Annotated in this window: 56 protein-coding genes (2 of these 56 running past the window's edge); 18 read left to right on the top strand and 38 right to left on the bottom strand. The window is 47.3% G+C overall.

Going from position 1 to position 51226, the window contains the following annotated elements; translation table 11 throughout:
• Together AC4E8B_RS06050 and AC4E8B_RS06045 are read right to left on the bottom strand one after the other, a co-directional pair.
• Positions 1-479, bottom strand: partial view of a nucleotidyltransferase-like protein gene (locus AC4E8B_RS06050; protein WP_490219528.1) — the 5' portion only. It extends 394 nt beyond the left edge of the window; the window shows 479 of its 873 coding nt (coding positions 1-479); its start codon is at positions 477-479; the stop codon falls past the left edge of the window.
• Positions 480-514: 35 nt separating this feature from the next.
• Positions 515-670, bottom strand: a complete 156-nt coding sequence (locus AC4E8B_RS06045) for a hypothetical protein (protein WP_490217675.1) — start codon at positions 668-670, stop codon at positions 515-517.
• A 116-nt stretch (positions 671-786) separates the two neighbouring features.
• On the opposite strand from AC4E8B_RS06045, the gene AC4E8B_RS06040 reads away from it, so the two are divergent.
• Positions 787-1155, top strand: a complete 369-nt coding sequence (locus AC4E8B_RS06040) for a YgzB family protein (RefSeq protein WP_009795226.1) — start codon at positions 787-789, stop codon at positions 1153-1155.
• 130 nt (positions 1156-1285) lie between these two features.
• Here the strand turns inward: AC4E8B_RS06040 and perR are convergent, their stop codons facing one another.
• The 6 genes from perR to AC4E8B_RS06010 form a co-directional block, all read right to left on the bottom strand.
• Complete coding sequence (gene perR / locus AC4E8B_RS06035; RefSeq protein ID WP_022543515.1) at positions 1286-1723, bottom strand: peroxide-responsive transcriptional repressor PerR; 438 nt, start codon at positions 1721-1723, stop codon at positions 1286-1288.
• A gap of 107 nt (positions 1724-1830) precedes the next feature.
• Positions 1831-2382 carry a cob(I)yrinic acid a,c-diamide adenosyltransferase gene (locus AC4E8B_RS06030; protein WP_490217673.1) on the bottom strand — a complete coding sequence of 184 codons (552 nt, stop codon included), beginning with the start codon at positions 2380-2382 and terminating at the stop codon, positions 1831-1833.
• Position 2383: 1 nt separating this feature from the next.
• Entirely contained in the window at positions 2384-3325 is a 942-nt protein-coding gene (locus AC4E8B_RS06025; protein WP_490219526.1) for a D-2-hydroxyacid dehydrogenase, read from the bottom strand.
• Between the two features lie 236 nt (positions 3326-3561).
• Positions 3562-3999 (bottom strand): hypothetical protein, encoded by a 438-nt coding sequence (locus AC4E8B_RS06020; RefSeq protein ID WP_490217672.1) that lies wholly within the window; start codon positions 3997-3999, stop codon positions 3562-3564.
• 270 nt (positions 4000-4269) lie between these two features.
• Positions 4270-4740: a thioredoxin-dependent thiol peroxidase gene (bcp, locus tag AC4E8B_RS06015; RefSeq protein WP_490217670.1), complete on the bottom strand. Its 471-nt coding sequence runs from the start codon at positions 4738-4740 to the stop codon at positions 4270-4272.
• Between the two features lie 70 nt (positions 4741-4810).
• Positions 4811-5215, bottom strand: a complete 405-nt coding sequence (locus AC4E8B_RS06010; protein WP_490217668.1) for an ion channel — start codon at positions 5213-5215, stop codon at positions 4811-4813.
• 148 nt (positions 5216-5363) lie between these two features.
• Between AC4E8B_RS06010 and AC4E8B_RS06005 the strand changes: the two genes are divergently transcribed.
• Positions 5364-5609, top strand: a complete 246-nt coding sequence (locus AC4E8B_RS06005) for a hypothetical protein (RefSeq protein ID WP_490217666.1) — start codon at positions 5364-5366, stop codon at positions 5607-5609.
• 73 nt (positions 5610-5682) lie between these two features.
• On the opposite strand, the gene AC4E8B_RS06000 is transcribed toward AC4E8B_RS06005, so the two are convergent.
• From AC4E8B_RS06000 to AC4E8B_RS05985, 4 genes are all read right to left on the bottom strand, one after another.
• On the bottom strand, positions 5683-6468 hold the full coding sequence (locus AC4E8B_RS06000; RefSeq protein ID WP_490217664.1) for an ABC transporter permease: 786 nt from the start codon (positions 6466-6468) through the stop codon (positions 5683-5685).
• Between the two features lie 389 nt (positions 6469-6857).
• Complete coding sequence (locus AC4E8B_RS05995) at positions 6858-8135, bottom strand: IS110 family RNA-guided transposase (protein WP_490216957.1); 1278 nt, start codon at positions 8133-8135, stop codon at positions 6858-6860.
• Positions 8136-8223: 88 nt separating this feature from the next.
• Positions 8224-9042, bottom strand: a complete 819-nt coding sequence (locus AC4E8B_RS05990) for an ABC transporter permease (protein WP_490217662.1) — start codon at positions 9040-9042, stop codon at positions 8224-8226.
• A gap of 10 nt (positions 9043-9052) precedes the next feature.
• Positions 9053-10060 (bottom strand): ABC transporter ATP-binding protein, encoded by a 1008-nt coding sequence (locus AC4E8B_RS05985; protein WP_490219524.1) that lies wholly within the window; start codon positions 10058-10060, stop codon positions 9053-9055.
• A gap of 503 nt (positions 10061-10563) precedes the next feature.
• Here AC4E8B_RS05985 and AC4E8B_RS05980 point away from each other — a divergent pair.
• The 3 genes from AC4E8B_RS05980 (at position 10564) to AC4E8B_RS05970 (ending at position 18109) form a co-directional block, all read left to right on the top strand.
• Positions 10564-11859, top strand: coding sequence for a glutamate-1-semialdehyde 2,1-aminomutase (locus AC4E8B_RS05980; RefSeq protein WP_490217661.1), 1296 nt, complete (start codon positions 10564-10566; stop codon positions 11857-11859).
• Between the two features lie 359 nt (positions 11860-12218).
• Positions 12219-16691, top strand: a complete 4473-nt coding sequence (locus AC4E8B_RS05975) for a glutamate synthase-related protein (RefSeq protein ID WP_490217660.1) — start codon at positions 12219-12221, stop codon at positions 16689-16691.
• Between the two features lie 338 nt (positions 16692-17029).
• Complete coding sequence (locus AC4E8B_RS05970) at positions 17030-18109, top strand: FUSC family protein (RefSeq protein ID WP_490217658.1); 1080 nt, start codon at positions 17030-17032, stop codon at positions 18107-18109.
• 520 nt (positions 18110-18629) lie between these two features.
• On the opposite strand, the gene AC4E8B_RS05965 is transcribed toward AC4E8B_RS05970, so the two are convergent.
• From AC4E8B_RS05965 to fabL, 10 genes are all read right to left on the bottom strand, one after another.
• Positions 18630-19529, bottom strand: coding sequence for an ABC transporter permease (locus tag AC4E8B_RS05965; protein ID WP_490217656.1), 900 nt, complete (start codon positions 19527-19529; stop codon positions 18630-18632).
• 16 nt (positions 19530-19545) lie between these two features.
• Positions 19546-20550 (bottom strand): ABC transporter permease, encoded by a 1005-nt coding sequence (locus tag AC4E8B_RS05960; protein ID WP_490217654.1) that lies wholly within the window; start codon positions 20548-20550, stop codon positions 19546-19548.
• A 99-nt stretch (positions 20551-20649) separates the two neighbouring features.
• Positions 20650-22263: an ABC transporter substrate-binding protein gene (locus AC4E8B_RS05955; protein ID WP_490217653.1), complete on the bottom strand. Its 1614-nt coding sequence runs from the start codon at positions 22261-22263 to the stop codon at positions 20650-20652.
• A gap of 30 nt (positions 22264-22293) precedes the next feature.
• Positions 22294-23280 carry an ABC transporter ATP-binding protein gene (locus tag AC4E8B_RS05950; protein ID WP_490217651.1) on the bottom strand — a complete coding sequence of 329 codons (987 nt, stop codon included), beginning with the start codon at positions 23278-23280 and terminating at the stop codon, positions 22294-22296.
• Entirely contained in the window at positions 23261-24271 is a 1011-nt protein-coding gene (locus AC4E8B_RS05945; RefSeq protein ID WP_490217649.1) for an ABC transporter ATP-binding protein, read from the bottom strand. The genes AC4E8B_RS05950 and AC4E8B_RS05945 overlap by 20 nt, the downstream gene beginning before the upstream one ends.
• 366 nt (positions 24272-24637) lie before the next feature.
• On the bottom strand, positions 24638-26386 hold the full coding sequence (locus AC4E8B_RS05940) for an ABC transporter ATP-binding protein (RefSeq protein ID WP_490217647.1): 1749 nt from the start codon (positions 26384-26386) through the stop codon (positions 24638-24640).
• Positions 26387-26492: 106 nt separating this feature from the next.
• Positions 26493-27023 carry a nucleoside tri-diphosphate phosphatase gene (ntdP, locus tag AC4E8B_RS05935; RefSeq protein ID WP_490217645.1) on the bottom strand — a complete coding sequence of 177 codons (531 nt, stop codon included), beginning with the start codon at positions 27021-27023 and terminating at the stop codon, positions 26493-26495.
• Positions 27024-27263: 240 nt separating this feature from the next.
• Positions 27264-27518 (bottom strand): YgaB family protein, encoded by a 255-nt coding sequence (locus AC4E8B_RS05930; RefSeq protein ID WP_009795203.1) that lies wholly within the window; start codon positions 27516-27518, stop codon positions 27264-27266.
• Positions 27519-28241: 723 nt separating this feature from the next.
• Entirely contained in the window at positions 28242-28439 is a 198-nt protein-coding gene (locus AC4E8B_RS05925; RefSeq protein ID WP_490217642.1) for a gamma-type small acid-soluble spore protein, read from the bottom strand.
• Positions 28440-28526: 87 nt separating this feature from the next.
• Positions 28527-29276, bottom strand: coding sequence for an enoyl-[acyl-carrier-protein] reductase FabL (fabL, locus tag AC4E8B_RS05920; RefSeq protein WP_490217641.1), 750 nt, complete (start codon positions 29274-29276; stop codon positions 28527-28529).
• Between the two features lie 119 nt (positions 29277-29395).
• On the opposite strand from fabL, the gene AC4E8B_RS05915 reads away from it, so the two are divergent.
• A complete protein-coding gene (locus AC4E8B_RS05915) occupies positions 29396-29620 on the top strand; it encodes a hypothetical protein (protein WP_490217640.1) in 225 nt (74 codons plus the stop codon).
• 200 nt (positions 29621-29820) lie between these two features.
• Here the strand turns inward: AC4E8B_RS05915 and mutY are convergent, their stop codons facing one another.
• Positions 29821-30918: an A/G-specific adenine glycosylase gene (gene mutY, locus AC4E8B_RS05910; RefSeq protein ID WP_490217638.1), complete on the bottom strand. Its 1098-nt coding sequence runs from the start codon at positions 30916-30918 to the stop codon at positions 29821-29823.
• Positions 30919-30966: 48 nt separating this feature from the next.
• Positions 30967-31281, bottom strand: coding sequence for a hypothetical protein (locus tag AC4E8B_RS05905; RefSeq protein ID WP_490217637.1), 315 nt, complete (start codon positions 31279-31281; stop codon positions 30967-30969).
• Between the two features lie 113 nt (positions 31282-31394).
• Here AC4E8B_RS05905 and AC4E8B_RS05900 point away from each other — a divergent pair, with 113 nt between their 5' ends.
• Complete coding sequence (locus AC4E8B_RS05900; protein ID WP_490217636.1) at positions 31395-32375, top strand: metal-dependent hydrolase; 981 nt, start codon at positions 31395-31397, stop codon at positions 32373-32375.
• Positions 32376-32400: 25 nt separating this feature from the next.
• Here the strand turns inward: AC4E8B_RS05900 and AC4E8B_RS05895 are convergent, their stop codons facing one another.
• Positions 32401-32676 (bottom strand): YfhJ family protein, encoded by a 276-nt coding sequence (locus AC4E8B_RS05895; RefSeq protein WP_490217635.1) that lies wholly within the window; start codon positions 32674-32676, stop codon positions 32401-32403.
• Positions 32677-32804: 128 nt separating this feature from the next.
• Between AC4E8B_RS05895 and AC4E8B_RS05890 the strand changes: the two genes are divergently transcribed.
• A complete protein-coding gene (locus tag AC4E8B_RS05890) occupies positions 32805-32978 on the top strand; it encodes a small, acid-soluble spore protein K (RefSeq protein WP_490217634.1) in 174 nt (57 codons plus the stop codon).
• A gap of 22 nt (positions 32979-33000) precedes the next feature.
• Positions 33001-33159, top strand: coding sequence for a YpzG family protein (locus AC4E8B_RS05885; RefSeq protein ID WP_009795194.1), 159 nt, complete (start codon positions 33001-33003; stop codon positions 33157-33159).
• 12 nt (positions 33160-33171) lie between these two features.
• On the opposite strand, the gene AC4E8B_RS05880 is transcribed toward AC4E8B_RS05885, so the two are convergent.
• Positions 33172-33516 carry a YfhH family protein gene (locus AC4E8B_RS05880; protein ID WP_490217632.1) on the bottom strand — a complete coding sequence of 115 codons (345 nt, stop codon included), beginning with the start codon at positions 33514-33516 and terminating at the stop codon, positions 33172-33174.
• 119 nt (positions 33517-33635) lie between these two features.
• Between AC4E8B_RS05880 and AC4E8B_RS05875 the strand changes: the two genes are divergently transcribed.
• A complete protein-coding gene (locus AC4E8B_RS05875) occupies positions 33636-34310 on the top strand; it encodes an SDR family NAD(P)-dependent oxidoreductase (RefSeq protein WP_490217631.1) in 675 nt (224 codons plus the stop codon).
• A 92-nt stretch (positions 34311-34402) separates the two neighbouring features.
• Here AC4E8B_RS05875 and recX read toward each other — a convergent pair whose 3' ends face one another.
• Entirely contained in the window at positions 34403-35215 is an 813-nt protein-coding gene (gene recX / locus AC4E8B_RS05870) for a recombination regulator RecX (RefSeq protein WP_490217629.1), read from the bottom strand.
• A gap of 121 nt (positions 35216-35336) precedes the next feature.
• Between recX and AC4E8B_RS05865 the strand changes: the two genes are divergently transcribed.
• From AC4E8B_RS05865 to AC4E8B_RS05855, 3 genes are all read left to right on the top strand, one after another.
• A complete protein-coding gene (locus tag AC4E8B_RS05865; RefSeq protein ID WP_490217627.1) occupies positions 35337-36239 on the top strand; it encodes a TIGR01777 family oxidoreductase in 903 nt (300 codons plus the stop codon).
• Positions 36240-36311: 72 nt separating this feature from the next.
• Entirely contained in the window at positions 36312-36437 is a 126-nt protein-coding gene (locus tag AC4E8B_RS05860) for a YfhE family protein (RefSeq protein WP_490217625.1), read from the top strand.
• Between the two features lie 89 nt (positions 36438-36526).
• On the top strand, positions 36527-36709 hold the full coding sequence (locus AC4E8B_RS05855) for a YfhD family protein (protein ID WP_022543504.1): 183 nt from the start codon (positions 36527-36529) through the stop codon (positions 36707-36709).
• A gap of 62 nt (positions 36710-36771) precedes the next feature.
• On the opposite strand, the gene AC4E8B_RS05850 is transcribed toward AC4E8B_RS05855, so the two are convergent.
• Positions 36772-37281, bottom strand: coding sequence for a Crp/Fnr family transcriptional regulator (locus AC4E8B_RS05850; protein WP_490217624.1), 510 nt, complete (start codon positions 37279-37281; stop codon positions 36772-36774).
• Between the two features lie 504 nt (positions 37282-37785).
• On the opposite strand from AC4E8B_RS05850, the gene AC4E8B_RS05845 reads away from it, so the two are divergent.
• The 4 genes from AC4E8B_RS05845 to AC4E8B_RS05830 all read left to right on the top strand — a co-directional run bounded on the left by AC4E8B_RS05845 (position 37786) and on the right by AC4E8B_RS05830 (position 41174).
• Positions 37786-38109: a PadR family transcriptional regulator gene (locus tag AC4E8B_RS05845; RefSeq protein WP_490217623.1), complete on the top strand. Its 324-nt coding sequence runs from the start codon at positions 37786-37788 to the stop codon at positions 38107-38109.
• Positions 38106-38975 carry a permease prefix domain 1-containing protein gene (locus tag AC4E8B_RS05840; protein WP_490217622.1) on the top strand — a complete coding sequence of 290 codons (870 nt, stop codon included), beginning with the start codon at positions 38106-38108 and terminating at the stop codon, positions 38973-38975. The genes AC4E8B_RS05845 and AC4E8B_RS05840 overlap by 4 nt, the downstream gene beginning before the upstream one ends.
• A gap of 13 nt (positions 38976-38988) precedes the next feature.
• Positions 38989-40038 carry a hypothetical protein gene (locus tag AC4E8B_RS05835; protein ID WP_490217620.1) on the top strand — a complete coding sequence of 350 codons (1050 nt, stop codon included), beginning with the start codon at positions 38989-38991 and terminating at the stop codon, positions 40036-40038.
• Positions 40039-40118: 80 nt separating this feature from the next.
• Positions 40119-41174, top strand: a complete 1056-nt coding sequence (locus AC4E8B_RS05830; RefSeq protein WP_490217618.1) for a M20 family metallopeptidase — start codon at positions 40119-40121, stop codon at positions 41172-41174.
• 52 nt (positions 41175-41226) lie between these two features.
• On the opposite strand, the gene AC4E8B_RS05825 is transcribed toward AC4E8B_RS05830, so the two are convergent.
• The gene (locus AC4E8B_RS05825; RefSeq protein WP_490217616.1) at positions 41227-41955 is read right to left on the bottom strand and encodes a DsbA family oxidoreductase; all 729 of its coding nucleotides are present in this window, start codon (positions 41953-41955) and stop codon (positions 41227-41229) included.
• A 171-nt stretch (positions 41956-42126) separates the two neighbouring features.
• Between AC4E8B_RS05825 and AC4E8B_RS05820 the strand changes: the two genes are divergently transcribed.
• Positions 42127-42318, top strand: coding sequence for an alpha/beta-type small acid-soluble spore protein (locus AC4E8B_RS05820; protein WP_490217614.1), 192 nt, complete (start codon positions 42127-42129; stop codon positions 42316-42318).
• A 30-nt stretch (positions 42319-42348) separates the two neighbouring features.
• Here AC4E8B_RS05820 and AC4E8B_RS05815 read toward each other — a convergent pair whose 3' ends face one another.
• From AC4E8B_RS05815 to AC4E8B_RS05775, 9 genes are all read right to left on the bottom strand, one after another.
• Positions 42349-45024 (bottom strand): YfhO family protein, encoded by a 2676-nt coding sequence (locus AC4E8B_RS05815; protein WP_490217613.1) that lies wholly within the window; start codon positions 45022-45024, stop codon positions 42349-42351.
• The gene (locus AC4E8B_RS05810; protein ID WP_490217611.1) at positions 44988-45398 is read right to left on the bottom strand and encodes a GtrA family protein; all 411 of its coding nucleotides are present in this window, start codon (positions 45396-45398) and stop codon (positions 44988-44990) included. The genes AC4E8B_RS05815 and AC4E8B_RS05810 overlap by 37 nt, the downstream gene beginning before the upstream one ends.
• On the bottom strand, positions 45379-46350 hold the full coding sequence (locus AC4E8B_RS05805) for a glycosyltransferase family 2 protein (RefSeq protein WP_490217610.1): 972 nt from the start codon (positions 46348-46350) through the stop codon (positions 45379-45381). Before AC4E8B_RS05805 ends, AC4E8B_RS05810 begins: the two co-directional genes overlap by 20 nt.
• Positions 46347-47096 (bottom strand): glycerophosphodiester phosphodiesterase, encoded by a 750-nt coding sequence (locus AC4E8B_RS05800; protein WP_490217609.1) that lies wholly within the window; start codon positions 47094-47096, stop codon positions 46347-46349. Before AC4E8B_RS05800 ends, AC4E8B_RS05805 begins: the two co-directional genes overlap by 4 nt.
• A 28-nt stretch (positions 47097-47124) precedes the next feature.
• On the bottom strand, positions 47125-47949 hold the full coding sequence (locus tag AC4E8B_RS05795; protein ID WP_490217607.1) for a carbohydrate ABC transporter permease: 825 nt from the start codon (positions 47947-47949) through the stop codon (positions 47125-47127).
• Between the two features lie 15 nt (positions 47950-47964).
• On the bottom strand, positions 47965-48831 hold the full coding sequence (locus AC4E8B_RS05790; protein WP_490217606.1) for a carbohydrate ABC transporter permease: 867 nt from the start codon (positions 48829-48831) through the stop codon (positions 47965-47967).
• 4 nt (positions 48832-48835) lie between these two features.
• Positions 48836-49915, bottom strand: a complete 1080-nt coding sequence (locus AC4E8B_RS05785; protein ID WP_490217605.1) for an ABC transporter ATP-binding protein — start codon at positions 49913-49915, stop codon at positions 48836-48838.
• A 50-nt stretch (positions 49916-49965) separates the two neighbouring features.
• Positions 49966-50793 carry an HAD family hydrolase gene (locus AC4E8B_RS05780; RefSeq protein WP_490217604.1) on the bottom strand — a complete coding sequence of 276 codons (828 nt, stop codon included), beginning with the start codon at positions 50791-50793 and terminating at the stop codon, positions 49966-49968.
• A gap of 73 nt (positions 50794-50866) precedes the next feature.
• Positions 50867-51226, bottom strand: the end of a protein-coding gene (locus AC4E8B_RS05775; protein ID WP_490217602.1) for an ABC transporter substrate-binding protein. Its footprint extends 1002 nt past the window's final position; 360 of the gene's 1362 nt are visible here — the last part of the coding sequence; its start codon lies off the right edge, out of view — the gene reads right to left on this strand; its stop codon occupies positions 50867-50869.

Here is a 51226-nt window from a genome sequence, read left to right as displayed (position 1 = left end):
GCCAGATGGTGGAGAGAATGAACGACATGGTTATAGGCATCGAGATAATGATTATTTTCAAAAAATGCTTTCCCATCCATATAGCGCCTTATCAGCTTTGCAAATTCCACGCCCATCTTCAGCTTTCTTCCATAGAACGGGAATTCCCTTAATTCAACTTTCAGGCTGCTTATATACTCATTGCGGTCAAAAAGGATTCTCCCATTATAAAGCCAATCAAAAATCTTCCGGTTGGAACCGTGGAGGATCCATTCATTCAGCTGGCTCTCCTTTACAATATGCAGGGCGGCTTTTTTATCATTATAAGTATAGTGCTTCACAAAAACCGGAACCTCTGCTTCCTGGACAACAATCAGCAGGACTGCATCAAAGGTATCCGTAACAGGGACCGCTTTGTTTCTTTTTTCTATGATCAGCACCCCAAGCGTGTTGGCCTGGCTTGCCCGTTCCTGATAAATAGGGCGAAGAATGTCTTCCATCATCATTCCTCCATTTAATTTAGATGAACATGCATTTATTTGAACTTCAATGACTTCAGGGCAATTGAGCCTGCCCGCGGGACCGGACTGGTGAGGCACTCTGATGCTGCCATATTTGATGCGTTCTCAGTCTGCGCTCCTTTGCCCAAGGTCCTTGCTTTTCTTTTATAGAATATAGGTTCTACAGCCATCCAGGAATTCCTGCTGTCTTCAAGCATTATTCGACAGGAGCATGATTCATGCTTTAGGAGATATCCTTTAGAAAAGCAAATATGATATAGTTATACTTTGGGAGGGACAAAAAAGAATGGCAAAATATTCGAGCAAGATCAATAAAATACGGACCTTTGCGCTTAGTCTGGTATTCATCGGCTTTATTGTTATGTATATAGGAATATTCTTCAGGACTTCACCGATTGTCATGACTATATTCATGCTGCTGGGCATGCTCTGCATCATCGCAAGCACCGGTGTTTATTTCTGGATTGGCATGCTCTCAACAAAAACTGTACAAGTTGAGTGCCCAAATTGCGGGAAATATACAAAGATGCTTGGCCGTGTGGATATGTGCATGTATTGCAATGAACCGCTGACACTCGATCCTTCCCTCGAAGGGAAAGAATTCAACGAGAGCTACAACAGAAAGGGTTCAAAACAGAAAAAAGCTGAGCAATAGATATGCTCAGAATAAATCGGCCCAGCAGGGATTGCTGGGTTGTTTTTTATATGTCCGCGAAGATCCGGCAGCCGCTGAATCCTTTAAGGCAAAAGAAAAAAGCCGATAGCATGCTATCGGCATTATAGAATTAGTGCGCTTCCTTGCTTGCACAATCCGGGCAAGTGCCGTAAATCTCCATGCGGTGATGGCTGATTTTAAAACCTGTTACATGGGATGCCAGATGTTCAACTTCATCCAGACCAGGATAATGGAAATCCACGATTTTTCCGCAGTTCTCGCAAATCACATGATAATGATGGGTTGTTATAAAGTCAAACCTGCTTGATGCATCACCATAGGTCAGTTCCTTTACCAGGCCAACTTCACGAAATACTCTTAGATTATTGTAAACTGTAGCCACACTCATATTAGGAAATTTTCCTTCTAATGCTTTATAAATATCATCTGCAGTCGGGTGTGACATGGAGCTTATTAAATATTCAAGTATCGCATGACGCTGCGGAGTAATACGCACTCCTGTATCCTTCAAGGTATCCAGCGCTTCTTTTAACTGTGTTTGAGCCACCGTCATGCACCTCTTTTCCAACAAAGATTCTTACTTTGTAATCTTTATAAATAGTGTACTAACTTTTTATGCTATTTGTCAATATTCCTGTATGATGCCTGCTGTTTTCAATCCTCTTCGTGAAGATTTTTCTCGTTTTCCCCCAGCTGGAGATTTACATATCTGGCCGTTACAAACAGCAGGTCAGACAATCTGTTCAGGTATGACAGCACCAGGGGGTTCACTCCTTCAATCCGCACGGCCTCCCTTTCCGCCCTCCGCACAATCGTCCGGGCAGAATGGAAAGCGGCTCCGGCGGGATTGCCCCCTGGCAGGATAAAATTGGCAAGCTGCGGGAGTTCAGCATCCCATTCATCAATTTTGTTCTCCATTACTTCTATATCTTCTTCAGAAACTTTCCATTTGACCTCTTTCCCGGGAGGAGTTGCAAGCTCTGCACCTACATGGAAAAGAGCTGTTTGTATTTTATGGTATGTGTCTTCAAGCTCTTTTTTACCCTGGAAAAATTCTCCTTTGAGATAACTGAGCGCCAGGCCGATCATCGAGTTTGCTTCATCGCAGGTCCCATAAGCTTCTACCCGCATGTCCCCTTTAGATACACGCTCTCCGTATATGAGCGAGGTTGTTCCTTTATCTCCTGTCTTAGTGTAGATTTTCAATTCAATACCCCTTTCCAGGATCAATTTTATTCACAAAGTCTTTCCCGTTTTGTATATATGTATGAAGATTATGGACGAAAATTTCAAAGGATCTTGGCAGGTACATGGCTGATCTGCTTGATAAGTGGGGAGTGACGGTGATATTGTCCAGCTTCCAGAATGGATGGCCTTTTTCCAGCGGCTCTGTCTCAAAAACATCCAGATAGGCATGTGAAATCTCCCTCTTCCGCATAACATCCAGCAATATTTCTTCCCCGGCAACATCTCCCCTGCCCAGGTTGATGAAGACTGCACTGCTCTTCATCCTGCTGAAGTGCTCCTTCCCGAGCAGATGCCTTGTCTCTCCTGTACTGGGGAGCACCGAGATAAGGAAATCAGCCTCAGGTAATAGTATGTCCAACTCTTCAAGGCTGAAAAGGCTGTCAATATAGGGCACAGGGGCACCGCTGCGGTTGATGCCCCAGGTTTTCAATCCAAATGCTTTACCCAGCCGGGCTATTTCTTTTCCTATAGCGCCCGTCCCCAGGATCAGCATGGTTTTTCCGTGGAGCTCTCCCATCTGGATATTCCGGTCCCAGACTTCATTCTCTTCATTTACAATAAGCTTCTTCGCCTTTTTTTCGTGCATCAGCATCATCCCAAGTGCAAACTCTGCCATCGGGATGCTGTGAACCCCTCTTGCATTTGTAATCAGGATACCTCTTTCTTCACATTCCTTGAGCGGCATCAATTCGAGACCCGCGGACATAACCATGATCCATTTCAGCATTTTTGCCTTTTCCAGATGCTCAGCCGTCAGATCCTCGCCATATGTAATGAAGATATCTGCCTGGGAAAATGCCCCTTCAGCCTGCTCCATACTCTCATAAAATTCAATTTCCGCATCCGGGAAAGTATTCTTAACCTTATCCTGCAGTTCCTTTTCCGGCTGCAGAGAAGACACTATTTTCAATCCCGTTCCCTCCTTCGTTTTCTTCATCATATCACCCGAAGGATATTTTTACATTTTTCAATCGATCATACCCGCTTCTTCAGCTGCCGAAACTTCCCAAGCGGTACTCACTGCTGTTCTTCCATAAAAAAAGACAGACCCTGAAAGGATCTGCAAAGTATCTGAGGAGGTATGCCCTAATAAGATGATATTCAAAACTTGTTTAAATGAATGGACATCAGCCTTTGTTATGTTAAATTGGGCCAGACAGCCGCCCTTTTATGCAGGAGGTCTGCCATTTGCGATCTCTCCCAATAATGATGGAGATATCCCTCGTATATCAAAGACAGCCGGGGGATGCTGGCAACATCATCAGGCCTGATCATTTCACAGCATTTATTGAATGTATGTATACCGCTCCTTGTAAGGACCGTTGATACGAATTGGGAGCAGGTGTATGCATTGTTCCGCTGAAATTTTATTCCTATAAGTATACCGATGCAGCCGAGGAGATTATATTTATACTTCAGCGGATCTTCCTCAAAATGGAGGATCATCTTCCGGATTTCTTTATGCTGGGAATCAGAAACCTGAAGCCGGTAGATCGCGCATCTTGTATTTTTTTTATGCTTGAATACACCTCTGTCAACCCTTTCGCGGATGAAGCCCGCTGATAAAGGATTCATGTAGCTGCGCCTCCCGAAACTGTACAGCTGATTGAATTGCTGATCCAATGCAATGGAAGAATGGTTATAAGGAGCTCTTGTATAGCATTTGATCATTCTCGAAAATATTGTTCCTGTATCCGTTAGCAAGATATAAATGCATTTGCCCATCACTTATCACCCAATATCGTATTTGGAAAATTTAATTCTTAGTATATTAGACGAATGGACTGGGCATATCACTACACTTAAAATAAAAAAAGATTGGATACAAGTATCCAATCCCACCATTCAGGTAAGCTGCTCCTGCACAAAAGCAAGCGCCTCTTCAACATGGCCTTTTACCTTGACCTTCCTCCATTCCTTCACCAAATTCCCTTCTTTATCGATGATGAAGGTGGATCTTTCAATCCCCATATACTCTTTGCCAAAATTCTTCTTCAGCTTCCAGACATCATACGCTTCGGCAGCTTTATGCTCTTCATCTGACAGCAGGATGAATGGCAATCCGTATTTTTCGATAAATTTGCCGTGCCTGCCTGCCGGATCAGGGCTTATGCCAATGATAACAGCATCCGCTCCCTGGAACTCCTCATGCTTGTCCCTGAAATCGCATGCTTCTGTCGTGCACCCTGGCGTCATATCCTTAGGGTAAAAGTACAGAACCACATTTTTGCCCCGGAAATCCGACAGCTTTACCGGCTTTTCATCTGCCCCGGGCAGTTCAAATTCCGGAGCCTGTTTTCCCAGTTCAATCTGCATAATAATCCCTCCATCAATGTTATACCATAAGCCTATCCAAAATTTGCTGCAAACACAAATCCGGATGCTGTCAGGACTCCCTGTCGAATACGGCCCTCGCTACAAAAGCAGCAGGGATCGTATAGCCGATCAATGCCTCAAGTACGGCAATCATCCTGCCGATCCCCACAGGGGAAATATCCCCGTACCCTACTGAAAAAAGGGTTACGGCGCTGAAATAGAAGCCTGTCTCCAGCCTTTGAAAGAATGTCCCTCCTCCCCCTCCAGCGCTTTCACGGAGAACTGTGGAACCGTTCTGCTCTATTAAAACGTAAATAAGCCCAAAGCCAATCATGACCGTCACATATATAAAAGCCAGATACAGAAAATTCTCAATCGAGACTCTTTTTCCGCGAATCTTATGCGGTATAAACAATGTCCGCAGGCTCATCAAAATACAGAAGGCAATCAATATCAGCGAAAGATAAAAAACCAAATCAGACCCTCTTCTCCTTTATACTCCCTAGATTTATACGCTTCAAACAGGGCCTGTATGCCGGCTTGTCTTTTAACAAATAGTGCAGTTCCAGGATTATCCTGGTAAAATTATGAATATTCATTTTTTAAAGTGAGAGGAGTTATTTATGTATTTGCTGCTGTCCATCTTGCTGGCTGCAATTTTAGGATGCCTTTTATTACTGATGAGTCCTTTAATTGCAGGCGTTATCGCTTTTGGAATCATTGCGGGCACTTTATTCAGAGCGGTTTATATGCTTAATAAAATCTATAAAACACTTCCAAAGCCGCCGGATAAAGTAACGGCTGCTTATCAAGACTATCTCAAAGATATAAAACATTTGAACGAAAAAGAAAACAGCAGTCAGAATTAGAGTTTGAGTATACACCGAGTCAGAAGACATAAAAAAACAGCACCCCATGTAAGAGAGTGCTGTTTTTGCCATTCTAGTTTCCTGCACCGCGGTATTTCTTCACACCCTGATTCCAGACGATAATCGACAGGCAGAAGAAAACCAGGCCGATAACAGGTGTCAGAAATGAATAGGCCAGCCATTCATGTTTTCCAAGGAAATAGGCAGCCGGATAGACACCGACAAATGCGAACGGCAGGATCCAGGTAAGGACAAAACGGATGGCGCCATTGTATATGTCCACCGGATATCTTCCATAATTCCCGATATTGTACATCATCGGCATGATGGACGTTCTTGCATCAGCCCAAAAACTGATGCAGGCAATCAGGACAAAGATTCCCGCATATACCATCACTCCGCCGATCACCAGCAGGACAAACAGGAACGGATCGTACCAGCTTACGCTGAGCCCAAGCTGTTCCCCTGCATAAAACATAATGACCAGGCCGGTCACTACGCCAAACAGAGACTCCAGTTCCATCCTTTCCAGGACAATTTGGAAGAGACTGTGGACAGGCCTTGTCAGAATCCTGTCAAACTCACCTTTAACGATATACCGTTCATTGAAGTCCCATATATTAAAGAAGGAAGAAAACAGGGCATACGGTACAAGAAAGAATCCATAGATAAAGATGATTTCATCCCTGTTCCAGCCGCTCAAATAGCTGGTATGGCCAAATACAACCAGAATAAAGATCAAATTGACGGCCTGAAACAGCAAATCGGATACTGCCTCAACTGCCAGGTCTGCCCGATACTCCAGCCTTGTTTTCATATATTGAGAAACATATTGGAAGAAAATCGAAATATAAAACAAGCTGTTACCCTCCCTCTATAAATATTGATTTATCAACGGTTTGAGCCGTTAATGGGGTGTCAAAAAAATATTTTTTGACACGAACTCTAACAGTATTTTTCTTTTATGTGAAACTATTCCAACATATGGGTGCGCTACGCGGTCACCAGTGTATAAATATGGTAAATGGTGATTAGGTTATATGCGATGCACAATGGATCTCTGCGTAGCTTATGATGACGTACCCTCCCATGTCTCTGGGCATCAGTGTGCCTACATTCCTTCGTTCGGTCTAGTCATAAGGCAGAGGCTAGCGAAGCTCCTTTAGGGACTCTGGGTCGAATGGAAAAAATAGTGCCAGCTTCTCCGTGTCATCCAGTTGTCTAGGTCTCATTAAGGGATGTAGGGTCTTATGCAGCCTCTTCGAGACTTGGAATATCCCTCATCATTCGCTGTGCATCAAATACTCTGTGCTTCGTGCTTATACCATGCAAAACTTTTAATAGCTTCCCGCATAGAACCACGATGGATTGTTTCTTACGCAATGGATTAACCTTACGGTTTGTATAGTACTCATGAAGCTTTCTAAAGGCTTCGTTGTGGCGAATCATTGGCATCATGACTCGGAATAGGAGGGCTCGCAGCTTTCTCCTTCCCCGTTTAGAGATGCGTTTTTTCCCTTTATGCTCTCCGGATGAGTTCTCACGCAGCGTTAATCCCGCAAGTTTAATGATTTGGCGTGGATCTTCGTAGTGTGAAAAGCTTCCGATCTCAGCTAGTAGGTCAACAATGGTGGCATCTCCAAGCCCAGGCACCGTTGATAGCCATTCATATTCTACAGATGTTTTTACAAGCTTATCTAAATGAAGGGTAATGTTTTCAATATCCTGTTCAAGTTGATGATAATGACGGACAAGTGTGGCAATTTCAATTCGGGCCATCTGGTGTCCTTCTGTTACCCCAATTGAACTGGCAGCGACTTCAATAAGACGCACTGCTTTTGGTTTCTGGGGGGATTTGAGCCCCTCGGCCTTTCGATAAAGAGATAACACTTCATCGGGTTGTTTCTGGTGTAGATCACTCGGAAAAGGAGTGCATTGAAGTGCAGCCAATGCCATTTTTCCGAATGACGGAAATACTTGGACAAACTCAGGGAAATAACGATCCAGCCAGCGAATCATCATGTTTTTGACAGCGCCCAATTCCTCTGTCAATTTACCTCTGAACGATGATCCGACGCGGAGTTCAGCCTCCATGCCTTTCAGGATGCGCGGATAGCTGAAGCGCCCATCTTTTACTAGGCGAGCAATGACCAATGCATCCTTACGGTCGTTTTTAGTTGGCAGATTATCATCCAACTCTTTTGATCGCTTAACATGCATAGGATTAACCATGGCTAGGGGGATTCCCCGTTCCTCTAGAAAATAGGCAAGGTTGAGCCAATAGTGTCCCGTAGGTTCAATCCCTACAATCACTTCTGTTTTGGCGTTCTCTTTCATGGCGGCCAAAATACGTTGATAGAAAAGCTCAAAACCATTTTCTAACTGGGAAACTGAGAAGGATTTCTGAAGCACTCTTCCTCGGTCATCTACAAAGCAAGCATAGTGAGTCCGCTTGGCAATGTCGATTCCAATCACAAGTGTATTTTCGGTGACTTGATTAATTTTCTGATTTTGTTTAAAATCCATTAAGGAGTCCTCCTTGGTTAACTAAGTTAGGGGTCATATCGGCGCACGATTTGACACCCCGTATCATACCAAGAGGGCTCTTTTTTGTTCAAGTCCCCGAAAATCCTTCTAACAGGAATGCTCCTTGTATGACCATCTGCTTTTTCGCAGCGGACCACAGTGCCTGTATCGGAATAATGAGGATCAGCACCCATACTGCCTGAAGCAGCAGACCGTTGATGGCTTCCCCATGCGTGAAGCCATTGGTGAAAATCATGCTCGGAACATAGCTGATGCCCTGGAAGGGAAGGAATTTCAAAATATCCTGCGCCCAGACAGGGAAAAAGGAGAGCGGGATCAGCAGTCCGGAAAACAGATCGATCACAACGCGCTTAGCCCTGATCAGACCAGTATTATTGTATAAGAAAAAGGTCGTAATCCCTGTCAGCAGATTTAATTGGGTATTGATCAAGAAGCTGAGTACTATGGACACTGAAAACAGCAGCCAGGTAGAAGGGTCTGCCGAAAATTCAAGCGGGAAGATCAGGGCTACAATGACCATGCCGGGAACAGAGAAAAAGAACAAACGGAAAATTCCTTCACCAAGCCCCTGCATGGTCTTCATGCCCAGATAATTGTACGGCCTGATCAGTTCAACCGCTACCTTCCCTTCCTTTATTTCTGCAGCCATCTCCCGATCGATATTATTGAAATAAAAGGCCCGCGCCATCCAGGCCACAGCTACATATGTAGTCATCTGCAGGACGGAAAGGCCTTCGATGCTCTCTTTCCCTCCATATATCGCTGTCCATAAAAAATAATAAGCGCCTATATTAATGCTGTATATCAGAATGCCTGTATAATAATTCGTCCGGTAGGCGAGCATCATCAAAAAACGGATTCGGATCATCTCTAAATACTTATCCATCTCTGCCTCCTCATGCCATGCCCTTATCGTAAATATTGCGGATGATTTCTTCGGTTGACGTTTCCATGATTTTGATATCCCTGACATTGTAGGCTGAGACTACACTTGCAATCAGCGCAGAAATGACTTCCTCTTTATCCTCGGTAAAAGCTGTAAAGGCTTCGTCCTCTCCATTCCTTTGCCACTCAACAGGCAAGTTGGCAGTGAGCTTCTCCAAAGCCCCAATCTCTGCCTGCTCAAGGAATTCAAACCGGATTTCCTTTCCTTCAGCCCAGGTTTCCTTCAGGCTCTGCAGGGCGCCATCATATATGATGCTTCCTTCATCAAGCATGACAACCCGCTCGCAAAGTGCTTCGATGTCAGTAAGGTCATGGGTGGTCAAAAGAATGGTTGTATTATATTTCTCGTTGATTTCTTTTAAAAACTCACGGATTTTCAGCTTAACCAGCACATCAAGGCCGATCGTAGGCTCATCAAGAAATAACAGCGGCGGATTATGGATCAGCGCCGCCGCCAGCTCGCAGCGCATTCTCTGGCCAAGGGAAAGCTTGCGTACCGGCTTATCCAGGAGCGGCCCGATATCAAGCGTCCTGATGACATGGTCCATATGGCTCGCATAATCCTCATCTGACACTTTATAAACCTTTTTTAAAAGCCGGAACGATTCCTGTACCGCAATATCCCACCACAGCTGGGAACGCTGCCCGAATACAACCCCGATCGTCTGGACAAATCTTTCCCTGTCTCTGTGCGGATTCATCCCGTTAACGGTCACCTCACCGGCAGTCGGCTCCAATATGCCGGTCAGCATCTTGATCGTGGTCGATTTTCCCGCACCATTTTCTCCTATATAGCCGACCATTTCCCCCTGCCTCACTTTAAAGCTGATATCGTTGACTGCAGGGACAATCTTATAATTACGCGTAAACAGATCGCGGAAGGCCCCTTTAAGGCCGGCCCTGCTTGAATAGGCCTTAAACTCCTTGCGCAGGCCATTTACAATGATGGCATCCTTCATGTTTTCCTCCAGTTCAATCCCTTTTTCAAAGGGCATGTATTTCATCATGTCCACGGCATATGATCCTTTTCAGCAGCTTATGCCCTAAAGAATCATTTTAGCCAAAGCACAACTTTTATACAAATAGCCTGCACGCTCACCCGCCTTATTTTCCAGGAGCATCCGTTATGCTGCGGCATTGGGAAACTTCCCCCTGGACGCCCTTCCCAGGGGGTTAGTTGAACCAGCCGGGCTTTACGGGCAGTTTAGTCCCGTTCCCCTTCCTTTTTCGTAAATTTCTTACTATATGCGCGGGGCTATTACTGCCCGTTAAACTGCGGCATTGGGAAACTTGCCCCTGGACGCCCTTCCCAGGGGGTTAGTTGAACCAGCCGGGCTTTACGGGCAGTTTAGTCCCGCTCCCATTCCTTTTTCGTAAATTTCTTACTATATGCGCGGGGCTATTACTGCCCGTTAAACTGCGGTAATATAGAGGAGGAATTACGCCTTTAAGGAGGAAAAAAATGAATTTCTCAAATTCAGAACGGATTCACGAAGAAGCACTTAAACATATCGTCGGCGGAGTAAACAGCCCATCCCGCTCATATAAAGCAGTTGGCGGCGGAGCCCCGGTTGTGATGGAGCGCGCACAGGGGGCATACTTCTGGGACGTTGACGGAAACCAATATATCGACTATTTGGCTGCGTACGGCCCCATCATCACAGGACATGCCCATCCTCATATTACAGAAGCAATCAAAAAAGCGGCAGAAACAGGGGTCCTGTACGGAACACCAACCCCCCACGAAGTGAAATTTGCCAAAATGCTGAAGGAAGCGATGCCGGGGATGGAAAAGGTCCGCTTCGTCAATTCAGGCACTGAGGCCGTCATGACCACGATCCGTGTGGCACGCGCCTACACAGGAAAAGACAAAATTATTAAGTTTGCCGGATGCTACCACGGCCACTCCGACCTTGTCCTTGTAGCTGCAGGCTCCGGCCCGGCCACACTCGGAACTCCGGATTCCGCCGGCGTGCCTAAGAGCATTGCCCAGGAAGTGATCACTGTGCCATTCAATGATATTGAGCCATTTAAAGAAGCAATGGAAAAATGGGGAGACGAGATTGCCGCAGTGCTGGTCGAGCCGATTGTAGGGAACTTCGGCATCGTTGAACCGAAGGAAGGCTTCCTGGAGCAGATCAATGAGATCGCCCATGCAGCAGGCTCCCTCGTCATATATGATGAAGTCATTACGGCTTTCCGCTTTATGTATGGAGGAGCACAGGACATGCTCGGCGTTCAGCCCGACCTGACAGCAATGGGCAAAATCATTGGCGGCGGGCTTCCGATCGGTGCTTACGGCGGGAAACTTGAAATCATGGAAAAGGTAGCTCCATTGGGTCCCGCCTACCAGGCAGGGACGATGGCAGGAAACCCGGCTTCCATTCTTTCCGGGATCGCCTGCCTTGAAGTACTCAAACAGGATGGAGTCTATGAATATCTCGACAGGCTTGGCCAGATGCTCGAAGAAGGCATACTGGAGGCCGCGGCTGAGCATGGGATCCAGATTACCATCAACCGCCTGAAAGGCGCGCTGACAATCTACTTTACGGAAGAAAAAGTGGAAAACTATGAGCAGGCGGAAAACACAGATGGAGAAACTTTTGCTCGTTTCTTCAGGCTGATGCTGGAACAGGGGATCAACCTGGCACCTTCCAAGTATGAGGCCTGGTTTATTACCATCGCCCATGCCGAAGAAGATATACAAGCAACTCTCCACGCAGTCAACCATGCATTCAGTATAATGAGCGGAGAATAATTATACAGTTTTTTATGCATAGAAGGAGCCTTCATCGGCTCCTTTTTTCATTTGACTTGTTTTGAAAACGTTTACAAAGTAAGGTGTTTTATAATTAGTCCCATTTACCGCCCGCCATTCTTCATCCATAGTTTTGTATAATTAATTGATTTCTGAAAATTCTTATGATATGATAGAAATACTAATTTTCGAAAAACTTACTGCGGTACGCCATGAATTTTGAAAAATGAAGGCTTATCTTGCCTTATTTTCCCCTTTCCTGTTTCCCCGAAACAATAAACCTAACAAAATTTCATTTTGTATATCTGAATAAATTTTTAGGAGGTGAACCGGCTTGGCATTTTGCTGAAGCCGTATTTATGACACAAACTTGGAGTCCATCCCTATTCACTGATTTTAACCGCCAGGAACATGATGCATGCGGGATTGTAGCCGCAATGGAGAAAAATAAAGTTCCATCAAGGGAGAATATTTTTGCCTGTATCGATGCCCTTGTCACGATGAATCACCGTGCCGGTTTTATTAACGGCGAAGGAGACGGCGTCGGGATTCACATCGATATCCCGCGCGAGCTATGGAAACAGAAGCTGTCTGACGCCGGTTCAGATCCTGGCGCGGCTGTCCTGGAAGGGTTTGCCGTCGGCCATGTTTTCATGTCTAGAAACGAAAAAAGCTCTGGCACTAAGGCAAGCCTTGCAGAAAAATTAGAATCAGCAGGCTTTCAAATCCTGTTCGAATCAGACGATGTGACAGATTCTTCAGCTCTTGGGCCGATTGCCATCCAGGAAAACCCTATATTCTGGCAGTTTGCCATACTATCAGATTTAGAGGGACAGCACCTTACTGAAAAATTATTTAATCTGATCATAGATTTTGAAGAGGATGAGCATGTGCATGTCGCCTCCCTGAGCCAGCACCATGCTGTCTATAAAGTAATGGGCGCAGGGGATATCCTTCCCAAATATTATCATGATCTTGCCGATCCGCTTGCCGCATCGACAATGACGCTTGGCCATAACAGATATTCGACCAATACGCTCTCCAGCTTTTTCCGCGTCCAGCCTTTCAGTGTGCTTGGGCATAACGGCGAAATCAACACGATTGCCAAACTCCGGGATGAAGCTAAGCTTGCAGGCGTTCCGCTCGTTAAAGACGGGAGCGATTCACAGGACTTGAGCAGAACACTGGAAACGTTTATTTGCCGTGAAAATTATTCACTTTTTGAAGCGATGGATGTCATGTTCCCGCCGATCGTGAATGAAATCAAGTCATACCCTGATCACCTGCAGGATCTGTACACATACATCCGGGAAGGCTGGGGCCATTTTGCCCAGGGTCCTGCCGGCATCATTTCCCGCTTTGCGGACGAAGCAGTATTCAGTGTGGATGCACTTGGGCTGCGTCCGCTATGGATGCTTGAAACAGAAAGTTCTTATTTATTCTCTTCTGAACCGGGGATTATTCCTTCCAGCGAATTTGTAAACGAGCCTAAGCCGCTCGCTCCGGGAGAAAAGGTCGGCCTGAAGTGGAATGGAGATGTCCTGGAGGTATTTGAGCAGCATGCATACCAGGAAGAAGTGTATAAAAGATTCTCCAAGCGCGTGCAGCTGGACGGCAGCAGGAAGCGTCTTGAAACGCCAAGGCTGCCCAAGACGATTTCCATGAACTATCCAAGCAAAATCCATAATGGCCAATACAAAGCATTCGGCTGGGAAAGGGACCAGGTCCAGCTTGTTGAACAGATGGCAGATAAAGGCATTGAGCCGATCCGCTCTTTAGGACATGATGCTCCCCTGGCAGCCTTGAACCCTGAGCGGAAAAACATCGCCGACTATATAAAAGAAAGTGTTGCAGTCGTAACCAACCCGGCCATTGACCGCGACCGTGAGACAGAACACTTTTCCACCAGGGCCATCATCGGGAAGCGCCCTGCCCTCTTCCAATCCGGCACGGAAGTTTCTGGGGTCACTGAACTGCAGACTCCGCTCCTGATTGAAGGAAAAGCTGGATTCGAATGTTCCGGCATCATCCAGCAGCCCAGCTATGACCAGGTGACAGATTATTACCAGGAACAAAAACTGGCTGCATACATCCCGATTGTTTTCAGTGAAGATGAAGGCATCCGGGACGCCCTTGGCCGTTTGGCAGCAGATGCCGTGGCTGCTGTCAGGAACGGCAAATCCCTCCTGATACTGGATGATTCACAGGCACACCAGAACGGGAATCTCTGGCTCGATCCCCATTTGGCCGTATCAGCGATCGATCAGGCGCTCGTGAAGGAAGCTTTGCGCAGGGACTGTTCCGTCCTGCTCCGTTCAGCTTCCATCCGGTCGCTGCATGATATCATCACCAGCTATGGACTGGGTGCAGATCTGATCTCCCCATACTATATGTTCATGACTGTGCTTGATGAATCGGCAACGCCGCTTGTAAACCTGTACACCGCCTTGACTAAAGGCCTGGAGAAAGTGATATCCACAATCGGCATCCATGAGCTGAGGGGCTACGGACGCCTCTTCTCAAGCATCGGTCTGCATGAAGAGACCGCGGAAGTCCTGAATATCGTAAACTTCTTCGGTTCAGGAGAGCTTGCCTGCAACTTCGAAAGCATGAAGGAAGACAGCATTCAAAGAGCAGAAGATTACCAGAATGAAAAAGAAAGAATCGGAAAAACCTTCCACCTGTTCCCGCGCATCTGGAAAGCCATCGGCGAGGTTGCCAAAACCGGCGACTATACCGCATATGGCGAAAAGATTTCTGAACAGGAGGAGCAGAATCCGACAACGATTCGCCATCTGACTGGCTTTAAACCGGCATCCTCCCCTGTATCGCCTTCAGAGGTGAGCCTGAATGTCGGCACGCATGACCTCCCTTTCGTCATTGCTTCCATGTCGTTCGGCTCACAAAATGAGATTGCCTTCAGGGCATATGCAGAAGGCGCAGACCGCCTGAACATGGTCAGCATGAATGGTGAAGGCGGGGAAATCAAGGATATGCTGGGCAAATACCCGAATACCCGCGGACAGCAGGTTGCTTCCGGCCGGTTTGGGGTGAACGCAGAGCTGCTGAACTCATCAAACCTGCTTGAAATCAAAATCGGCCAGGGCGCGAAGCCGGGCGAAGGCGGACATCTTCCCGGCTCAAAAGTGACAGCGAAGATTGCCGAGGCGAGGAATGCCACCATAGGCTCGGATTTAATTTCGCCATCCAATAACCATGATATCTACTCGATTGAAGATCTCGCCCAAATGATCCACGAGCTCAAGACGGCCAATGATAAAGCAAAAGTGGCTGTAAAAGTCCCTGTTGTCCCCAATATCGGGACCATCTCGGTTGGGATTGCCAAAGCCGGTGCGGATATCATCACGCTGAGCGGCTTTGACGGCGGTACTGGCGCCGCAAGGATCCATGCGCTCCAGCATGTCGGGCTTCCGGTTGAAATCGGCGTTAAGGCCGCCCATAACGCCCTGCTTGAAGCAGGACTGCGCGACAGTGTGGAAATCTGGGCTGACGGCGGCATCAAGAGTGCATCTGATGTGCTGAAGGTTATGCTCCTCGGTGCAAACAGGATCGGATTCGGGACACTTTCCATGCTGGCGATCGGCTGCACCACCTGCCGCGGCTGCCATCTGGATACATGCCATGTCGGGATTGCGACCCAGATCGAAACAGAAGCACAGGCAAAGGATCATGGCCTCCGCCGCTTCGTCCCTCGCCAATTCGACTTGGCGGTCCAGGGCATCATGAACTTATATACAGCCTTCGGGACAGAGCTCAAGGCACTGGCAGCGGGACTCGGAATCAGGAACCTCCAGGACGCTGTCGGGCGCTCTGACCTCCTTGAGCAGGCAAAAGGAAAAGAACAGCTTGATTTGACCTACCTTCTCCGCACACTTGAGATCGGCCAATTGAGCCACCAGGAAGCGGCTGCTTCCCTCGATGCCCACCAGCTGCAGGTTGCAGTAGGCGCAGAATATCTTGATGCAAGCGTAGAAGAGCTCCATCAATCACGCGAATACCAGAGCATTACTTCAGAACAGCGTGTGCTGGGGAGCCGTGTTTCCTGCCATCGCGTCAGAAACCGGCTGGACGGATCTTATCAGAGCCTTCCGCCTGTCTCCCTTAAATATAAGGGCGGTTCGATTCCGGGCAACGGGCTCGGAGCCTACAACAGCGCCGGCATCCATATTGAAGTGGCCGGGGGTGCGCAGGATGGCATCGGAAAGACTTCATTCGGCGGAGAGATTTTGATTTTTAAATCAGAAGGTAAAAATGGCAGCTTCTACAATGGATCAGTCGGTAAAGGATTCGGATACGGCGCCCAAAAAGGGCTGCTCGTGGCCCAGGGGAATGCCGATGCCCGCGCAGGCATCCGCCTCTCCGGTGCAGACATGATCATTGGCGGGCAGCTGAAAAAGCCCCTCCCTGAAAAAGAACATGGCAACATCGGGACACATTCCAATATTAAGGGATTTGCTTTTGAATACATGACCAATGGCAGAGGCATGGTGCTTGGCGATCCTGGCCCATGGATTTGCGCAGGGATGACCGGCGGTGTCGTATACCTCCGCCACCAGCCGGAACTGGGGCTTACAAAGGAAGCTCTCCAGCGCAGGATTGCAAAAGGAGCAAAAGTCACCATCTCTTCCTTGTCCACAAAAGGGCATGATGATGTGCAAGAGCTGCTGGGCAATTATTCAAAACTGCTGGCAGAACAAGGTCAGCACGAAGAATCAGAAGAGCTGGCAAAATTGCTTGAAGATGCGGAAAAGCATTTCTTCCAAGTAGTTCCTGTAAAAGAACAGGCAGACCCTTCTGTTTCAACAGAATGATGGAATCCCAAAGCAAAGGCCCGCTCAACAGTCTTGAGCGGGTCTTTTTTATGCCTTTTACCCATTATCCTGCTCTGCACAGCTGAATGACCATACGGGCTCCATCTCCTCACATATAATGGAATAGTACTTTCAATGCACCACTTTTTTTATGTAAGCGCCTTAATGGAATATTATCGGTATTCATCATATTTGTCCCTTGAACTTCAAGGATAATCCCTGTATAGTACATAATTGTTTAACAACGAGCAAATCGGTTTAAAGTAAGTATAAAATAGATAATGGCTGCTGCATTTTTGAAAGGTCAGCCATTATAAAGATGAAAGGATATTAATTGCATGAAGCTTGGAGCCCGAATACTAAAAACGGGAATTGCCATCATACTGTCTTTATTTTTATCAGAGCTATTCAACCTGCCATCCCCTGTTTTTGCAGGCATCGCAGCCATTTTCGCGATCCAGCCTACCATCTACAGATCGTATTTATCGGTAATTGAGCAGATCCAGGGCAATATCATCGGGGCTGTCATCGCCGTCGTCTTTGTCCTTATTTTCGGAAACAATTATTTTATCGTCGGCCTTGCCGCCGTCATTGTCATCATCATCAATCTGAAGCTAAAGCTTGAAAAGACCATCGCCCTGTCCCTGGTTACCCTGATAGCTATCATGGAAACGCCTGGTGATGACTTCGTACAATTTGCCGTGATCCGGTTTTCGACCATCATGCTTGGGATATTATCAGCGTTTCTGGTTAATCTTGTATTTCTGCCGCCTAAATATGAAAATAAGCTATATTATAAAATATCCAATGCGACAGAAGATATTACAAAGTGGATCAGGCTGAACGTACGACATGCTTCTGAGCATATGCTCTTAAAAAATGATATCGAGAAGCTGAAAGATGATGTCATTAAGCTTGATCAGCTGTACCTTATGTACAAGGAAGAACGGAATTACCTGAAAAAAGACAGCCCGGTTAAAGCCAGGAAGCTGGTCATCTACAGACAGATGATTTCAACCGTGAAAATGTCGCTTGAAACACTTAAAAGGCTGCATCGCCATGAATACGAGCTGCAGCAGATGCCGGAAGATTTCCAGAATTCTATCCAGCAGCAGCTGGACTGCCTGATACACTACCATGAACATGTGATGCTCAAGTTCATTGGAAAAGTGAAACCGCAGGTGAGCTTTGAAGAAGGCGATATCTGCCTTGACCGCAAGGAGCTGTTCACCTTCTTCCTGGCGCAGCATAAAAACATGGAAAATGATGATGAGCAGATCATCTACCATACGATGCAGATTATCTCTGCCATTATTGAATACGATGAACAGGTCGAGCATTTGGATACATTGATTTCGAGTTTTCAGTCGTATCATAAAGAGGAAAACGAGATTAGTATAGAGGAAAATGAGGAATAGTCACAAAGAGAAGCAGCCATCCGGCTGCTTTTCTTTGTGAGGTAATTTAAACTAGGGCTGTGCTTTTATTAATAGCTTTTTCCGTTAATGGGGCTGTTGATTTCCGTTCCAGGCACTTCGCTTTCCGCGGGGCGACGCTGAGCCTCCTCACCGCTGCGCGTCTGCGGGGTCTCAGCATTGCCGCTATTTCCCACAGGAGTCTTCGTGCCTTCCACTGCAATCAACAGGCTTTCTCAAGTTTGAGTAATGTAATATCCTGGGCTGCTATAAAATCTATAAGTTAATTAGCAGTTATAGAATTTTATACAAATAAAAAAGGGTGCGGAGGATTGCTTTCCGAACCCATTTTTACATTACCAATTTTCTAAGTGATAAATCCACAAGCACCTTTAGAATGGAGTATTTATTCAAAGCATCCTATGCATTACTGTATAGGATCTTTATCAAATGGATGCTGTCTCAGGATGAGCGCCTTTCATCACATCCTTTTATCAAGCAGGCGCCCCCTCCCCTTTTCTTTCTAACTCTTCATCCTAGGATCCAATGCATCTCTCAGTCCATCGCCCATGAGGTTGAAGCCGAGTACGGTGAGCATGATGGCGAGGCCTGGGAAGATCATTGTCCATGGGGCCTGGATGAGGTATGCCTTTGCATCGGAAAGCATTTTCCCCCATTCGGGATTTGGGGCTTCTGCCCCCAGTCCCAGGAAGCCCAGTGCAGCGGCTTCAATGATCGCTGTTGCTACTGCCAGTGTTCCCTGGACGATGATTGGCCCCATGCTGTTCGGCAGGACGTGGAGGAATAAGATGCGGGCGTCACTCATGCCGACCGCCTTGGCCGCCATGATGTATTCTTCCTGCTTTACACTGAGCACCCGGGAACGGATCAGGCGCCCAAAGTTAGGGATATTGATGATGGCAATGGCAATGAGTGCATTCCTTAAGGATGGACCCAGCACAGCTACGATCGCAATCGCCAAAAGGATGCTCGGAAACGCAAGCATGATATCAAAGAAGCGTGAAATGATGGTATCCACCCAACGGCCATAATAGCCCGCAATGATTCCCAGCAGACAGCCTGCTGCAAGTGAGCCGAGGACGGCCAGAAAGCCGACCCATAGAGATATCCGCGCCCCATAAATTACCCGGGAAAGAATATCCCTTCCGAAGTCATCGGTTCCGAACCAATGGTCGGCCGATGGAGCCTTCAGCCGGTTTGCCAGCTGCTGCTCGTTGATGCCTGTCGGGGCGATCAGCGGTGCAAATACTGCCAGCATGACAAAGAACAGGACAATAAGCGCACCGACAACGGCCAGCTTGTTTTTCCGGAAGCTCCGCCATGCTTCAAGCCAGGGGGATTCCACCTTTTCCCCGGCCTGGACCGCTGACGGATGTACCTTTTTTTCTGTTGATAATTCCATAGGCTTCTTCCCTCCTTTAGTTGTATTTGATCCTTGGATCGATTGCCGCATATAAGAGGTCGACAATCAGATTGATCATGACAAAGATGAAAGCAATAACAAGGATACCTGATTGGATGACCGGATAATCGCGGTAATTGATAGCTTCATAGATATACCTTCCGATTCCCGGCCAGCTGAAAATCGTCTCCGTCAGGATGGCACCGCCAAGAAGGAGTCCAGTCTGCAGCCCGATGATCGTCAAAACAGGAATGATGGCATTTTTCAATGAATGCTTATACACGACCCAGAACATCCGCAGCCCTTTGGCCCTTGCCGTACGGATGAAGTCTGACCGCATTACTTCAAGCATCGTCGAGCGCGTGATCCTGGCAATGATGGCCATCGGAATCGTCGATAATGCAAGGCTCGGAAGCACCAGATGGCGGATGACATCCCAGAACTGATCCATCCGGCCTGCCAGGAGGGTATCGATGACATAGAGATTAGTAATTGCCTCAACCGGATTTCTGACCTCTTCCCGGCCTGACGTAGGCAGCCAGTCCAAATTGATGGCAAAAATCCACTGCTCCATAAGCCCAAGCCAGAAGATCGGCATTGATACGCCGACAAGCGCAAGCACCATTGCGATATAATCAAACCAGGAGTTTTGGAACCAGGCACTGATGATCCCTGCATTCACGCCGAAAAAGATGGCAATGAGCATAGCGCAGAATGACAGTTCCATCGTAGCTGCCAGGAAAGGCCAAATTTCTCCGCTGATCGGTGCCTTCGTACGCAGCGATTCTCCCAGATCACCGGTAAACAGGCCCCCCAGATATGTAAAATATTGAATGAACCAGGGCTTATCAAGCCCAAGCTGCTCTGTCAAATCGGCCACAGCCTCTTTCGTTGCCAGCTGGCCAAGGATGATTTGGGCGGGGTCGCCCGGTATGGCCCTGATCATGAAAAATACAATCAGCGACAGCCCGAGTAAGACAGGGATAAGGGAAAATATTCGTTTGATCGTATACGATAGCATGTTTTCACCTCTCTTGATGGTTGTCCAGCCGCATGGATCCGGCTAAAAGAAAAGGGAGCCGCTTTGAGGAACTCCCTTTCTTTCTATCTATCTTTCTTTCTACTTTGTAAATTCCACAGAAGACAGCAGATCCGATCCTGTTGGATGAGGCTTGAATCCGGTAATATCCGCTTTTCCTGCAAGTACAGGATTAGAGTGGACAAGCGGGATCCATGGAGCATCATCCTTGATGATCAGCTGTGCCTGCTTATACAGCTCTTCGCGCTCAGCCTGGTCTGTCAGCGTCTGTGCTTTAATCAGAAGATCGTGGACCTCCTGGTTTTTATAATAGGTATAGTTATTGGAACCGATTGTATCCTGGTCAAGAAGTACATAAAGGAAGTTGTCTGCATCTCCATTGTCCCCTGTCCAGCCGAGCAGGAAGGAATCTGCTTCCCCTTTATTGGCTTTATCAAGGTAAGTTCCCCATTCATAGGATACGATTTTCGCTTTTACGCCTACATCAGCAAAGTTGGCCTGGATGGCTTCGGCAACCTTTTGCCCGTCTGGCATATACGGACGCGCAACCGGCATGGCCCAAAGCTCCATTTCAAATCCATTTTCATAGCCTGCTTCCTTCAGAAGCTCCTTCGCCTTTTCAGGATTGAATTCATAATCCTGCACTTCATCATTGTAGCCCGCAATTCCCGGCGGCATCGGGTTCTTCGCCGGCTCTGCATATCCGGAATAGAAGGCATCTATGAGTGCCTGCTTATCCACTGCATAGTTCAGCGCCTGGCGCACCTTCTTATCTTTCAGAGGACCTCGTGTATTGGTAAGGCCAAGATAGCCGACATTCATGGACGGACGGTCAAACAGCTGAAGTTCCGCATTTCCTTCGATTTGTCCTACATCACTGAAGCTCACGCCGTCGATCAGGTCAACTTCGCCTGTAGACAAAGCATTCAGCCTTGCTGAGTTTTCCGGGATAACCCTGAAAATGACAGAGTCCAGCTTTGGAAGCCCTTCCTGCCAGTAATCCGGATTCTTCTCGATGACGACACGGTCGTTCCGTTTCCATTCTTTGAACTTGAAAGGCCCCGTTCCGACAGGGTTGTCAGTGAATTTATCACCGGCTTTTTCTACTGCAGCAGGACTCGCGATCCCAAATGGCGACATCGCCAGGTTTTTCAGGAATGGAGCGATCGGCCTGCTTAATGTAAATTCAACTGTATAGTCATCAACAGCTTTTACCTCTGTAAGGACATCGCCAAATTGAGAGGCATAATAATAGAACTCTTCTTTATTGCCTGCTTTCCAGCGGTTGAAGTTGAAGACGACTGCTTCTGCATTGAAATCTGTCCCGTCATGGAACTTGACTCCCTCGCGAAGCTTGAGTGTATGCTTCAGCCCGTCTTCACTTTCCTCCCATTCAGTTGCAAGGCCTGGCTGGATTTCTGTATCCTGCTCGCCAAAGTTGATCAGTGTTTCAAAAATATTGACTGTAACCTTAAAGGATTCACCTTCCGTTGTAACGGCCGGGTCCAGAGCATCAGAGTCTCCGCTTCGCCCGAAGACAAGTGTTCCGCCGGCAGCTGTTTCACCGCCCGAATCTGAACCGGAATCCTTCTCTCCTTCATCTGTGCCGCTTGACTGGCTGCCGCTGCAGCCTGCAAGTCCCAGTGACAGCAGCAGAGCAAAAACCAACATTAAAAGACCATTGCGCTTTTTCATACTTTTCCCCCTTTTAATATCTTTCTTTTATCATGCATGCACCCTGTCACTGGTGTATAAGTGGCAGGCTGCAAAATGACCCTCTTCAATTTCTTCCAGCTGCGGCCGCTCGACCGTGCAGATTTCCATGCACTCCCGGCACCTTGTATGGAAGGCGCAGCCTTTTGGCGGATTCGCCGGGCTTGGGATATCGCCGCTCAAAAGCTCCGCTTCCTTGCGCAGATCAGGATCCGGGACCGGCACCGCGTCAAGAAGGGCTGAAGTATAAGGATGCAGAGGCTTTTCGTACAGCTTTTCAGCTGTCGTGATTTCTACCAGCCGCCCAAGATACATCACTCCCACCCTGTCGCTGATATGCCTGACGACACCAAGGTCATGGGCTATGAAAATATAAGTCAGCTGGAACTCCTTCTGCAGGTCTTCAAGCAGGTTCAGCACCTGTGACTGGATAGAAACATCGAGCGCAGAGACCGGCTCATCCGCAATGATCAGCTTCGGCCTGGTCATCAGGGCCCGTGCGATCCCGATTCTCTGCCTTTGCCCGCCGCTGAACTGGTGGGGATACCTTTTCGCATGCCAGCTGCTCAATCCAACGACTTCGAGCATCTCTTTTACCTTTTGCTTCCGCTCCTTCTTATCACCCATCCCGTGGACGATCAGCGGCTCCTCAAGGATTTTTTCGACTGTATGGCGGGGATTCAGGGAAGCAAACGGATCCTGGAATACCATCTGCATTTCCTTGCGCATCTTCCTCATTTCCGAATCGTTCATTCCTGTCAGTTCTTTCCCTTCAAACAGCACCTTTCCTTCGGTAGGTTCAATCAGCCTCATCAGCATCCTGCCGGTTGTTGACTTCCCGCAGCCGCTTTCCCCTACAATCCCGAGTGTTTCCCCTTTATTGACAAAAAAGCTGACATCATCAACAGCCTTTACATCTCCAGTCTTCTTGCCAAAAAGGCCGCCTGTTATCGGAAAATACTTTTTAAGCTGATTGACCTCAAGCAGAACTTCCGCCATTGGCTGCACCTCCTGATTCATCATGAAGAAAACATCTTACCGTATGCACCGGCGAATCTCCCTGGTACAGCTCCGGCGTTTCGGACAGGCAGCGGTCATGTACAAATTCACATCTTGCCGCAAAGCGGCAGCCATGCTTGACTGAGCCGGGCTTCGGAACATTTCCCGGTATCGAGTACAGCCTGTCCTTCCTCTCCCTTATATCGGGGACCGACTGGAGAAGACCGATTGTATATGGATGCTTGGCGTTTTTGAAGATTTCCCTGACAGGCGCTTCCTCGACTACCTTGCCTGCATACATCACAATGACCCTTTCACAGACCTCCGCCACGACGCCAAGGTCATGGGTGATCATTACGATGGCCGTATCCAGCTTTTTATTTAAATCCTTCATAAGGGCGAGAATCTGTGCCTGTATCGTCACATCAAGCGCTGTTGTCGGTTCATCCGCAATCAGGAGCTTCGGGTGGCAGGAGAGGGCCATGGCTATCATCACCCTTTGCCTCATCCCCCCTGAGAGCTGGTGCGGATACTCTTTCATCATCTGTTCTGCCCTCGGCAGGCCTACAAGCTTCAGCATTTCCACAGCCTGCCTGGCCGCTTCCTTTTTCTTAATCTTCTTATGTATCGAGATGCCCTCTACCAGCTGGCTGCCGATAGTGAACAGCGGGTTAAGGGAAGTCATCGGCTCCTGGAAAATCATCGCCACTTCATTCCCTCTTATCTCCCTCATCCTTTTTTCCGAAGCAGCAACCAGATCCTCGCCATTCAGCAGAATCTCGCCGCCTGTGATTTTTCCGGGCGGCTGGGGAATCAGCTTCATGATCGACAGCGACGTCACGCTTTTGCCGCAGCCTGATTCGCCTACTATTCCCAGAATTTCACCTTTACGGACCGAAAAACTGATTTCATCCACAGCTGGTATTTCTCCATCTGAAGAAAAAAAGGAGGTTTTCAGCTGCTTTACATCTAAAACGGGAGCTTGACTCACACCATTACTCCTTCCTTTTTTCCATGCTGAAGCACTGGTCTTTCATGAATTCTCCTGATTTCCTGCAGTTTAAATGCTGCCAACCAGGAGGGCATCACAGCATGCCCTTTAAATTTGTACCTTTGGTCACTATCTTTTTCTCATTCTATAAAAAAAGCCCATACAAGTCCACAGATTTTTCCAAATTATTTAAATATATTAAATTTTTAGAATGTTATTTAGTAAAACGAAATATCTTCAGGGGATGAGACTCGCTTTTCCCATCATATGCCGTGCTTTTTTGTTATATGAGCAAAATTACCTGGAATGAATAGGAAAAACCCTCCCCCTCTACAATGTGATTTCTGTAGAAGAGAAGGGTTTTCCTCAATGCTCCAGCTGCTGGACCTGGAATAAGTTATAATAATGACCCTGTCTGGCCATAAGTTCTTCATGATTGCCGATTTCTGCTATTTCCCCATTCTCGATATGGACAATCCTATCGGCATGGGTGATGGTTGAGAGCCGGTGGGCTACAATAAATGTCGTCCTGTCTTTAGCGAGCTTTTCCAGAGCTTCCTGGATGAGGTGCTCGCTTTCCAGGTCAAGGGCAGATGTAGCTTCATCCAGAATCAGGATCGGCGGATTTTTCAGGAAAATCCTGGCGATGGCCACCCTCTGCTTCTGCCCTCCTGACAGCTTGACGCCCCTTTCCCCAACTTTAGTATCATAAGCTTCCGGAAGGTTCATGATAAAATCATGTGCATTGGCAGCCTTGGCAGCCGCAATCACTTCCTCGTCACTGGCATGAGGCTTCCCGAGAAGGATATTTGTTTTGACGGATTCACTGAAAAGAATATTATCTTGCAATACAATTCCAATCTTATCACGCAAAGATCGTACCTTAAACTGCCGGATATCCGTCCCATCCAGCAGAATTTCCCCCTTCGTGACATCATAAAAACGGGGGATCAGGCTGATTAAGGAAGATTTTCCTCCTCCGCTCATGCCGACCAGGGCAATGGTCTCTCCCTGCCGGACATCAAGGGAGATATCCTTTAACACTGTTTCTTCTTCCTTATCATATGAGAAGTCCACATTTTTGAATTCAATATGCCCCTCAACGCTTGTCACTTCAATGCTGTCCGGGGAATCGTCGATGTCGTATTTCTCATCGGCCAGTTCAAACACCCGGTCCATGGAAGCAATCGACTGCGTCAGGGTGGTGGACGAATTGACAAGCCGGCGGAGCGGATTATAAAGCCTGTCGATATAGGCGATGAAGGCCATCATGGTCCCAATCGACAAATCGCCCTGTATGACCACATATCCTGAATAGCCGATAACGATCAATGGCGCTATATCCGTGATGGTGTTAACGACAGCGAAAGCCTTGGCATTCCATTTTGTATGATTAATGGCTTTCTCCAGGAAATTTTTATTTTGGCTGTCAAACTGCTTCTGCTCATGGTCTTCAATGGCAAAGCTCTTTACAACGGCCATTCCCTGGACCCGTTCATGCAAATATCCCTGTACTTCGGCCAGCGCTTGGGACCGCACACGGGTAAGCATCCTTAAATTCCCGAAGAAGTACCGGACACTGAATGCATAGAATGGGAAAAGGATCAGGGAAACGATTGTAAGCGTAATATCCATATTGAACATGATGATGACAGCAATAATGATTGTCGCAATATCCAGCCACAAATTCATAAGGCCTGTCACCACAAAGGTCTTCGTCTGTTCCACGTCATTAATGACCCGTGAAATGATTTCCCCTGCCCTGTTGTTGGAATAAAATTTGAAGCTGAGCTTCTGGATATGGTGAAACAGCTCATCCCGGATATCATAGAGGATCTTGCTGGCTGTCCATTGTGCAAAATATTGCCTGTAATATTCAATCGGCGGCCGGGCCAGCACAAATATGACAATCATGACTCCCATGATCCATAGCAGCCTGTCCGTTTTACCGCTTTGGGTCATTGCCTCATTCCCGACGATATCATCAATTACATATTTAATCAGTAGCGGAATCAATAGCGGAATCGCAAATTTAATGATGCCTATTAAAAGTGTGCCAATAATTTGCAGCCGGTATGGCTTAACAAATTTCATGTATCTTTTGATGCTGTTCACTTGCTGCCCCCCTTAATGCTCTCTCTATAGAATACCTCTTTTAAACAGATAAAAACCTGTTGAAACAAGGTCAACAGGTGCTACATAGGCTTTTTTATCCTTATCATCAGCGTCTGTAGGTTAAATATCTCTCATACCAAATGTCAATAAAATCCGGGGCAAAAGGCCCTTTCCGCTGGCGGATCCATTGAATCAGCTTATCGACATTCGCTTTTAATATCCGGTCGATGACTTCAGGATAGTTCATTTCCTTCCGGTGCCGTTCATATTCGTCTTCATCGAGAAGATTGAATGTCATATCCGGAAAGACCTTGATATCCAGGTCATAATCAATATACTTCAGCGCTTCGCCGTCAAATATAAAAGGAGAGCTGATATTGCAGTAATAATACACGCCATCCTCCCGGATCATCCCGATGATATTAAACCAGTACTGTGAATGGAAATAACAGATTGCCGGCTCGCGGGTCACCCAGGTCCTCCCATCGGATTCCGTCACAATCGTCCTGTCATTTCCTCCGATCACAAGGCCCTGTGTCCCTTTTAGAACGGTCGTTTCCTCCCAGACGCGATGGATGTGCCCATTGTGTTTGTAGCTGTGTATTTGCATCGGTTCTCCTTCGATGGGTACGCCCATTTCTTCTCCCCTACTTTCATTCCCAAACGCTTTGCAACCTATCCACTGACTTGCACAAGATCTCGAAAAACGACAAAAGGCAACAAAGTACGTATTATTTCCTATTATTATAACGGTTAAAGAAAGAATTTAAAACAAAGAGCCATTGAAAAATCTCTCAATGGCCCGATCAATCCCATATAGTCACTCATGAAACGCATGGATCCAGCCTGTTTCCTGATCTTCCCCGCTGTGTATTTTTCAGCCGCAGGTCAAATTCACTTCCTGGTAGGACCTGATCACTTCTTCCGTCTGGGTTTCAAACACCCGGTGGATCTCGCGCAATTCTTCTTTCATGCGGTGGATTTCAAACTGGACGCTTTCCAGCTCCGTTTCTTCCTGGATTATTTTCAGTTCATGCTCAATTTCCTGGCAGCGTTCCAGTTCGGATTGAAGGAACAGAAGCTTTTCCATCGTTTTCATCTGTTCAGATACCAGCAGGTCAAAAGTGCTCATACAGGTCACCGTCCCAATTTCAGATTCTACCTATGTATTTCGGCTTTACCCGAATCATTCCTTTGACTAGTTCTGCTGATTGAAAGGAAGTTTTGTCGAATAGGGAAAAGCGGAAGCGCCTTGTTCACCCCCGACAAGCAGAAGACACCCCTCCCGGAAAGGCGTTCTTTGCCTTTTTGGGAGGGGTGGCTTCTGACCTCGAGGGGGTAGGCGCTGCAGCTGGACAATGTTCGAAGTCGGGTTCTGCCTTCCAATCTTTTTCAAAAGCGCTTTTTTAAGCGTAAAGCAAAATAAAAAGCTCTTTTCATAAAGATTGTTGCTTTTTAACTTTAACAAGGAATCATTAGCAAGCCTTAAAGTAAGCGGAGATTCTCCGGTTAAACTGCTGAATATGGCACGGGTGGGTGTAAATAAGCGGAAAATTTCCGGTTAAGCGAAGCGAAGTTGCCCATTTTTCGGTTTTTTGAGCCGATAGTCGGAATTTCTCCGTCTATTTGAGCTGTTTTTTAAGTTTTTTGGAAAGTAGGGGGAATTTCTCCGCTTATTTTTCAACCTGTCACTGATTCCCTCAATCAGATCCGGGAATACGGGAAAGTCCGCTTTTTTATGGCTGGGCGGGGATTGCTCCTAAATAAAGATAGCAAAATAACAACAATCAATGCGAAAAGAGGAAAATAAAAAAGAAGGCACTCTTTGCGGATAAAAGAGTGCCTTCCCATACAATTAGCGGCTTTGTTTGCCAGCGTTTTGACCTTTGCGGGCTTCAGCCTGCTGGTTTTGCTGACGTACTTCTTGAGCGTTTGTTTCGCTAGCGAACTCAGTGCCGTATTGACCTTGCTGGCCTTGAGAAGCTTGAGCGTTTTGCTGGCGCACTTCCTGGATGTTAGTGCCAGCTTGAGATTGGTTTTGTCTGTTTGCCATTGTTAATCACCTCCACGACTATTAATTTAACCAGCCGCAGAGAAAATATCCTATTTTTTTCAGGAAAAAAATGCTAAATTTTATGTGTTAAACGAGCAGGGAGATTCCGCCGTCTACTATGATGGTCTGTCCCCTGATCATGCCTGATTTATCGGACAGCAGGAACATGACTGCATTGACCATATCCTCAATTTCGACCATCCGCCCTGCCGGCGTCTTCGCCCTTGCCTCAGATAAAAGCTCTTCCCTGTTGGGGAAATGCTTCAGTGCCTCTGTATCGACCGCTCCCCCGGAGACTGCGTTGACAGTGATATTCATCGGCGAGAGTTCAACAGCAAGGTAGCGGGTCAAGGCTTCAAGTGCTGCCTTTGATACACCGACTGTTGTATAGTTTTCCAGATAGCGGATCGAGCCGAGCGAGCTGATGCTGACAATCTTGCCGCCCCCGCTCTCCTCCATCAATTTGGCTGCCTCCTGGGCACAGAACAGCAGGGCCTTGCTGTTGATGTTCATCGTCCAGTCCCAATGGCTTTCTTCAAGCTCCATTGCAGGACGAAGAACGCCGGATGCCGCGTTATTGACAAACACGTCCAGGCGGCCGAATTCATTCCTGATTTCCTGGAAAAGCCCTTTGATCTTTTCTACATCGCCGACATTGGCCCTGACAATCAAAGCTTTCCTGCCAAGCGCTTCAATTTGTTCTGCTGTTTCCTGTGCAGACTTTTTGCTCCTGGCATAGTTGATGACAATATCATATCCTTCCTTGGCAAGGGAAATGGCAGTTGCCTTCCCTATGCCCCGGCTGCTTCCTGTTACAAGTGCTACTTTTTGTGTCATGAATCGTAATTCCTTTCCTGTTTCATTTGTTTTCATTTTATCTTTTCCATGTATATCTGGCAAACAGGATTATAACACTAATCCTAAACAATCAGGCTTAAAGAGAAAGGAAGAAAAACATGTACATCGGAAGGGATATGACCGAATTAACCATGGTGAAAAAGACTGAATGGAAGGACAGCGAGCTCGCCTTCTTCCACCATTCCATGCAGCAGGTAGTTCCCTACCTCAATGCAGAGGGACAAACCATCCACCGGGAAATCATAGAAGAAATTGAAAACCGCGGCGGCCTAAAAAGGCAGGAAGCTGATTATACACATGGAACACGGGTTAGTTATGAATAGAAATGCGGAGGGCGCTTGATCAGCCCTGACAAGCTTAAGACAAACAGAGCGAAAGGTTTGCTCTTTAACCTTTTGATCTGTTTGGCTTAAGACCTCGAGGGGCTAGCGCCCGGAGCTGGAAAAATAGAAATGCGGAGGGCGCTTGCTCATATTAATGACGCAGGCAGAAAAAAAACAGCAGGGCTAACTCCCCTGCTGTTCTATTTATGCTCCTGCACCTGCTTTAGCATTTTCTGATGTGAAACCGGGAAGGCATATTCTTTCAGCTCTTCTTCTGTCACAAGCTTCAGATCGCTCCGTTCTTCTTCAATGGAAAACAGCGTTCCTTTATAAACGTGGATATGCCAGGTAAGATGGGTGAATACATGGTCAATCTGTCCTGTCATCTCAGCTGTTTCTATTATGGCGCCATATTGCTCTTTTATCAGCTCTGCCAGCTGATTTTTTTCATGCAGGAATGCAAGGTTGATTTCAGTATTGGGAAACTCCCACAAATTGGCCAGCAGGCCTTTTTCTGGCCTTTTCCTGATCAGGTATCTGCCCCCGCTGTCCCGCAGCACTACAGCAGCAATCTGGACGTCCTTCTGCTTTTTGTTCTTTGTCTTTATTGGCAGCTCGCTCTGCTTGCCTTCATAAAAAGCATGGCAATGTTCCCTTACCGGGCACAGCAGGCAGGATGGTGACGTCGGGGTGCAAATGAGGGCTCCAAGTTCCATGAGCGCCTGGTTGAAAAATGATGGATTTTCATGCGAAATAAGCTCCCGGACTGCTTCTTCGAAGATTTTGCGGGTCGCCGGCTTGGCAATATCCTCCCAGATGGACAGGATCCTTGACAGCACCCTCATCACGTTGCCGTCGACTGCCGGCTCCGGGATCCCGTAGGCAATGCTCAGGATCGCTCCTGCTGTATATGGGCCGACCCCTTTTAATGAGGAAATTTCCTTCGGATTATCAGGGACCTGGCCGCCGTAATGCTCGTGGACTTCCCTCGCAGCTGACTGGAGGTTTCTGGCCCTTGAATAATAGCCAAGCCCCTCCCACGCCTTCAGCACCTTGTCTTCATCGGCCTCTGCAAGTGCCTCGATTGTCGGAAATTGTTCGATGAAAGAGTTGAAATAAGGAATGACTGTGTCGACCCTTGTCTGCTGGAGCATGATTTCCGATACCCATACCTTATAGGGATCCTGATCCTGCCTCCATGGCAGTGTCCGCTGCTCCTGTTCAAACCAGCCGATCAGGTCCTTTCGGAAGGCTTCTTTATCAAATGCATCTAAGTTGGCTAATGCTGTTTTTTTCAATTTTGATCCTCCGGATGTTAAACTTCCATGAAATATGGGAATATAATATTAAAGTTTCTTTTTCAAAGCCCAGAATCGGATTTCTTCGAGTCCGCCGGGTATGAAGCTGTCCAGGCAGCCGAATGCAGAATGCCCGCTTGAGCTTCTCAGTTTTTTCAGAGCGAAATAATGTGCTTCTGTCGGCAGTGAGCAGGTTTCCGTAACGGACGAAGGCTCGTGTCCAGCCCCAGAGTAGATGAACGAAATATCAGCTGCCTCATACACGGGGAGAAGCGCTGCGATTTTTTCAATTGAGCTTTTAAAAAGATTCAGATCTGCTGGATGCACTTCATACTGTAAAAACATTTGGACTTCATGCTTCATTTTGGCAGCTCCTTTAACGTAAACCATGAATGGCTTTGATGACAAGCTTTTTACTGATAAAATACAGAAACAGCGCAACTTCAGATTATTCCATGGAAGGAGGTTCTTTCCTCTTGGATACAGGCACACATGTTGTCATGGGCTTCGCACTCGGCGGACTTGCCACTTTGGATCCCGCCGTAGCGGATAGTACAGCAACAGCGACGAGCGTCATGATTGGGGCGCTCATCGGCTCCCAGGCCCCGGACATTGACACAGTATTGAAGCTTAGAAATAATGCCGTGTATATACGGAATCACAGGGGAATTACGCATAGCATCCCCGCGGTCCTCCTGTGGCCGCTGGCAATCCTTGCGGTCATTTATCCATTCTTCCCTGAAGCGAATCTGCTTCATCTATGGATTTGGACATTCGGAGCCGTATTCCTCCATGTTTTTGTCGACATTTTCAACTCTTATGGGACACAGGCTTTAAGGCCGTTCTCATCCAAATGGGTTGCATTGGGCATCATCAACACATTTGACCCATTCATTTTCGGCATCCATGTAGCCGGTTTGTTCATTTGGATTCTGGGGGCACATCCCGGCTATACATTCCTGGCGATCTACGCGGTACTCGCAGCATACTATATCATCCGTTTCCTTGCCCAGCGGTCCGTACTGAAGGCGGTGAAGGCCATTGTTCCTGATGCAACTGAAATCATCATCGCCCCGACGATGAAATTCCATCAATGGCGGCTTGCCATAATGAATGAACATCAGTTCTTTGTCGGCCGGGCCAATAACGGGCATATCGACATCCTGGATCAGTTCAACAGGGTGCCGGTGCCGCAGACGCCTGTCCTGGAAGCTGCCAAAAGAGATAAAAACCTGTCGGCATTCCTTTCCTTTTCCCCTGTTTACCGATGGGAGGTTGAAGATCTCGATGAGTCTTTTGAAGTCCGCTTCATCGACCTCAGATACCGCAGCAACGGGCATTATCCATTCGTGGCCGTTGTACAGCTCGACAATGACCTGAATATCCTTTCCTCTTATACCGGATGGATTTTCAGCGAAGAAAAATTGCGGAAGAAGCTCGATATCATCCCAAATTAAAAAAGATGGCATTTTGCCATCTTTTTTAATGAAGATTTTTACCATCTTGCTCCTGGTCAAGCAGATCTTTATATTTGGGATTGCTGGCGACAAAGTCATGAAGCCTTGCTCCGTAGTTTTCAATCCACTGCCTGACAATCCTGTCTGTCATCTGGCTCCCTTTATATTCATAGCCCGCCTTCGCGCGGGTCGTCTCGAAGTCATCCCATAAAAGCTCTACCCACGTACGCGCCTGGCTGTAAGAAAGATTGCCGTTTTTCTCCATGAGCAGCTCAACCAGTCTTTCTTGTGTTTCATGCATATTCAGCACCTCTTTGCCAATTATTTTTGTTGTACAGTTCAATCATAAGCCTGCTTTATTCAACACATACTATACTTGCGTGCCAGTAAAGACAACACGCGCAAGCATACCACGAGGAGGGGAAGCGAATGCGTAACAAAGCAAAGAATTTCCCAAATCAGAGCCATAACAAGTTTGAAGGCGAACCGCGGGCGAAAGCAGAATATGCTTCCAAACGCGCCGACGGATCGATCAACACTCATCCGCAGGAACGTATGCGGGCGTCCTCAAACCGAGCAGATGACACACCTGAGTTGTTTTAACCAATAATGAGGAGGTTTGATTATGGGAAACTCTAAAAAGTTTTTTGATAACAATCCTTATTCCAGTCCGTTTACTGGTCCCTTTTACCGGCCTAAACACGCACATGCCCAGGTAAATGGGCAGACCCAGCAATCGCAGGACCTCATTATTCTAAAAAGGCAAACAAGGAAACAGGCCTAGCCTGCAGGAAAATCAGAGCTCTCCGCTCTGATTTTCCTTTAATTCCTTCAGCATGGAAATCGGAAGGGCTTCTTCTTCTTTTCCGCCATGCAGCCTGAAACCCCAGGCGAACACGCCGTTCAGATAATCTATTTTGAAATATGAACCAGGATCGCCTTCCACCTCATAAATCTCCCCTGCTTTAAAGTCATCCGGATTAAGCAGATAAGCTTTTGCCATGATGGCTTTTCTCTCGAGGACAGCAAACTCATTGAGCATGCCCATTTGTTCAGCCTTTCTTGCTTGCTCATGCAAGCTGGCGATTTCCTGCTGCAATTCGTACTGGGAAAGCTGACTATATCGTTTTTCCTGCGCCATTATTAATCCATCCTTTTTATTCCTGTGTCCGGCCTGCCGGAGGAAATCTTGATCTTTTTTTAGTATAGTGAAAAAGGTTACATAAATAAAGGACTTTACCCCTTATAGGAGGACTCAGCATGCAATCAATTATCATCACCGGGGCGGGCACCGGCCTTGGAAAAGAACTGGCACTTAAATACGCTGATCTCGGCTTTCATATCATTTTGGCAGGGCGCCGGGAAGCTGCTCTCCAGGAGGCAAAAGAAGCAATCTCCAGCCATGGAGGAAAGGCCGATACTCTTACTCTTGATATCAGCAAGCCGGCTGAAGTAAGGGAGAAAGCAGCGAAACTGGCAGAGCAGTTCGATTTGTTCGGGCTTATCAATAATGCAGGCGTCGGTCATTTCGGTCCGTTTGAAAACCTGAAGGAAGAAGAGCTCCATGATATGCTCTCAGTCAACCTGATGGGCACCGTTTATATGGCACATGCTCTCCTTCCCGCCATCAAGGAAAAGAAGGGGAGCTTCCTCATGAACATCATTTCAACTGCAGGCTTGCGCGGCAAGGCGAATGAAGCTGCATACTGCGCCAGCAAATTTGCGGCCCGGGGCTTCACCGAAAGCCTGCAGAAAGAATATGAAAACGATCCGGTCCTGATCCAGGCAGTCTATATGGGCGGCATGGACACACCCTTCTGGGATCATAACAACTATATTTCAGACCGCTCACGCCTTCGCTCCCCTGCTGAAGTTGCCGGGATTATCGCTGAAAACCGTTTTGAAGAAAAGATTGTGATTGAATCAGGGAAATGATTTTGCAGTACCAGGCGGGGGAGCTGGAGCCCCCTGGCAGCCTGACTTAATCAAAATAAAAAACAGGCAGCGCTTTTTTCGCTGCCTGCCGCCTATTCCTCTGCTTCTTTTTCCTCCAGAAACCGGTCGATCAATTCAATCGGAAAGCCTTTTCTGAATAGTGCCTGCTTCATTTTTTGCTTATATTCATAGCCCTGCAGCTTTTCATGCTTCCGATGGGCTTTTTCTCCCTGGTAGCGGATGGCGTCCATCTCGCCGTCATCTTCTTCCTCTAGCTCCGCCTCTTCGACGGCAATACTGATGACAGAGAAAGGATAGCCTTTCCTGACAAGCATCTGCTCAAGCTTTTGCTTCAGGAGCCTTTGTGATTCCCTGCTGTATTTTTTTGCGTATTTCTGGCAGAGCTTCATTGCTGCTTCGACCTGGTCCTCTACTGGGAATTCTGCTATCGCCTCTTCAATGATAGACTGGGATATCCCCTTCTCCTTCAGCTCCCGCTTAATCACAGAAGGACCTTTGTCAGAGGTATTAGCTTGTGTCCTCACATATGCGATGGCAAATTCATTGTCATTCAAGAATTTATATTCGTACAGCTTTACGATGACTTCGTTGATAATGCTTTCATCTGTCTCTTTTTCGGCAAGATGCTTCCTTACCTCTGTTTCCGATCTCATTCTTCTGGATAAATAATGAATAGCCTGATTATAAGCTTTTCTGATTTCATCCTGAAATTCTATTTGGGTCAGGGACAGTGTGTCAAGCTCCATCCCTTTTTTCAGGCCGAACTTGATGATTACATCTTCATCGGCACTGAAGGCATACTGCTCGCCCTTGCCATAATCCATAAAAATGTTATAGCGGTCCTTTCTTTTTTGCTGGACTGAGATTTTTGTGATTATCGGCATCCTCTTCACCTCTCCCTCCACTTTATCACAATGTGCTGCATTACTTGCAAACTGCAGCCTGGAAAAGGAGTTTTCGCAGGAGAAAGCGTATAAATACAGTATAGGAAAAGGAGGTCCACCAATGAGAATAGCCATTACAGGCGGGACCGGATTTGTCGGGCACGCCCTTGTGAAAATGCTCGCAGATTCGGGCCATACGGTTTTCATTTTGACAAGGAGCACGGAAGGAAAAAAGAACGGAAATAATATTCACTATGTCCAGTGGCTGAATGAAGGCGACAGGCCGGCCGCACAGCTGAAAGAAATTGATTATATCGTCAACCTGGCTGGCGAATCGATCAACAGCGGCAGATGGACGGAAGAACGGAAGAAAAGGATTATTAAAAGCAGGCTGGATGCCACAGAAGCTGTACTGAACATAATCGGTGAGCTAAAAGAAAAGCCTGAGGCCCTGATCAATGCCAGTGCAGTCGGCTACTATGGCACTTCGGAAACAGAAACATTCACAGAAAGTGATAAGGAATCTGCCGGGGACTTTTTGGCTCAGACTGTTAAACAGTGGGAAGAAAAGGCGGCCGAGGCCGGCAAATGGGACGTCCGGACGGCATTCTGCCGATTCGGGATCATTCTTGAAAAAAATGACGGGGCTCTCCCCCGGATGGCTCTTCCCTACAAGCTCTTTGCGGGAGGCAATGTCGGCAGCGGCAGCCAGTGGGTGTCATGGATCCATCTCGAGGATGTGGCGCGGGGCATCATGTTTGCCATGGAAAATAAAGATCTAAGCGGCCCGGTTAATTTTACGAGCCCCCATCCTGTCCAAATGAAGGACTTCGGAAAAACCTTGGGAAGCACCCTCCACCGGCCGCACTGGATCCCCGCTCCAGCCTTTGCGCTAAAGCTCGCGCTTGGCGAAATGAGCAAGCTGGTGCTGGAAGGGCAGCGGGTTCTTCCCGCCAAACTTGAGGAAGCCGGATTCAGCTTCCGCTATCCTGAGCTTGAGGAAGCACTGAAGGATATTTATTGAGAGGGTATGTTTCCTTCCTTTTTAGGAAAAATTAAGAAAAGAAGTTCATTTTTCGGAAAGGGATGTTGCCTGATGGATAAAAAGTTAAAAGATAAGTCCAAGAGTACTTTATCAAGCATGCAGGAAGTAGTTTACTCCAGGGAGTTCAAGCTGGCAGACCAGGCCGGCGGCTTTACGAAGAAAAAATCCAAGCATTGATGCAAAATGCTCATAATTGCCATGAAAGGGAGCAAGCTAAGAGTACGGAAGCCAATTCCGTACTTTTATTGTTGAAAGGGGTTTTTCGAATGGGCCGTGCACATGGACATAAAACTCGGGATAAAAACAAAGCATCACTTCCACAAGTTCCGAAGAACATGAAATCAGATGGACTGGATGTCGAATTTGACCGCGACCTTGCAGACCATGATGATTTAGAAGCAATGGCACGTTCAAAAGCTGCCGATCAGCGCGCCAAAAACAGCCGCTGACATGCAGACTCTCTCAGCATAAGAAAAGCAGCAGGTCCAGTGCCTGCTGCTTCTTTTCTTTTTTAATGCCCGTGAGCATGAGTTTTTCTAGCATCATCAAACTTATTCCTCTTCAACATGTTTTTAAGATACGGAATCATGATGCGGTCAGCGCCCCAGTAGTAGGCCGCCCCGCCAGCAAATAAGAGAAGGACTGCCGCTGTATAGAGAATTGGGTTCGTGCTTACTGTACCGGCCAGAAGGAAATTAAGATTCATGAATGCTCCCGCGATCAGGGCGGGAATGGCTGCAGCTCCAAGTACAAGCCCGGCCCCTGTCAGAAGTTCTCCCCAAGGTATCAGAACATTGAACAAATCTACATTCGGAAGAGCAAAGTTTTCAAGAAATCCGGCATACCAGCCCTGTACAGCAGGATGGTCCCCTCCTGCCTGCGCAATTGCCCCATGCAGGAACCCTCCTGCGTCAAAGCCATCAGCAATTTTATGCCAGCCCGCTTCTATCCATTGAATGCCCAGCCAAATCCTTAATACAGTCCAGACAGCCGCTGCCTGTGGAGTTTTCAGCACTTTCATGATCATCGTCTCCCGCCTCAATATTTTGTGAATCATTTCACAATACTAAGCAAAAAAATAAGTGAAGCCGGCCAGCTTTCCCAAGAAAGTTTGTGAATAACTTCACTTACTTTCTACACTTTTAATATACTCTTCACACCTTCCTTATGCAACGCACTTCACAATATAGTCATAATCTTTTTTCTCTGTGAATAAAAACTATCCACACCCCTGTGAATATTGTGGATAATCTAAATAATCTCACATTTATCAATGCTTTAATTAGTTAACATAATAATGAGCAAAACTTCTGATAATTCTGTGGATAATGTGGATATGTCTGTGGAGTACTTTTCTGTTCATGTTTTCCCTGTTAATAACTCTCTGGATAACATGCTATAAGACCTATACCCCTGAGTCTTTAAACCCAGGAACAGCAGGTGCCAAAGGGTATAATAGTTAACCCTTGCATTACGAGGTACATCGTATTACACTGTTATTAACATTAGGAAAAAGGTGATGCAAATGGATAAGGAAATGATGAAAGGCAGTACAGATCTCCTGCTTTTGTCTCTCATTGCCCAAAGGGATTTATATGGCTATGAAATCACAAAAATCCTCAAGGAAATATCCGGCGAAGCTTATGTAATGGGTGAAGGCACTCTCTACCCTGCTCTCAAGCGCCTGGAGAAAAAGAAGTTTGCAGAGTCATACTGGAGCGAAACGGCAGCAGGCAGAAGGAAATATTACCGAATCACACAGGACGGCCTGCAGGAGCTGGAGAAGAAGCGAAAGGACTGGAGCCTGATCGAAAGCATGATCCGCAAGAGCTCGGGGGGATTAACGTGAAATCGCAGCTTGAACGTTTTGTCATGAAAATTGTCCAGCATACCGAATGCTCCAAAGAAGAAAAAGAAGATCTATTCGAGGAGCTTATGGTACATCTGCAGCTTTCAAAAGAGCACTTCCAGGAACAGGGCTTCAGTGAAAGTGAAGCTGAGCAGAAAGCGATGGAACAGTTTGGAGAGGAAGGGGAAATCGGCAGCCAGATTCAGCAGTCCCTATTTCCATACCGGAAAGAAATGATGCTGACGCTTGCCATCTCTTCCATCCTCTTTACAATCGGCGCTTATCTGGGACAGCTTTTGATCAACGGAGATGCCCATATCGGCTGGCTGCTGCTTTCCATGGGCGCGAGTTCCATGATCCTTTTCCTTGCGGTGAACCAGGTCTTCCACCTGAACCGGAAGCGCTGGATGAACTCCCTGCTGATTCTGCATATCCTGGTTTATGCGGCCGGCTATCTCCTGGCCAGCAATCTGGATCATGACATCTCACTCGCCCTTTCAATCTGGGACTGGCTCAATATCCTTCTTGCCATCGTCCTTGTTTATCGGACGACTCTGTATGATTTCAGCGCCGGCAGCGGCAAGATGGATAAAACTTTGAAAAAGCTTCATGCCATCAATATTACCGCCGGCGTCCTGATCACAGCTGCCTGCCTCTTTTTTGCGTGGGGAGGGCTGATCATGATCGGCCTGCATCCGGTCATACTGATTTCTTTAAGCCCGATAATCATCTGGATCGTCCTCTATATGATCCAGATCAAGGTTGCAAGGAAAAATAAGAAACTCGCATATGGACTATCGGCGATTCCGTTCATTGCCATCCTGGCAGGCCTTGCATTAATCTACGCGCCTGCCCTGTTCTACTAGAAAGGAGCTCTCCATGAAAAAGAAAAGCATCATTCTGCTGTTTTCATTTATAGGGAGCATTACGCTGCTGCTCATCCTCCTCGGGCTCAATCTGGATAAGTCCGAGAATGAAAAACAAAACGGGATTACCAATCAATATGATATATCTTCACATAATACAATTGCTTATGTGAATTACAAAGATGGTCAGCCAAAGCTTATGCTTTATAACAAAGAAAAAAATATGATTGCAGAGGCATTTTCGCTGGACAGTTCAAAAATGATACTTGATCCAAGCTTCTCCTATGACGGATCCCTGCTAAGCTTCATATCAAGCGATAAACAGCAGGACGAAGATTCGGAGCTTAAAAGTACGATCCATTTCCTTGATTTAAGGACGAAAGAGGTGACTGACATATTCACCGAAAATGCCCTGATCACGGAAACCGAGTTTTCGCCTGTGGACGGCACCCTCTATTATTTGCGGGCCGGCACCTTCGAGAACTATTCTCCCATTGTCAGCAAACGGCCGCATGACTTTGATGCCTGGTCTTTTGATCCGGCTGAAGGCGGGCATAAGCAAATAACTGATCTGAAGAGCTATTCCATGCACAGCCTCCAGGTCAGTCCCGGAGAAGACAGTGTTTTCATCCAGATGGATGATGACCAGGGTGCTGATACTCCTGAAGAAACCTTTGAGGTGAAGCAGCGCATATTTGAAATCCCTATAGATACCCCTGATAGCATGAAGGTAACAGGAGATCCGGACAGAAAAATCGATGTTTTTGATTTCACTTTCTCTCCTGATGGTAACACGATGATTTTTCAATCCATCAGCAATCCTGACGAAGGAGGCACCTTTGAATATGAGCTGTATACAATGGATGTGAATTCCGGCGAGGAAGCTCAGCTGACACATCTCGGGGAATATACAGACAGGCCGGTTTTCGGCGCAGATGCTGACCGGGTATATTTTATGGCCGATAAGCGTTTTGGCAAAGGGGAGCCGGAGTATCAGCTGTACAGCGTGAAACTGAATGGCAAAGATATAGAGAAAATAGAACTGCCTCTTTCTGAAAGTTAGAAAGAGGCTTTTTCCCTTTTAAACTCGGAAATACAGGGTATAAGTCCTATAACCCATAAACAGAGGAGGTAGGGACAAAAATGCTGGAAAATCTGCTGAAAGAGCTGATCAGCATCAACAGCTCGGACAAAGAAGGGGCCAATGAAGCTGTTGCCTATTGCGGGCACTGGCTGGAAGGCCATGGGCTCCCTGTACATATCATTGAGAATAACGGGTACAAAATGCTTGTTTCGGAGATAGGGAGCGGCAATGAGACTATCGTCTGGAACGGACATGTGGATGTCGTTTCAGGCAAAGAAGAGCAATTCATCCCGGTTGAGGTGAAGAACAAAATATATGGACGAGGAGCCGCCGATATGAAGGCAGGAGTTGCTGCCATGATGTGCGCTTTCAAGGAGCTGAAGAATGCGCCGCTTGGAGTCAAGCTTCAGCTTCAGATCGTTTCTGATGAGGAAATCGGAGGGTTCAACTGCTCCGGCTACCTTGCCGAAAATGGATACCGCGGCGATTTTGTCATCTGCTCAGAGCCGACCCAGCTTGGAATCGCCCTCCAGGCAAAGGGCGTCATGCGCCTCGAAATTGCCATTGATGGAGATCCGGCCCACGGAAGCCGGCCATGGGAAGGCATCAATGCGATTGAAAGGGCATATGAAGTCCACGGAAAGCTGAAGGAGCTCCCTTTTGCCAAAGAAAGCTCCGAATTCTATCCTTCCCCTTCCATCAACCTGGCCAAAATCCGCGGCGGTGATGTGTATAATAAAGTCCCGGAAAAATGCGAGCTTTTTTATGATATCCGCTATCTTCCTGGCCAGGATAAGGATGAGATCATTAAACAGATCGAATCGATCACGGACGGCGAAGTGCTTGTAAGCATGTTCAGCAATCCGCTGGAAACGGCAAGGGACAACCCATTCATCTTGAAGCTGAAGCCTGTCGTTGATCGGCATATAAAAGATGAAGCGGTCTTTTTCGGACAGCATGGCTCAGCTGATACCGTCTTCTTTGCCAAGTATGGCATACCGGCCATCGAATTCGGGCCAAGCGGGCTCCACTGGCATGGCGATAAAGAATATGTACTGCCGGAATCTGTTCATGTTTATAAAGAAATGCTGGTTGATTTCGCCAGGAGTTTTTAAAGAAAAGGGGTTCGAAATATGTATATTTCGAACCCCTTCCGTCTGTTTCACTTTATTCTTTTTCCGGAACGGCACAGCTTCCATCGGTGCAGCTGGCATCAGCTGCTCCTTCTGGAGACAACTCCTGCAATTTGGAAACAGGATTTTCTTCTTCCCATACCTTTTGCAGGGCGCTGGCAAAGGTTTCGGAAGGCTGTGCGCCTGAAATGGCATATTTTTGATTGATGACAAAGTAAGGTACACCGGTAATGCCGTATTGCTGGGCGATTCTTTCATCGATCCGGACATCATTGGCGAAAGCTGTCTCATCCTGAAGGATGCTGAGCGCCTCTTCCCTGCCGAGTCCTGCTGCTTCTGCAAGTTCGGCAAGCACCTGGTGGTCACCTATGTTCTTGGATTCTGTGAAATAAGCATAAAGGAGCTTTTCCGTCAGAACAGCTTCCCTGCCCTTTGTTTTAGCGAATTTAGCCAACCTATGGGCATCAAATGTATTGCCCGGCTTCATTTCATCAAAATTGAAGGTCAAACCGACGCTTGCTGACTGCTCTCCCACTCCCGTATTGGCCTGCTTCGCCTGGTCAATGCTCAAGCCGTATTTCTGCGCGATTGCCTCATGAATGCTTTTTCCTGAATAAGGAGCGGCATTCGGATCAAGTTCAAAGCTTTTGAATTCAACCTCTACCTGATCGCGGTAAGGGAAATCCATCAAGGCCCCTTCCAGGCGGCGTTTTCCTATATAACAAAACGGACAGACAAAATCCGACCATACTTCTATTTTCATACTGACACCTCATTTCTTAGCTTACCCCCATACTAGCACATCTTACGCAAAAACCCTGCGGCCGATGCTCGGAGCCTCCACTGCGATTATTGTGTATCAGCAGGCCTGCATCCGGTTAAGTTAAAAAAGAACAATACCCATTGTTCAATCCTTCGTCGGGAGTGATGGATCATGGCAAGAAACAAACTGTTGGTTCCTGGTTCAGTTAATGTACTAGATCAGATGAAGCAAGAAATAGCCAATGAGTTTGGTGTTGAGCTTGGTGCTGAAACGACCGCGCGGGCAAACGGCTCTGTCGGCGGCGAGATGACAAAACGCCTTGTCGCCCTGGGAGAGCAGCAGCTCCAGGACCGGCAGCAATAGCGGGCCGCTTTGCGGAGCGGGAGACCCTTCTTAACGGGGGTCTCCTTTTTCTATAAATTCCGGCAGACGGGCGGACATGCGCCTTGATTTTTTAAAGAAGGCGGCAAGGCAAATGCTGATTGCTGCAAAAGAGAATGCAAGCAGCTGAAAGAAATACGGCGGATAATAGACCAGCTCAATCCTGTTCTGACCTTCCTGCAGCCGGAAGCCTGTAAATGCATAATTGGCCTTCAGCAGCTCTTCCTTCTCTCCATTGATTTTTAAGCGCCAGCCTTTTTCAAACGGGAGCGGAATGATTGCATAATCCTCCCCTTTTTCATTTTGAAGCTCAAATGACAGCCGGTTTCCTGACCACTCTGCCTCTGGCGGAATATGACGGCGTTCTTCTTCTTTTACATTTTCCAGTACCTCAAAGGTTTCTTCATAAAGCTTAAAGTCCTTTAAATGATATTTTCCCTTTGGCATCCTAAGGGAAATCCGGTCCGCTGCCTTAACTCTTATGATCAGATCATCCACACCAGTCCTGTAAATAGACCCTTCTTCTTTCCTGATTGTCTGGAACTCATTGACCTCAAGGATGAATTCTTCCTTATTGTTGATAGCATCAATATTGAAGCCAACCAAATAGTCTTTTGCAGAAGGATTTCTTTCACTGATCAATAAATCAATGCCGCCTTCCTCACCATTGACCTTAAGTTTTCCGCCCGCATACTCAGCATTTACTGGCTGAATTGCTGCCTGTGAAATCAGATTTCTGCTGTCCGGTATAGGGGCATTTGCAGTCCCCTTTTCAAGAACGATTCCCTTCAGCATCGCCTGTTCCTTTGCGGCAGGAGAACTTCCTTTCAGATCTTTTTCCAGAAAAACACTGTCAGCTGTCCGCACAAAAGGCAGGAGGTTTTCATTTTCATAAGCCTCATAACCGCCGGCGGAAGCTATTCTCTTAAAGCCGTAAGGAATGGAGGCATCTCCCTTCTCAGCAATATAATATTTTCCCATGAGGATGCTGTACAAATTAGCCCGGTCCCCAAGGGAAGCATAGCGGCTGACGCTGTCACGCCCCATATCGATTTCAAGATCCCTGAGATAAAACCATAGCAGCTCTTTATTAAGAATGCTGGAATAGACGCTCATACCCTTGAAATCCTGGACAATCGGGGTATTATTCCTCAAAGGGATCATCCAGTCGATCCTTGCCAAAGGGTCATCATTTTTTTCCTGAATCAGCTTGATAAGCTCCTGCTGGTCTGCACCGTTATAGTCACGGCTGATCATGAACTCCTTTGATACACGGTATTCCGTCCCTGTCACGGTCAAGCGCTCTTCCTGATAAAAATTCGGGATCAGCACGCTTGTCAGGATGACAGCAGCCGAAAGCAGGACAGCTGCCTCCTTCCTGAAAAAAGCTGCTCCCAAAAGGAATACCGCGGCCGAGATGAAGGCAGCAATGGCCATATAGGCATCCTGCACTTCTTCAAATTCCAGCTTAGGATCAAAATGATAGAACAGTATGTAAAATAAAGCCGCACCTGCTCCTGCTGATGCGAGCGGAAGAAGCTTGAGCCTGCCTGCCAGGGGGAGTGCGGCACCTGCTGCCCCGCCTGCCGCAAGAGACAGCATATATTCCCATCTGTACTGGGGAGCGGATAATCCGTTGAACAAGCTGCCAACAAGCGGACTGAAATGCAGGATGGATAAAAATATCGCCATCACAGCAAAAAAACTGAAATGCCTGTTCCTGTATAAAGGCTTTGCCAGCAGGCAGATGAGAACAAATGCCGGCAGATAGACAATTCTTCCGTTCAGCAGCAAATTGTCAATAAACTCAAAAGCCGGGATACGATCCGCATATGCCGGGCGATAGTTGTTCAAAAAGCCATATACGGCAGGAAAAAAAGAAAAGCCGCTGATGCAGAATCCTGCTGTCAGCCCGATGATATATTGCTTCACCTGAACAGTCTTAGGCTTCTCGTTCCCTTCAAGCGGAAAAATCCAGCGAAACAGAACATACACGCCGGACAGAAGGAAATTAACATAAGCAAAATAGAAATTGTCAAATAAGCTGATGGAAACTGCCGCTATGAACAGACCCGGGCCCTTCCCCCGCATGATCCTTTCAATCCCGATCAGAAGAAGCAGCAGCCAGAGCATGCTGTCGGCAAAAAATTCCCAGTAGGTGACATGCCTGAAATAAATGATGCTCGTGCCGTAAATAACAGCGCCAGTAAAGGCAGGCAGTGCTTTCATTCCCAGCATCCTGAAATAACAGGCCGCCAGAAGCAGGATGCCGGTCAGCCTGATGATGCTTACCATGAGGATGATGTCAGCCCAGTAAAAAATATCCGGCGCCCCGATCAGGCCGAAACTCTCAAGTATATAGGTTACAAGCATCGTCATCAGAAAGAAGATAGAAGTAGCAAAATAATAGCCAAGCTGGGTATAGGTGCCCCCGCCGAACCCGAAGTCAGGAGAATAGAAAAACTCCCCGCTGGTGTACTGCTCATACAAGAGCTGCTTGAAAGGCTGCATTTGCGACAATCCATCGTTCATCCCGGTCATATAGCGGCCCTCGAACCACTCAGAGATAAAAAACATATGGCTCAGTACAGCTGCCAGCAGACAGAAGAAGAATAAGGCAGCCTTAGGCCATCTGTCTGCCTGAAGAAAATTTAATAAGTTTGGTATGTAGCTTCGCGCTTTTTGCATGATGTTTTCAGGACTCTCCCCGTTAAAATGAAAGTAGCTGGCAAAGTAAAGACGACTGCAATGACCGGTGCAAGGCTGCTGCTCACCTTCAGCCCATCGACAAGTATGAACAAGATGACTGCTGTCATGCCCATATTAAACAGCTGTGTCAGCGGAAAGCGGATGAACGCCCCCCATGTCGGCTTTACTCTATAAGTAAATAGAGTATTCAGGAAAAAAGAACCAATCAGGCTGCTTGCCAAACCTATACTATGCGCCAGGAAATAATGGAACCCTGCAAAATGGAGAAGAACAAGATAGATTGAATAATAGTGCAGGGTATTCACCCCGCCGGTCACGGCAAAGCGGAAAAATTCACTGCGTATGAACCGCATGCTTTTCCCCTCTTTCGCTTGCTTGCTGAATATTGGTCTGCTGAACCAGATAATGCGGCCTTTTCTTTGTCTCATAATAAATGCGGCCGATGTATTCACCGACGATCCCCATGCAGACAAGCTGGATTCCTCCCAGGAAAAGCACAGCCGATATGGTCGTGAAATAACCGGGAACTGAAATTCCATACTGCATAATCTGGATAAAGGTAAATCCGATATATCCGAGCGACAGCAGCAGGACAAAGGCGCCCAGATAAAAGCATGCCCTGAGCGGCTTGTGGTTAAAAGAAACGATCCCATCAATGCCGTAGTTCAGTAGTTTGGGGAATGACCATTTTGTCTCCCCCGCTTCCCTTTGGACATTCTCGTATTCTATTATTTTCTGCTCAAATCCGATCCACGAATAAAGGCCTTTGGAAAAGCGGTTTCCTTCACTGAGCAGAAGGAGCGCCTTTGCCGCTTCTTTGCTCAGCAGCCGGAAATCTCCCTCACCGTCTGACAGCTGCACGTCCACTGCCCTGTTCACAAACCGGTAGAAGCAGGAGGAAACGAATGAACGGACCGGAGAATCTCCCGTACGGTTCCTTTTGGCAATCACCTGCCCATACCCTTCTTCATATCCCCTCACCAGCTGGCAGATCAGGGAAGGCGGATGCTGAAGGTCAGCATCCATCATGATGACCGCATCACCATCTGCGTTCCGGAGTCCGGCAAGCATGGCCGCTTCCTTCCCGAAATTCCTTGTAAATGATATAAATTTGACTTCCTCATGGTGAAAAGCCAGCCGATGGATGGTTTCCATCGTGCCGTCCGAGCTCCCGTCATCAATAAACAGGATTTCATATTGATAAAAGAGGCTTGCCATTTCCGTCCGGATTGCCTCCAGCACCCTGGGGATATTTTCAGCTTCATTATAGGAAGGGATGATAAATGATATTTTTGCCTGATTCATTCTGCTGCCTCCATCTGCTCTTCCGGCTGGCCGACCATGATTTCCGGATGGTTGGTTGTAATCTGGATGCTTCCGCCCAAGTCCTGCACCTTTTTCAAAGCTTCTTTGCCGTTGACTGTCCATGTGCCGATTTCAATGCCGGCTTCCAGCAGAGATTCGACCAGCTCCCGGGTGAGAAAGCCATAGTGCACGGATACATGGCTTGCCCCTGTATAAGCTGCCTGCTCTGCCAGGAGTGTCGCATGCCCCAAGTAAATCAGGCCGGTGCGGATCCTCGGATCCAGCTCTTTCAGCTTTAGAAGTGAATGATGATCAAAAGAGATGACCAGGGCCTCTTTATAGAGCGAATATTTCCTGATCAATTCTGCCACTTTTTCTTCAAGGCCATCATACATTCCGGCCATCTGCTTCAGCTCAATGAAAAGCTTCTTTTTTCCTTTGGACATCTGGATGATTTCCTCCAGCGAGGATATCGTTTCGCCGGAATATTCAGGGCTGAACCATGAGCCTGCATCAAGGAGTGACAGTTCAGCGGCAGTATGGTCCTTCACATATCCGCTCCCGTTTGTTGTCCGTTCCAACGTGTGATCATGAATGACAACAGGGACCCCATCCCTTGATAGGTGGACGTCCAGCTCTATGGCAGAAATCATAGGGTGCTCAAGGGCAAGCCGGAAAGCGGCCGTTGTATTCTCGGGGGCTCTTCCGGACCAGCCCCGGTGCGCAACACAGGCATTCTTCAGCATCGATCATCATCCTTTCCTGTCTATTAGTCTATTTGACTCCTGTATAAACAAAAGCACGAATAATCTGTCTTTGAGCAAAGAAAAAGGCAATCAGGATCGGCACAACAAGGATCATATTTCCGGCCATAAGCACATTCCAGGCAGTTCCTCCCTCTACTTCCCGAAGCTTGGATATCCCGAGAGGAAGGGTGCGTGCCACATCGCTTGTCGTCATAACAAGCGGCCAGAAATAATCGTTCCAGTGCGTGATGAAGCTGAATAATCCAAATGTGATAAGAACAGGCTTTGCCATCGGAACCATGATGCGGAACATGATTTTCCATTCAGATGCTTCATCAAGCCGTGCAGCTTCCAGCAGTTCCTCAGGAACCTGCATGAACGACTGCCTGAGCATGAAGATGCCAAAAGCACTGGAAGCAAACGGCAGGATCAGCGCCCACAGGGAGTCAAGCAGCCCCCAGGAGCTCATCTGCAGATAGACAGGCAAAAAGATAAGCTGAGAGGGAATCATCAGGGTAATCATGGTCACAGCAAAGAAAAACCTGCTTCCCCTGAAACGGTACCGGGCAAAAGCATAAGCTGCCGGTATAATCGTCAGAAACTGCAATATCAGGATTCCCGCCGAAACCATCAGGCTGTTTAAGAAGTATCGGAAAAACGGCCCTGAGTTCCATGCCTTCGAGAAGTTTTCCCATTTGAACTCCTCCGGCAGCCATTTCGGCGGAAATGTCATTGTTTCACCAAGCGTTTTAAAAGAAGTCGAAATCATCCAGACAAACGGAAGTGCAAAAACAGCAACAACCAGTAAGAGTGCGGCCAAATTGAAAAGCCTTCCTGCAGCATTAAGCTTCATATATAATCCTCCACATCATCTGTAATGGACTCTCCGGGAAAGCAGCCTGAAGTAGACTACTGTCAAAAGGCTTACCAGAATCAGCAGCAGAACACCCGCGGCCGAGGCATAGCCGATTTTGAAGAACCGGAAACCATACTCATAAATATAGAAAACAAAAGTATTCGTCGAATTGATCGGCCCGCCCTGGGTCATGATCGCAATCGTTTCAAACACCTGGAATGAGGCAATCAGAGAAATAATTGTCAGGAAAAAGAGCGTCGGCGACAGCATCGGGAGCGTCAGCTTAAAAAAGGTCCGCGCCTTATTCGCCTCATCCAGCTCTGCCGCTTCATAAATATCCTTCGGGATGCTCTGCAGCCCGGCAATGAAAATGAGCGTATTGAAGCCGATCCCTTTCCAGACCGCCACAATGACGAGAGAAAACAGCGAGGTTCCCGGATCTGTCAGCCAAGGGACATTGGAAATCCCGAACAGATTGAGAAACCAGTTCAGCAGTCCATAATCAGTATCCATGAGCCACATCCAGAGCATCGACACTGAGACCAGCGAGATAATATGCGGGCTGAAGATCGCCCCTTGCACAAATCCGTACAAAGCTCCCTGCCTGTTGAGCCACAGAGCAAGCAGGAGTGAAATCGCCACTGTCAGTGATACCGTCAAGGCTGTGTATGTAAAGGTATTCTGCATCACTTCGATGAACTCGCGCTCAGCGAAAAGCGCCTTGAAATTGCCGATCCCCACGAAATCCTTCACAGGGCTGACAAAGTTCCAGTCATGGAAGCTTAAATAAATCATGTATAAAATAGGATAAATGAAAAATAGTCCGAAGATGGCTATTGATGGTGCGATCATGCCATACGGCCTCAGCTTATTCATCATGATGTCAGCGGCCCCCTTTTACCAGTACAGGCTCTTGGATGCTCATGCTTGCTGACCTGTTCCTTGTTCCATCTTTTGTAAAAAAGTAAAGCTTTTCATATGGAAGCCTTACATGCACATCCTGCAGATGGGGCATCGGATCAAGAAAGCTTTTCACATGCATGACACCGGCTGTGTTTTGGACAGTATAAATGGTCTCAGAGCCCAGTGTTTCCATTGCAGCCACCCGGGACGGAAGGATGATGCTGTGCGCATCAAGGGTATCCGCCGGAACAATTTCCATATGCTCAGGCCTGCATCCGATATACGCTGCGTCTCCGTCTACAGCCGGCATATAGTCAGAAAGGAGGGCCTTTTCTACGATATTCATGGGAGGAGTTCCGATAAAGCCGGCGGCAAAAGTGTTTTCAGGATCATGGTAGATGCCCATCGGACTGTCTGCCTGCTTGATTTTTCCTTTATCCAGAATGACGATTTCATCTCCCATCGACATGGCCTCCACCTGATCATGCGTCACATAAATGAAGGTCGTGCCCAGCTGCTTGTGAAGCTGGATCAGCTCTGTCCTCATCTGGACTCTCAGCTTCGCATCCAGGTTGGAAAGCGGCTCATCCAGAATGAATACCTTCGGCTTTTTTACCATGGCCCTGGCGAGTGCCACCCTCTGCCTTTGGCCGCCGGAAAGGTGCTGCGGCTTTTTATCAAGATATTCCTCCAGGCCGACAATCCTTGAAATTTCAGCAATAAGCTGTTCCCGTTCCTGCTTAGGAACCTTTTTATTCACAAGTCCGAATTCAATATTTCCCCTGACCGTCATGGTCGGATACAGGGCATAGTTCTGGAATACCATGGCAATGCCGCGCTTTCCGGGGGCAAGATCATTCACCTTTTGATCGTCGATCCAGATCTCGCCTCCTGATTCCTTTTCCAGTCCCGCAATCATCCGCAATGTCGTTGATTTGCCGCAGCCGGATGGGCCAACCAGTACTGTGAAGGATCCATCGCGGATGGTCAGATTCAAATCATTGATGATTTCTTCGTCTTTATAGGTTTTTGATATATTCACCAATCTGATTTCAGCCATGCCTTTTCATCTCCTGTTTTCGAGTATTGGAATTTCTCCAGACAAGGATCCTAGAGAGCCCCTGAAGGAACGGCCTCCAAAAGCCTTAAGAATCCGGCCAGCTCATCGATTGTTTTTACTGAATGGTCCCATCCCTCTGAGCCGGCATGCTCATACCGGGAAATCAGGCAGGTCCTGCCCCCAAGCTGTTTTACCGGGTAAAGGTCATTGAAAGGGTTGTCACCGACGGATAAGATTTCATGAGGCTGGTAGCCTTCTTCCCCCAGCTTTTTCATGACGCCCCTGATGCCTTCAGGCTTTTGTGCATCCACTATGTATGTATCAAACAGATTTTCCAGCCCAAGAAAGCTGACAAATTCTTCAGCAGAAGGAGATGGCGTGTTGGTCATAAAAATTTTGCGCTCAGCATCCATCTTGCCTACCGCTTCAATCAAGCCAGGGAACACCTCGATCTGATGGGGGCCGGCAAGCATTTCCTTCCTGACTGTTTCGAACGCTTTCAGCTGTTCTGCTGCCTCGATCTTATGCCTTTTTGCAAGAATCGCTGCAACTCCCCATGGATCGCCTATGTAAAAAAGTCCGTTCATCTCTTCCTGGTTCAGTACCGCTTCCTTTCCATCCCATCCGAAGCAGCCTGTCGGGATAAGCCCTTCATGGCTGTATGCTCTTTTTCCATCTGTACAGGACAAATAGCCGAACTTCACGGGATGCCTGCCCTTGAGAATAGCATAAGCTTCTTCAATAACCGCCTGAAGCTCCTGTCCCTGCAGCCGGCTGCCAAGCATACGGCCGACATATCTCCCTAAAAAGGTATAATCCTGATATAATGTGCCGTCCAAGTCGAAGATGGCCACTTTTATGTCCTTGAGCCAATTCATTCTGCATTCCCCTTTCTTTATGAATGCCGGGAAAAAGGAGTGATCCCCTCTCCCGGCAGCCTGATGCTATTATTTATTTCTTAAGCAATTGATTGGCTTTTTCCGCTGCCTCATCAAGGGCGTCTTTCGGAGCAAGGCCATCTTCAAGCATGACCCTGGAGATTTGATCTGTCAGGATTTTAGCCACTTCCGGATAGGCTTCTGCCATCGGGCGGGCATGACCATACTGCAATTGGTCGACAGCCACTTTGAATTGCGGCATTTTCTCATATAGTGACTTCATTTCTTCAGAATCTACAGCTGAAAGGCGGCTTGGCAGATAGCCGGTATATTCGCTGGCATAAATGGTCTGTTCTTTTGCCGTCATCCATTTGATGAATTCCCATGCGGCATTTTGCCTTTCCTCATCAAGACCGGCTGTCATGACCAGGTT

The organism is Bacillus sp. SRL543, from assembly GCF_984799205.1.
This window is presented reverse-complemented; position numbering and strand designations above follow the sequence as displayed.

Bases quoted from the DNA above. Each gene is read 5' to 3' on its own strand.
- AC4E8B_RS05950 (WP_490217651.1), bottom strand. From the start codon at position 23,280: ATGGCGGAAGTTCTGCTTGAGGTCAATCAGCTTAAAAAGTATTTTCCG.
- AC4E8B_RS05905 (WP_490217637.1), bottom strand. From the start codon at position 31,281: ATGAAGCATGAAGTCCAAATGTTTTTACAGTATGAAGTGCATCCAGCA.
- AC4E8B_RS05800 (WP_490217609.1), bottom strand. From the start codon at position 47,096: ATGCTGAAGAATGCCTGTGTTGCGCACCGGGGCTGGTCCGGAAGAGCC.
- AC4E8B_RS06005 (WP_490217666.1), top strand. From the start codon at position 5,364: ATGTATTTGCTGCTGTCCATCTTGCTGGCTGCAATTTTAGGATGCCTT.
- AC4E8B_RS05890 (WP_490217634.1), top strand. From the start codon at position 32,805: ATGCGTAACAAAGCAAAGAATTTCCCAAATCAGAGCCATAACAAGTTT.
- AC4E8B_RS05875 (WP_490217631.1), top strand. From the start codon at position 33,636: ATGCAATCAATTATCATCACCGGGGCGGGCACCGGCCTTGGAAAAGAA.
- AC4E8B_RS05970 (WP_490217658.1), top strand. From the start codon at position 17,030: ATGAAGCTTGGAGCCCGAATACTAAAAACGGGAATTGCCATCATACTG.
- bcp (WP_490217670.1), bottom strand. From the start codon at position 4,740: ATGCAGATTGAACTGGGAAAACAGGCTCCGGAATTTGAACTGCCCGGG.
- AC4E8B_RS06020 (WP_490217672.1), bottom strand. From the start codon at position 3,999: ATGAATCCTTTATCAGCGGGCTTCATCCGCGAAAGGGTTGACAGAGGT.
- recX (WP_490217629.1), bottom strand. From the start codon at position 35,215: ATGCCGATAATCACAAAAATCTCAGTCCAGCAAAAAAGAAAGGACCGC.
- AC4E8B_RS05895 (WP_490217635.1), bottom strand. From the start codon at position 32,676: ATGCATGAAACACAAGAAAGACTGGTTGAGCTGCTCATGGAGAAAAAC.
- AC4E8B_RS05855 (WP_022543504.1), top strand. From the start codon at position 36,527: ATGGGCCGTGCACATGGACATAAAACTCGGGATAAAAACAAAGCATCA.
- AC4E8B_RS05965 (WP_490217656.1), bottom strand. From the start codon at position 19,529: ATGGAATTATCAACAGAAAAAAAGGTACATCCGTCAGCGGTCCAGGCC.
- AC4E8B_RS06045 (WP_490217675.1), bottom strand. From the start codon at position 670: ATGGCTGTAGAACCTATATTCTATAAAAGAAAAGCAAGGACCTTGGGC.
- AC4E8B_RS05835 (WP_490217620.1), top strand. From the start codon at position 38,989: ATGAAAAAGAAAAGCATCATTCTGCTGTTTTCATTTATAGGGAGCATT.
- AC4E8B_RS05820 (WP_490217614.1), top strand. From the start codon at position 42,127: ATGGCAAGAAACAAACTGTTGGTTCCTGGTTCAGTTAATGTACTAGAT.
- AC4E8B_RS05785 (WP_490217605.1), bottom strand. From the start codon at position 49,915: ATGGCTGAAATCAGATTGGTGAATATATCAAAAACCTATAAAGACGAA.
- AC4E8B_RS05880 (WP_490217632.1), bottom strand. From the start codon at position 33,516: ATGGCGCAGGAAAAACGATATAGTCAGCTTTCCCAGTACGAATTGCAG.
- AC4E8B_RS05850 (WP_490217624.1), bottom strand. From the start codon at position 37,281: ATGAAAGTGCTGAAAACTCCACAGGCAGCGGCTGTCTGGACTGTATTA.
- AC4E8B_RS05930 (WP_009795203.1), bottom strand. From the start codon at position 27,518: ATGAGCACTTTTGACCTGCTGGTATCTGAACAGATGAAAACGATGGAA.
- AC4E8B_RS05885 (WP_009795194.1), top strand. From the start codon at position 33,001: ATGGGAAACTCTAAAAAGTTTTTTGATAACAATCCTTATTCCAGTCCG.
- fabL (WP_490217641.1), bottom strand. From the start codon at position 29,276: ATGACACAAAAAGTAGCACTTGTAACAGGAAGCAGCCGGGGCATAGGG.
- AC4E8B_RS05980 (WP_490217661.1), top strand. From the start codon at position 10,564: ATGAATTTCTCAAATTCAGAACGGATTCACGAAGAAGCACTTAAACAT.
- AC4E8B_RS05975 (WP_490217660.1), top strand. From the start codon at position 12,219: ATGACACAAACTTGGAGTCCATCCCTATTCACTGATTTTAACCGCCAG.
- AC4E8B_RS05915 (WP_490217640.1), top strand. From the start codon at position 29,396: ATGTACATCGGAAGGGATATGACCGAATTAACCATGGTGAAAAAGACT.
- AC4E8B_RS05995 (WP_490216957.1), bottom strand. From the start codon at position 8,135: ATGGATTTTAAACAAAATCAGAAAATTAATCAAGTCACCGAAAATACA.
- AC4E8B_RS05830 (WP_490217618.1), top strand. From the start codon at position 40,119: ATGCTGGAAAATCTGCTGAAAGAGCTGATCAGCATCAACAGCTCGGAC.
- AC4E8B_RS05955 (WP_490217653.1), bottom strand. From the start codon at position 22,263: ATGAAAAAGCGCAATGGTCTTTTAATGTTGGTTTTTGCTCTGCTGCTG.
- AC4E8B_RS05865 (WP_490217627.1), top strand. From the start codon at position 35,337: ATGAGAATAGCCATTACAGGCGGGACCGGATTTGTCGGGCACGCCCTT.
- AC4E8B_RS05790 (WP_490217606.1), bottom strand. From the start codon at position 48,831: ATGATGAATAAGCTGAGGCCGTATGGCATGATCGCACCATCAATAGCC.
- AC4E8B_RS05860 (WP_490217625.1), top strand. From the start codon at position 36,312: ATGGATAAAAAGTTAAAAGATAAGTCCAAGAGTACTTTATCAAGCATG.
- AC4E8B_RS05805 (WP_490217610.1), bottom strand. From the start codon at position 46,350: ATGAATCAGGCAAAAATATCATTTATCATCCCTTCCTATAATGAAGCT.
- AC4E8B_RS06040 (WP_009795226.1), top strand. From the start codon at position 787: ATGGCAAAATATTCGAGCAAGATCAATAAAATACGGACCTTTGCGCTT.
- AC4E8B_RS05845 (WP_490217623.1), top strand. From the start codon at position 37,786: ATGGATAAGGAAATGATGAAAGGCAGTACAGATCTCCTGCTTTTGTCT.
- AC4E8B_RS05925 (WP_490217642.1), bottom strand. From the start codon at position 28,439: ATGGCAAACAGACAAAACCAATCTCAAGCTGGCACTAACATCCAGGAA.
- AC4E8B_RS05960 (WP_490217654.1), bottom strand. From the start codon at position 20,550: ATGCTATCGTATACGATCAAACGAATATTTTCCCTTATCCCTGTCTTA.
- AC4E8B_RS05985 (WP_490219524.1), bottom strand. From the start codon at position 10,060: ATGAAGGATGCCATCATTGTAAATGGCCTGCGCAAGGAGTTTAAGGCC.
- AC4E8B_RS05990 (WP_490217662.1), bottom strand. From the start codon at position 9,042: ATGGATAAGTATTTAGAGATGATCCGAATCCGTTTTTTGATGATGCTC.
- ntdP (WP_490217645.1), bottom strand. From the start codon at position 27,023: ATGGGCGTACCCATCGAAGGAGAACCGATGCAAATACACAGCTACAAA.
- AC4E8B_RS05825 (WP_490217616.1), bottom strand. From the start codon at position 41,955: ATGAAAATAGAAGTATGGTCGGATTTTGTCTGTCCGTTTTGTTATATA.
- AC4E8B_RS05795 (WP_490217607.1), bottom strand. From the start codon at position 47,949: ATGAAGCTTAATGCTGCAGGAAGGCTTTTCAATTTGGCCGCACTCTTA.
- AC4E8B_RS05815 (WP_490217613.1), bottom strand. From the start codon at position 45,024: ATGCAAAAAGCGCGAAGCTACATACCAAACTTATTAAATTTTCTTCAG.
- AC4E8B_RS05810 (WP_490217611.1), bottom strand. From the start codon at position 45,398: ATGCGGTTCATACGCAGTGAATTTTTCCGCTTTGCCGTGACCGGCGGG.
- AC4E8B_RS05780 (WP_490217604.1), bottom strand. From the start codon at position 50,793: ATGAATTGGCTCAAGGACATAAAAGTGGCCATCTTCGACTTGGACGGC.